Raw genomic sequence first — 57,671 nt, forward strand, 5'->3', positions numbered from 1 at the left:
TATCGTTACCGATGTCGCCACAGAGCACATCGTTTTCATTGCCACCCAACAGCAAGTCGTTGCCCTCACCGCCATCGAGACTGTCGTTTTCTTTGCCTCCGTACAGGGTATCGTTACCGATGTCGCCAAAAATCAGGTCTGCACCTTCATTGCCAAAGGCAATATCGTTGCCATTTCCAGCATTAATTGTGTCATTTCCTAAGTTCCCTAAAATGTAGTCGTCACCATCTTCACCCAGCAAGATATCGTCATCTTTACCGCCGAAAATGCTGTCGTTACCAACGCCGCCGGCAACTGTATCATTGCCTAAATCTCCCCTCAACAAGTCGTCGCCCTCACCACCAACAACAGTGTCAGGATCTTTGCCAGCGTAGATGGTATCGTTGCCAGCGCCGCCAGAGATGAAATCGCTGCCTCCATTGCCGAAGATTGAGTCGTTATCTGCGCCGCCGTCAATGTTGTCATTGCTGCCCATGCCGTAGAGAGTATCGTTGCCGGCTTGTCCGTTAATTGAGTCGTTGATGACACCGCCCATGATGAAATCGCTATCCTCGCCGCCGTTGATAGTTTGTTGGACGGGGTTGGGGGTGATGGTGGCAGGATCTAGTTGCGGGGCGTTGAGGCTATCGAGTAGGCAATCATCTGCAGGCGGAGTTGGCGTGGGAGTCGGAGTCGGTTCCGGTGTGGGAGTCGGAGTCGGTTCCGGTGTGGGAGTCGGAGTCGGTTCCGGTGTGGGAGTCGGAGTTGGTTCCGGTGTGGGAGTTGGAGTCGGAGTCGGTGTGGGAGTTGGAGTCGGAGTCGGTGTGGGAGTTGGAGTCGGAGTCGGAGTCGGAGTCGGAGTCGGAGTCTCAGTGGGAGTGGGAGTTGGAGTTGGAGTCGGCGTGACTGTAGGGTTCAATTCATAAGCGCCAATATCAACGATCGCACTTCCGTTATTATCACCATCTTGAGGGCGACTCACACCGCGCTGATCAGTCGCCGGCGCGCCCGCACCAGTACCCGTATCAATTGCCGGACTTCCTACTAGCAGCGGCAACACAAAAGCGCCGTTAATATTTTCCAAACGGCCGAGTAAGGGGTCTGCGATCGTCACATTTGCCGTAACATTACTATCATTAGGATCGCCCGTCGTCAGTTTAGCGGGAAATTGAAGATTGTTTCCCCCATCGATGAGCTCCCGTCCAGTGTGCTGCCTAGTTTTAAAAGAGTTACTTGCCGTATTCCTATCAAAAATCGAATTCTTGACAGTAATTGGCGATTTCACAGGATTGTTAAAAGTAGCAATACCTCCCGAAAATTCAGCGGTATTCTTAGCAAAAGTTGAATTGACGATGTTAGTCGAAAAGGAATCTCTGTTAGCGACAAGCATTGCTCCGCCCTGCTTAGCAGCGCTGTTGCCGGAAAATGTACTGTTGACAATGCTGATATTTCCATTCTCTCCTGACCACAAACCGCCCCCATTATCTTCAGCTTGGTTATTAGCAAAAGTGGAATTTGTTACCGTAAGTTCGGTGTTTCCGTGACGAATTGCGCCTCCAGAACCTCCAACTCCGGCTAGATCCTTAACAGCTTTATTGTTAACAAAAGTGCTATTTTCCAAGACCACTTTATCTTGCAAATAACCAAACAGAAAGGCTGCACCTCCTTCTCTCGCTCCGATATTGCCATCAAAAACACTGTTGCGGATGACAATATTTCCGGGAACAGGGCCGGGGGTTGCATTCGGTCCTGAAGCATTAGCGCCATCGACGTAAACTGCCCCGCCAACGCCTTTCTCTGTGCGGTTGCCTGTGAATTTAGAGTTTTCGATCGTCATGCTGCCCAACAGGTTATTAACAGCACCGCCGTAGCTGCCTTTGTTGTTGGTAAATTCGCTATCTTTGATAGTCAGAACACCGCCGCTTTTAGTAGCGATCGCACCGCCACCACGTTCGGTATTATCCGCTAGCGAACCGTCATTGCCGCTAAACTTGCTGTTAATTACATTTGTCGTGCTGCGAAAACCCGTGTAAATGCCGCCACCAAAACCGGCCACATTATTATTGACTTGACAATTTTCTAAAGTTAAAGTGCTGCTACCTCCTGTTTGAATGCCACCACCGGCGCTAGTTGTCTCATTATTCGGATCGGTTCCAGAAACTTTGCCGTTGGCAACAATTAGGTTTTTTAGAGTAACATTTGTTGCACCTTCTGTGCGGATTACCCGCGAAGCATTGTTGCCACTGATGGTTAAATTGGCTGCACTAACGGCATCAATTGTCAAGTTTTTGTTGATGACAAGTTGACCGTTCGTTAGAGTAATTGTTTGACCCGCAAGAGTGGAGGCAAATTGAATGGTATCGTCGGCTGCTGCAGAGGCGATCGCATCTCTCAAGGAACCGGCCCCGCTATCATTAGTGTTGGCAACGGTAATAGTCTTTAAAGTCCCTTGATAATCCGCCATTGCCTCTGGAGTCAAGGCTAGCGGTGCTTCAATATCACCCTTGGCAAACTCCAAATTCCAGTTACCACTGCGGCCAGTGCGATCGCTAGATGCTGCAATATCAGCCCCGGTTAACTCGCCCAGGCGATCGACAAAATCGCTTCCCGAACCCGCAGCCACATCGCAACCATAAAGCACAATATCTGCTTTGTCGCTTAGGGCATTTCGCCACCCTTGCAACTGGCTTTCATATTGCGGCAAATTATCCGCATTTAACGTCGCAGAACCTAGCTGCAAGCTGCCAGAATTGCCGTGAGAAATAATATGAACTTGGTCTACAGTTTCCCCAGCAGCAGAAATTGTTTGCAGTTTCGCAGTAATTTGCTCGACTCCGTTACCATTTTTATCTAAAATGACGATCTCTGCACCGGTAAGCACGCCACCCGCAAGAGTTTGATAGTCATCTAAGTCGGAATCAATGAAGACAATAGATTTAGAACCAGTATTGCGGAGAACAGATTGTGAATCCATGTTGGTGGCAAAAGTTGAACTCATTTGGCATACCCATGAGAATGTTTACTATTTGCTGGTAGATTCACCTTGAAAGCGGAAGGCTAGAGATGCAGAAGGCAGCAGGCAGAATTAATATCATTTCCGGTTACACCGGAATGATGTTGACTGTTGACGGTTGACTGTTGACTGTTGACAGTGAACGCCGTGAACAGTGAACTCGAATTTACTATTCCGATGCTAACGGATTTGATATAAAACCTCGGTGATCCATCGGGGAGATTAAAATTTAGGGGAAAACTTGAATTTTCTCCGTAAGTGAAATCCGACACTTGTCTCCCAAATCAGCTTAAGCTGTGTGAAAGTTGCGATTTTTTTAGCAATTAAATGGAGAGGATTTAATGTAAATAGTCGGATACGGGGAACCTCTCTATGTAGATTTGCCATGCACACCCTTAGCCAGATAAGTAGTGCATCAAACCATTTGGAAGCCTTGGTCAGGGGAAATTTAGAAAAGATTTTCTGGGTTCCGAATTCCTGAAAATTGCTCTAGCTAGTACCTGATACATTCACATTAGATAAAACCAGGAAAAATGCCTAAAAGTTTGATTAATTTAAGTTTTTCCCTACCTGGAAAAAGTTCCCAAAAATCTGAAATTTAGTGGTTGAGAAAGCTGGCTTTATTCGGGCGCTGCTGATGGCTAGCCAGATCAGGATTGCAATAGACTGATGTGCCTCATTCTAGGTGTGGGCGATCGGCAATAAACAAGATTTATTACCGATCGCTGTTAAAAAGAATCAGATCGATCGCTCCTCTTCGTTGGCGTAGCCCCCATAGGGGCGGACTGCGCTAACGTCATTCCCCAAATTTCAGGAGTTTGAGAGCTTTCTTCACCTCTTATAAGCGGGCGGGCTGCTGATGGCGCACCCTACCCCAGGCAGTTAGATTGTTACCTGAGTGAAATCGCTAGCGGTGAGAATACCGGGGGTAATACCGTTAAGCTTCGCCAACAATTGATTGGTGTCCGTCACAGTAATCAAAGTTTGATTGTTACTGGAAGTAATACTGAGTTGATTAAAACTCAAACCAGAATTCAGCCCAATTAAATCCTCTCCCTTGCGGAAATCATTAATGATGTCGCTACCCAAACTTTGATTGAGGAAAAACACATCATTTCCCGAACCTCCCGTCAAAGTATCATCCCCAACATCGCCACTAAGGAAATCGTCCCCAGCACCGCCGCTGAGAATATCATTAGCTTTGCCGCCGTAGAGGGTATCGTTACCGATGTCGCCACAGAGTACATCGTTTTCATTACCACCCAACAGCAAGTCGTTGCCCTCACCGCCATCGAGACTGTCGTTTTCTTTGCCTCCGTACAGGGTATCGTTACCGATGTCGCCAAAAATCAGGTCTGCACCTTCATTGCCAAAGGCAATATCGTTGCCATTTCCAGCATTAATTGTGTCATTTCCTAAGTTCCCTAAAATGTAGTCGTCACCATCTTCACCCAGCAAGATATCGTCATCTTTACCGCCGAAAATGCTGTCGTTACCAACGCCGCCGGCAACTGTATCATTGCCTAAATCTCCCCTCAACAAGTCGTCGCCCTCACCACCAACAACAGTGTCAGGATCTTTGCCAGCGTAGATGGTATCGTTGCCAGCGCCGCCAGAGATGAAATCGCTGCCTCCATTGCCGAAGATTGAGTCGTTATCTGCGCCGCCGTCAATGTTGTCATTGCTGCCCATGCCGTAGAGAGTATCGTTGCCGGCTTGTCCGTTAATTGAGTCGTTGATGACACCGCCCATGATGAAATCGCTATCCTCGCCGCCGTTGATAGTTTGTTGGACGGGGTTGGGGGTGATGGTGGCAGGATCTAGTTGCGGGGCGTTGAGGCTATCGAGTAGGCAATCATCCGAAGCTGGAGTTGGTGTCGGTGCAGGAGTTGGTGTTGGCGGCGGAGTCGGCGCAGGTGTGGGAGTTGGCGCCGGTTCGGGTGTGGGAGTTGGCGCCGGTTCGGGCGTGGGAGTTGGCGCCGGTTCGGGCGTGGGAGTCGGCGCCGGTTCGGGCGTGGGAGTCGGCGCCGGCGCGGGTGTGGGAGTTGGGGCCGGAGGCGGAGTCTCAGTCGGGACCGGCGCGGGTGTGGGAGTCGGGACCGGCGCGGGTGTGGGAGTTGGAGCCGGCGCGGGTGTGGGAGTTGGAGCCGGCGCGGGTGTGGGAGTGGGAGCCGGCGCGGGTGTGGGAGTGGGAGCCGGCGCGGGTGTGGGAGTGGGAGCCGGCGCGGGTGTGGGAGTTGGGGCCGGCGCGGGTGTCGGAGTTGGGGCCGGCGCGGGTGTCGGAGTTGGGGCCGGCGCGGGTGTCGGAGTTGGGGCCGGGACGACACTACCTCCCAATTCAAAAGATCCGCTGTCCACGATCGCACCTGGAATGCTGTCGCCATCTTGAGGACGAGTCACGCCGCGCTGATCCGTAGCGGGTGCGCCGGTGGGAATCCCTGTATCAATCGCCGGACTTCCTGTCAGCAGCGGCCTGACTAAAGCGCCGTTGAGGTTTTGCAAAGGCCCAAGTAAGGGGTCTGCGATCGTAATACTTGCCGTCGCATTGAAATCGCTTCCGTCATTGGGATTTTTGGCCGGCCACTGAAAATTCCCTCCTTGATCGCTATATTGGGCGGTGACGTGTTGCTGAATGCCCCAAGGGTTTCCTCCGTTAGCCGCTGTATTGTTGGAAAGAATCGTGTTTTTGAGGGTGACATTATTGGCAGTGGCGAAGATACCTCCACCAACCCAGCCGGCAGAATTATCGGCGATCGTCGTGTTGAGAATGGTTGTGGGTGCACCAAGAGTCATTGCACCGCCGAGTTTGTTGAAATCACCAGCAGCAAACGCCGTGGAGTTACCAGAAAACGTACTGTTAGTAATCGTAGTAGGGGCATTTCGCATCCACAGGCCGCCACCTTGATTGCCGGCTTTGTTGCCCGCAAAGGTGGTGTTGGTAATAGTCAATCCCTGGTTGGTGTTGTCGCTCAAAATCGTTACCCCACCACCGTTTCCAGGATTTCCACCGGGTAGCGCCAGAATTTCGTTATTTTGGAAGGTGCTCTTTTCCAAAATAACGTTGTCTTGGCTGCCGGTGAACAGATAAGCTGCGCCTCCTTCACCTCGACCTTTATTGTCTTGAAATACGCTATTGGTAATCTTAATTGTGCCGGAAGCTTCGCTGGGATTGCTGGCTCGATCGGTATAAACTGCGCCGCCGAAACCTCTTAAGAAAGAATTGGGCTGCCCTGTGGCGAAAGTGGCTGCTGTGGTGTCGTTGCCGATGAATCGGGAGTTGTCAATTGTCAGCTTACCTTGAAGGCTGTTAATTGCCCCGCCGTTAATTCCTTTGTTGTTGGTGAAGTCGCTGTTTGTGACTGTAAAAGTTTTGAAACTCAAAAAGCCGATCGCACCTGCACCGCGTTCATCGTTAGCTGCGGTGGCTACGTTGCCGTTGAATTTACTGTCGGTAACAGTCAGGGTATTGTTGAAATTACCAAAAATTGCGCCACCACCTTTATCGGCGACGTTGTTGTTGAACTGAACGTTTTCTACTGTGAGGTTTACTTCGTCGGTTGTGCCGATCGCGCCACCTCGATCGGTAGTTTTGCCGTTAGTAATAATCAGGTTTTTGACCACAAAATTGGTAGCAGTGGCAACGTTGGCGTTGACAAAAAACGCGCGGGATGCGTTGTTACCACTGATAGTTAAACCCGCTGCTGCGGCGCCGTCAATCGTGATGTTTTTGCCAGCGGGAATATCGAGTTGACCGCTGGTGAGAGTAATGGTTTGGCTGGCTAAACCTGGAGCGAAGGTAATTGTATCACCGGCAACAGCGCTGGCGATCGCAGCCCTTAATGAACCGGGTCCGCTATCGCTATTGTTGGATACTACGATCGTAGCTAAATCACCTTGGTAACTTGCCATAGCCTCTGACTGCAAGGCTAAGGGAGATTCAATTTGGCCAGAGGCAAATTCTAAATTCCAGTCGCCGCTACGGCCGGTTGTGTTGGTGGATGCCGCAACGTCAGCCCCGGTTAATTGACTGAATTGATCGACGAAATTAGCACCTGTACCGCCTGCTACATCGCAGCCATACAGCATGATGTCTGCTTGTGGGGCTAGTGAAGTTTGCCACTTTTCCAACTGGCTTTTGTATTGCTCTATGTTATCTGAACCCAGAGCGGTATTGCCTAATTGTAGGCTGCCAGAACTGCCGTGAGAAATAATGTGAACCGAGTCTATCGCCCCGTTAGTAGAGGCATATTTTTCCATCTCGGAGGTGATTTGTTCGATGCCGTTTTTGGTGCGATCGAGTATTACTACCTGCTGTCCCGGCAGCACTCCCGCTGTAATTGACTCGTAATCTTCCACGCCGGAGTCAATGAAGACTAAGGAGCGCAGTGGCATTTTTTTAAAAGCAGATTGTGAGTTAACTTGAGCGACTGTAGAACTCATATTGGAGACTCCATTAAGGGCATTATTAGTAGATACACCCCGGAGTAATCTCATCAGGCTTATTTGATTATATCTTAACACCAAATTTGGAGATGGTGTCATTTTAAAAATATTTTTAGTGATTTATTTTGCTCGGCATTGGCCTTTTGCATATTGAGTCAAAGGGAAATTTGAGCCTCTATCTATGGGAATAGATGGCAATATTAATCGGGACTTTTGAAATAAATCTAGGTTCTATTATCCAATTTTTTTTGACCTTATTTTGCTAATAGTAGCCTGAGTTGAGGGATGCGGAAATAGTGGAGGTAATTCACCTCCGAATAACTCCTCTTATATTTAGTATTTCTTATTGGAGTGTGAGATTTTACGTAGAGGGACAAGGCACTAGAGTTTCCCTAGCTGTATTTCATCCAAGGGATAACTGAATTATGTAGATTTTGAAGAATTCTATATGCTTTGAAGCTGCTAGGTTGGCGGTACACCCAAATACTGATTACCAGGACGTTTGGTCGCATTTACTAACAGTCAACACTGTCTAATATTAAGTGGAACCCATCGCGGGAAATCAATTGTCTTATGGGGTGCTACCGACACTGTGAGGACTGCCATCCTCACTACAAACGTGATTCAAATTATTCAGCGGGAGTTGATATGATTGCTGATTTAGTCAGATCGAAATCGTTGATTGCGATCGCGCCTGCGTCACTAATTACAATTGCATTCGATCCAGTCGCCCTCGGTACATTCCACACCCTGCATTAAATCACTCTCCTTAATTAGCAAAAAGTCGATCGCGCCCATCGCCGTTGCTTAGTATATCACTATCTCGATCGGCATAACACGAACCAAGTCCGCTGTTTTGAGTCCGAGAAGTATGCGATTTTGGCAATTGACTTTTGTATCGTTCTAGGTAATCTGAACTGAGGATAACAAAGCCTAATTGCAGTTGGCCCGATCGGCCGTCAGAAGTCGAGCCAACTTTGCCAATCTCTCTAAGGATAGAGGCATATTTTTGAAGTGCCGAGGTAATTTTCTCGATGCAGTCAGATTCCCCAGTCAAAATTCTGGAAACAAAATATCCACCTTCATTGATGCTGGAGTCCTTGAATACAAAACTTTTGGATGGGGAATTTGTGTATTCCAAGGCGGGAGTCGTTTCCCTTAAAGAAGTCAACATATTCCGTCCTCCAAAAGTGTGTTGAGCGGTAGATACAGCCTTGGAGTCAGAGCTTCTGAAACTGCCAGCAACCTTGTTGATGTCGCCCATTCTTATTTAACCTATCTATCAGTTTGCCCTATTTCTGCAGCACTGCCATCCGCGATCGCACGGAATTTATATTCTGCGTGTTTTCCCTTAGTTCCGGCAAACGCGCAATTACCGATCGATCCGGTATCCTATCCGTGATCCCACTTTCAAAAAAGAATGCAACTGTACGCCGGTGCTTGAAACCTCCATAGTCTTCAGTCATTCCCCCATCTAAAATCTAAAATCTAAAAGGGTATGACACTTAGTAGATTGGCCTCGCAACTGCACCGCTCAAGATTCTGTGGAAGATGGCGGTTTTTTCCCTGCATTGCGAATATTAATGATCTTGTTGAGTGCCTCAAACCAAAAAGCAGCCCCCATCGAAATAGCTACGCCGCTCAATATCCAACCAAACAATTTTGCAATCAAAGCCGGCCACAATAAATTCCCCTGCTTATCTCGTTCTAAGCTGTTCTGTTCGCTCCATCCAAAAGGCAGAGCTACCTGATCCAAAGCTCGATCGACATCCTGTTGAACTTTTGTCAGACTGGTTAAATTATTTGATTTAGTCTTAGCATTATTTGTCACCAACTGCTCAGCGTACAAATTAACAGTCGATCGCAACATCGAATCCTTCGACAACCGATTAATAATATGAATGCTATCAGCATTAGCAGCGACAGCGATCGCAGTTCCGAGCAAAATCGCTACCCCTCTAGCATTCCGCTTGTAAACACCAGAAGCACGCTCCATCGATTGGTCAAACCAAATTTCAATTTCTTTCTGAAACCGCTGCAACTGCTCTTGAGTATCTCCGCCGCTTTTTTCAGCGCGCTGCGCTAAAATATAAAGGCTGCGTTTCAAAGATTCTGGCATACTGTCCAAGGTTTCTTGAATTTGTTGATAAATCGGACTCTCCTCTTTGAGTTCCATAATTTCTGCTACAGAATCTTGACTTTTTTTAACAGTATTTAACAGATTGCTGAAACTCGGTTGTAGTTGCCCTAGCAGCGCCCCTCGCTCAATTTTGCTATCAAAACGAGCCTTGACAAATGCCATCTGCCTCTGAAATTCTCTCCCTGCCAGCTCGGTTTCTGGTAGATAAACCTGAGAATCTTTAATATAAAATCCTAGCTTTTCCGACATCCGATCTAAGCTGTTGCTCAAACTTGCTAAATTGTTTTGATAATCTTCAACAACTCGATTGAACTCCGCAGTCAGCCACCTAAATTCTTGCTCAATAATCGGTTTAGTAGAATCCGGTAAACTCAGATTTCCTCCAATCTGTTGAATTTGTGCTAATTGTAAATTTTTAAATCTTTCCAATCGGGTTTTAGAGATAGAGCTGAGCAAGCTAGAAACCTTTAAAGTCTCCAAAAGGCTAGCAGAAAAACACTCGGCTGGAATATAAGAAGGCCCACTGGATTTATTGCCGAAAACATTTTTAGTACCCGTAACTCCGTGGTACAAATCCCCCATGCGGTGCGTAACAGAGCGGAATCCTTCTGACAAAACCCCTTTCGCTCCCTGATTCAAATCCTTGATAATCGGATTGGCGTAAATCGAATGGGCTAACTGTCCGACTCTCTTAAATTGCAGGGGATCTTTCGATCCTTCGCTGCCTCCAGAAATTAGCACTTCGATCGACTTCTTTAAATGTTCCGCCCGCCACTGCCAAACAGTAGCAATCAGTTCCTGGATTTCCGAAGCTAGCAAGCTTAAAGTCAGGTAGATAAATACTAAGCCAATGATAATATCTATAATTACAGGCAAGTTCATGGTATTTTCCTAGTCGCGAATAACTGCTGTCTAAGTTTACCTTCAGTTTGGGACGCTCAAAACTCTCTTAACTTATGTCAGAAATCTTTCCATTCCTAAGCCGCAAACTGAAAAATCGTTGGAATGACAGCTTTACAGACAAAGTGTGGATGCTGGCTTTTCTGTTGGCTGCAGTGCTGATTTTCGGGATGAATCTGGGCGGCGTGGCTTTGCGGGATTGGGATGAAGGCATTGCAGCGCAGGTAAGTCGTGAAATTTGGCGCGGCAACTTAAACTGGCTGTATCCGACGATCGACTCAATGCCTTATTTGAACAAACCACCGCTGGTACACTGGCTAATCGGGCTGTGTTTTGCCGTCGGCGGTGTCAGCGAATTGACGGCGAGGTTGGTACCGGCGATGCTGACAGCCACTTCAGTGCCCTTGCTTTACGCCATTGGCAGGGAGTTGTTTCCTCCGCGTTCGATCGCCATTTTTTCTGCCCTCGTGTATCTGACGCTGTTACCGGTGGTGCGGCATGGACGTTTGGCGATGTTGGATGGAGCAGTTTTGTGTTTTTTGCTGGCGGCGATGTGGTGTTTGCTAAGATCGCGCCGGGATTTGCGCTACGCTTTGGGGGCAGGGATTGGGTTCGGACTCATTTGCCTGACTAAGGGCGTGATGTTGGGGCTACTGCTGGGTGCGATGGGCTGTATTTTTTTGGTTTGGGATACCCCGCGACTCCTCACTTCTGGGTATCTTTGGGGCGGATTGGCGATCGGAACATTGCCAGTAGCTGCTTGGTATTTTGCCCAATGGCTGCACTACGGCAAATATTTCATCCACATTAATTTAGTTAACGAATCTTTCCGGCGAATTTCGGAACCTGTAAGCAGTCACAGAGGCCCGCCTTGGTACTATCTGTTAGAAATTTTTAAATTAGCTTGGCCGTGGCAGTTATTTTGGCTACAAGGGCTGCGTCTGAGTTGGGAAAATCGCAGTTTTGCAGGGCCAAAATTAGTATTGGTTTGGACTGGAGTATATCTGCTGGCTATTTCTGTGATGACTACTAAATTGCCGTGGTATGTTTTGCCAATTTATCCAGCTTTTGCTCTTGCCGTTGGCAGTTATCTCGCTGAAGTTTGGGAGCAACTGTGGCTGCCACCAGAGCCGATCAAAGAGGAAGCAGAAGAACGTTTTGATGCTATTTCTTTGTTGCCTCATCCCGCGATTTTAGCAGTGCTGGGTGTAGTGGCTGTCGTCGGTTGCGTGTACTTTAGTGGCTGGGTACGGATCGGGGGACAAATTGCGCCTCCAGAGCGAGATTTGCAGTTAATGCTGATGTTTGTAGCTTTGACAATGACAATGGCGGCCGTGTTGCTGCACCGCAAAGACCGGCAGTTTATATTAGTTTTAATTTGGGGAACTTACCTGACGCTATTGGTATTGGTGGCTTCAGATAACTGGGTTTGGGAACTGGCGGAGGATTATCCCGTTAAGCCGATCGCCGAAATTGTCCGCACAGGAACTCCGGCGGGTCAACAGGTGTTTACTTCTCACCGCTTGGGCCGTCCATCGCTGAATTTTTACAGTCAACGCCAAGTTATTGTCGCCGACGCGCCGACGCTAAAACAGAAATGGCAATCTCATCCTCAACCTTATTTTCTGTTAGAAAAACCAGTTTTAAAACATTTAGGTTTGCAGAATGCTGAGATTGTCAAAGCAGCAGACGATTGGGTTTTGGTAACTAAAAAGTAAGTTAATAGTTAATAGTCCCTCCTTGGGGTGGGTGAGATAACTTTCGATTGTCTACTGTTGCTTCAGATGGACAGCCTTACCGGGAGCGGACTAGAATTGATAAGAAATCAATCGGACAGTATCTAACCGCTAACAATCAACAGACTGCATTTCTATTTTTAACGCCGTTTCGACTCTTTGATACTCCGCCTCAACCTCTTCTAAAAGCGCGCAGGCCGGATCAGGTAAAGGCTGGTTAGCATTTGTTCCCATGCGGCCCATGATTTCGAGTTCCTCGCACAGCTCAAACAAACGAAAAGCACCGAGAGTACCGCTAATCGACTTTAAAGAGTGAGCCGATCGCCGCAAAGCCAGCGGATCGGCGTTGGACAGAGCCATAGAGATGCCTCGCAGCAGTTCGGGAGCTGTTTCGAGGTAAATCTCGATCGCCTCGTCCAAAGCTTCCACTTCTCGCAGTCCCTCTATAATCTTGGCACTCAGGGAATCGTGGCTATGTGACAAAGCCCGATCGAGATTTGATGCACCCCACTCGACGACTCCGGGCGAATTGGAAATTGTCAGTTGGGGATTTCCCGCAACAGCCACATTCGATCGCACTTGTAATTCACTCGTTCCTTCGATCTGTTCCGCCGGGGCATCCAAACAAACAATCGGCTGCAGACGATCGAATGTGGAGTTCGATCGAGATTTACACGCGATCAAAGCTCGCACCAACTGGTCAATTGCGATCGGCTTGCTCAAATAATCGTCCATCCCCGCAGCCATACACTCTTCGCGATCGCCCTGCATCGCATTTGCCGTCATCGCCACAATCCAAGGCCTTGTCGATTTTCGATTTTCGATTTTTGATTTTCGATTGTTAGATTCCTCGTCAGTCAAATTTCGATTTTCGATTTTTGATTTTCGATTGTTAGATTCCTCGTCAGTCAAATTTCGATTTTCGATTTTCGATTTTCGATTGTTAGATTGCTCATCAGTTCCGGAAACTTCTGATTCTCCCGTGGGATTTTCTAAAGTTAAATCTGCTGAAAATTGCTCGCGGATGCGGCGAGTAGTTTCCAGTCCGTCCATTTCCGGCATTTGCACATCCATCAGCACCACATCGTAAGGCTGGCGGCGCAAAGCTTCGAGCACTTCGATACCGTTTCCCGCCACATCCGCGCGATACCCCATCCGCTGTAAAATTTGCAAAGCCACCTTCTGATTCACCAAATGATCGTCAGCCAACAGAATCCGCAGGGGTAAGTTCTCCGCCAGCATGGGTATGCTTTGCAAGAAAGCCCCGCTGGTGCGCTGCCCTCTAAATTCAGTTGTCTGTTCTCCAAAAATATTGATTAAAACATTGTAAAGCTGAGATTGTTTGATGGGTTTATTCAAAAAAGCAGCAAAATCCATCTCCATAGCAGGGGGGTTAATTTCTTGCCTGCCGATCGAAGTTAGCATCACTAACGGCAACTTTTCGCAATCAGGGTACCGGCGAATTTGCGCCGCTAAAGCCAACCCGTCCATTTCCGGCATTTGCATATCCAAAACTGCCAAGTCAAACATCTCTTTAGCAGCCAGCCAATCTAAAGCCAAACGAGCCGAATCTGAAGCCCTAGCCACCATTCCCCAAGACTGAGCTTGGAGAGTCAAAATTCTGCGGTTGGTAGCATTGTCATCGACAATTAAGACTCGCTTGCCAGCTAATTCAGGTTGAGAATTGCTCAAGTTAACTGGTAAGGAATTGTTGCAGCCATAAACGATCGTACTGAAATAAAAAGTAGAGCCAAGGGATTTCGTATTTTGGCCGATCGGCTTGTTGCTGAGTACAGATTTGGCATACCCATATTTTTCGGCAATTTCGCAAGATTCTGCCCATCCCAAATCAAAAACTGCCGATGATCTAAAATCGGCAGGAGGATTGCCCGCGACACTACCCATACTTTCCACCCACATCCGGCCGCCCATCATTTCGGCCAAACGCTTGCTAATTGCCAAACCCAATCCGGTACCCCCGTACTGCCGGCTCGTTGAAGAATCAACCTGGCTGAAAGATTTAAATAGCCGATCCATGCGATCGCTCGGAATGCCGATACCGGTATCTTTGACCGCAAAATGTATTTCGTATGCTGGGTTAATTGCTACCGGTTCGCCAGCAATTAATGACGGTTCTTTTGCGTTAGCGGTTGACACTGAAATCTTTTTTGCCGTCACCGAAACCACCACTTCTCCAGCGTCGGTAAATTTAACAGCATTACTGAGCAAGTTGATTAAAATTTGCCTCAAGCGGGTGCTATCGCCGATCGCCGTTGTTGGTACTGTACGATCGATCAAGTAACCCACTTCCAGTTTTTTTTGTGCCGCCTTGGTAGCTACCAAGTCTAGAGATTCCTCAATGCAAGTGCGGATGTCAAACGGATGTTCCTCCAAGTCCAATTTGCCCGACTCAATTTTCGAGAAATCTAGAATATCGTTGATGAGCGTCAGCAACGCATCACCACTGCTGCGGATAGTTTCTACAAAATCGCGCTGTTCGCGAGTTAAGGGCGTATCCAGCAGCAAACCGGTCATGCCGATGACTCCATTCATCGGAGTGCGAATTTCGTGGCTCATGGTGGCTAAAAATTCGCTTTTGGCTCTAGTAGCCGCCAGTGCTTGATCGCGAGCTTTTGCCAAATCTACGTCGGTTTGCTGGCGTTCGAGTTCGCTTCCCACCCACTGAGCCATCAATTTCACCAACTCTCTATCTACAACTCGGAACGGTTCTGTCACAGGAGTTGGAGAAAAGAAGCACAGAGTTCCGTAAACTTCACCTCCCACCGTGACGGGAATGCCCATGTAAGCTTCGATGGGGAAGGCTCGATCGTCGCTGTTGAAGGAAAAACCCGAAAATCTTACCGACTCAAAGTAAATCGGTTCTTTTGCCATTGACGTAGCGACGCAGAAAGTTTTTTCCAGATCATAGATTTGGTCTTTGACGATCGACCCATCGGGACACTCAATAGCCATTATTTGATAGTTGTCGCCTTGAATGCAGGACAAAATTCCCACGGACAGGCCTAAATGCCGACATCCCATTGCCAGCAGTTCTTGGAGGCGCAAATCAAAGGTAGAGAGGTGGTTGAGCGGGTCTGTACGGGGAGCCGAAGTTACTTGGTACAAAGCTTTGATGGCAGCTTCGCTTTCTCGCAGTTCTTGTTCTGTTTGCTTCCGCACGCTGATGTCGCGCGAAATGCCGATAATTTCTTGGACTTCGCCGGTTTGGGGATCACTGATCGTGCGGCCGGTGGTTTCAAACCAAATGTATTTGCCGTCTTTGCGGCGGATGCGGTAGCTGACGGTGTAAGTAACTGGGAGCGCCAGGACTTTCCAGTGAGCTTTGGCAATGGTTTCTAAATCGTCGGGGTGAAAATAATCCTTGGGGACGCGGCCGATGAGTTCCGAAGGTTCATATCCCAGCAAAGCCCGGCTGGCTGGCGATACGTAAATAAACACGCCTGTGGGGTCGTGTCTGGTGATCATGTCGGTTGAATTTTCGGCCATCAACCGATAGCGGTCTTCGCTTTCATTACGTTCGACTTGAGAATTGCCCAATGCTTCTAGCATTCGGTTGATGGCGTCGGCCAAGCTTGCGAGTTCATCTGCTCCTGCCATCTGAACGCGCAAGCTTGGATCGCCGTTGGCTGCGATGTTGCTGACGCTGGTGCTCAAGGAAGCCAATCTCGCCAAGACTAATTTTTCTAGCAACAGCAGGGTGATGGCGCTAAATATTAAACCTACTGCCAGTATTGATAAGGTAAACAGCTCCAAGGTAGCCTGACCTTGGCCGTAGATGATGCGATCGGTCTCTACTCGCAGCAGCAACGCTAGGTTGCCGTGGATGTCGCGAATCAGGGCGTATCCTGCTACTAAGGTGTCGCTGAGTGGCTCGACTAAAATTTCTACTGATTTGAGGTTAGAAATTTTGAGTTTGACATTTTCCAACTCCTGTCTCGATCGAGCCAGGGCCTTGGCGCTGTGCCCGGAGTAGTTCGCGGCTCCAACTTTAAAATCTAAACTCGGCAATCTAAAATCCACTGACAGGTGAGTCAGCTCTGAAAGCAAACCGATTTCGCTGCTGTCGAGGTAGCGTCCCAAGATCAGCGTCCCCCGCGACGGGCCTTGGGCGTTGCTGTTGAAGATGGGCTTGGCGGCAATCAGCAGCCTGGCTTCTGGCAGGGTGAGGACGCCTGTTTTGGCGGCGGGGCGATCGCCATCGACTGTCGATGAGTCTAGTAGCGCCTCGGTCAAGTGTTGTTTTAAGCTTTCGGGAATCGGGATTTCGGTTTGGGATTTAAGGTCGAAACCTTTGCTGAATATCGTCTTACCGTTGGAGTCAAGCAGCACCAATAAGTTTAGTCTCAAGTAAATAAATGTCGAATCGACGAAATTTGACTTGACAAAATTTTCGTTCCGTGTTTCGACGAAAGAGTAAGTATCGTCCCACTCGGCGTAATCTTGGGCGCTGGTGTCTAAATTCGACAAGTCATCATCTAATGCGTCCAAAGCCCGTGCGACATCCTGGCGGACGTACTGTGCCTCCAGGTTGTGAAAATCATGCAGCAAAATAGTTGATGCAGTGGCATAGAGCACCACAATCAGGCTGATCAGCGCTGCACCGATGATTAATAGTGTTTTTTTTCGGAGTTGCATGGCGTCGCCCTCCTCACGGTGCTACTCGGCAACTAGCCAGGAGAGGTTTGAGACGTAGGTTGTTTAGCATTGGCGATCGCAGGGCCTGCGTGTGTGGACTTTTCTGGGCTGACGAAAGCAAAGCCCTTGGTAGTTCCAAGGTATCCGGTATGTTGCCCCCCACAGTCAGTGTAGTATTTTCACAGCTTTAGTTCCATATTATGCACAACCTATGACCTACAAGTTATAACCTGACGATCGGCATCTTCAAAAGAAACGGGCGATCGAACTCAAAACAGTTGGCGTTTGATACTGACGCAGCCAGGGCGGCGGGCTGTTGGTATAACAGGCGTGCTGGGTTGAGAACCCTCACTATTATTGTACCTAAAAAATATTGAGGAGAGAGCGGACTGGGGCGCCGAGTTTTGCCTACCAAAAGGTTCTTATTGCCATAGCTGTTTTGATTTTTGTCCTTCTCTAACAATCCTTGCAGGAGTAGTGCAATAATCCCAAAAGCCTATCCAGCCTAAAAGCTTGAACCGCGTTCAACAATTGTCATAGCAGAGACAATGAATATGCGGCGGCTTTTCATTTATTACATCTGCAAATAAAATATACAACAATCAAAAAAATCGGCTTTTCACTTTTCTATTTTGAATTAATCAAAACTGCTAATTAAGATTTATAAATTCACAGTTTGCACAATCCTCAACAAACGGGTAGAAACGGGTTTACCCATAACATTATTCAACAGTACCAACAAATTCATACAAACCCGTTCCCATTCCTCGATCAAATCCTTTACTAACATTAGTGCCTGATATCAGTAGAAACTCATATCAGGCACTATCTGCAATCCGATCGCAATTGGAGTCGTTTTTATCGGATGACGGCTAAAGCACCGGCGCCCGCAGCAGCAGCGGCCGAGGTAAGAGCCGTGAAAAACAGCCACCAAGAGGCAACTTCTGCTGCTTTCCGGGTTTCTTCGGCTTGTTTTTCAGCTTGCACTTTGATGCTTTCGAGGCGAAGCTGCGCCTCTTGTTGCAAGCGTTCTGCTCTTTGCAAGACGCTGTTGCGGCTTCTTTCAATTTGGTCGATCAAGCGGTTGGCATCTGCTTCGGAAATGTCCTCGCGCGAACTCATTAGTGCTACTAAAGTATCGCGGTTGAAATGACCAAGCCGATCGCGCAAAGCATCAAATCCGGCTTGCGGATCGTCAAATAACTTCCGCACGTCCCGCGTAATACCTTCGTAATTTAGTTCAGGGCGATCGAGCGAATTGAGGTAATCCCGAATTTTTCCGAGAATCCCGTCAATTACCGACTGAATACCCTCCTGTATTTTCTGAATTTGCATTGCGAATTCATCGCGCACCGACAAAATTCCATCGACAATGCGATTGGCTTCTGCTTCAGAAATATCCTGCCGCTGAGACAGCAGAGAAACAATTGTAGCTCGATCAATGTGCGACAAGCGCTCGCCCAAACTGTAAGCACCGACTTTCGGGTCATGCAGCAGCAGTTGCAAGTCGCGCTTGATGGCTTCGGGATTTAATTCATCCTTGCCCGTATTACGCAAATAATCTTCTAAAACACTCTGAAAATCGTGTACTTGGCTTTGCACCCGTTTCGCCAAACGGCGCGGCGCTTTCACTATCGAGCCAAGGGTTTCCTGCACTTGATCGATAATTTGATTGACTTGTTCCTCGCTCAAATCTTGTCTCTGAGAAAGCAGTTTTACCAAAGTATCGCGATCGACTTGAGACAGGCGGCCACGCAGCGCTAAAGCTCCTTCTTTAGGATTTTCCAGCAGTTTTGTCAAATCCCGCTTAATCCCTTCTGGATTGAGTTCTGATTTGCCAGTATTGCGGAGGTAATCTGCAAGGGCGGTTGTTGTATGGTCGTACTGATCCTTAGCTTTTTCCGCCAACTTTTGCGGCGTATGCAGCGCGCCGTGCCAAGTTTCTTCGGTGCTGTCGAGAAGCTGATTTGCTTGGTCTTCGCTGAGGTCTTTCCGCTGAGATAGCAATTTTACCAAAGTTTGGCGATCGAACTTAGAAGCCCTAGCTCTCAGCGCCCACATTCCCGCTTCCGGGTTGTCCAGCAGCGTTTTCAAATCGCGCTTGATGCCTTCGGGATTGAGTTCTTCTTTGCCCGTAGACTTCAAGTATTCTTGTACTCTTTGCCACTGGTTGTCTAGTCGGGCTTGCGCTGCTTCTTGCAGACCTTGAGAATCTGCTAAAACTACATCTCGCGTCCTTTCCAACTCTTGAACAATCTGTTCTACTTCCTGGAATCCGAAGTTTTCGCGACCTCGGAGAATTTGCACAAAACTGTCGCGGGTGTAAGGAGAAAGCCGATCGCGCAACTGTTCGTAACTAGCGTCGGAATCCTCTAAGATTTTTTTGAAATCCCTGCCGATACCTGCTGCTGTCAGTTCTTCTTTCGGCGTCAGCTTCAAATAAGTTTCCAGTCGCCACTGCAAATCACGAGCTTTTTCTTGCTCCTCAGCAAAGATTACGGTTTGTAAAACGCGCTGTCTAATTGCTTCTAATTCCTGGGAAATTTCTTTAATTTTGTCTTGGGTAAAAACGCCTCGACTGGCCAATATTTCCGCAAAATTAGACTGTTTTAGTTTTTCTAATTCGCGGCGCACTGTTCCCGGATCGGCTGTAGGATCGTAGAGTACGTCACGAAATTCGCGCTCGATCGCTTGCGGGTTCATCTGCCACGAATAAGTGTTGAGCAAGTAGTTTTCTACGTCGGCGCGAATTGGGCTGTAAGTTTGGGGTTCGCCTTTGACTTGAGCGGTAATTTTATCAGTTTGCTGGGTAACTTTGTCTTTAGCTTGTTTGAGCTGACCGACTACTTTTTCCACATCCAAGTCGGAAATATCCGTGCGACCCAATACTATTCCCATTAAAGCATTGACTGCCATTGTCGTTGCTTGGGACATCATTGTCGGGTTCTGTCCAGAATTTTGACCGCCCAGATTGCTGAGGGCTTTTTCTACCCTACTTGCCAATTTATCTGAGACCAAATCTCCTGATTTAGCAGATTTGAGATAGTCTACTAATTGGGCGATGCCGTCTGATGGCTGCCCTTGTTTTCCTACTTGTTTCCAAGCATCTTGAAGTTGGTCTACAATCCGGTTTACGTCTCGTTTTGATAAGTCAGATCGCGAACTTACTAAATCTACGAGAGTTTGCCGATCGAGATTCGGCAAATTTTCGGCTGCAATGGTTTTTAGTTGCGGATCATTAAGCAATTTTTCAAACTCGCTACGCATCCCTTTGATGTCTAATTCTGGCGGTTTGAGGCTTTGGATGTAGTCTTCGACGTTTTCGCGCAAGCTTGTGGGGTCGATCGCGCTACCAAGTTCGTGGCCCACTGCTGCTGCTGCCGCTTTGGCTGTGGCGACGACTTGGTTGCTGGCTGCTTTTGCGCCGATGGCCGAGGCTGCGGTGCCGAGAATCGCTTGAAAGCCTGATGTGGCGCTGTTGACGACGGAACCGATCAAAGAACCGACGGTGGTGGAACTCACCCAGACGAGCATTGAGAAATAGGTGGCCCACACGACTAAACCGACGATCGCACCTAAACCGGGATTGCTAATCAAGCTGAGCTTAACTGCTAGCAAGCAAGCGAAAAATAAAGCGACGGTGACGGTTATTAGCGTCCAAGTGCCTACTTTTCTGCCGATGTGGCGGACTGGGGAGCTGCCGCTATCCGAGTGCTGGCCGCCGTCGTCGTGCGATTGTCCAATGTAGGAAAGGCCCGCAGCTACTGATAAATTTGTTAGCAAGAGTTGGAAAGCGCAGGCGAGCACAACTCCAGCTATCAAGGCGATAAAAAATTGTGGCCCGGAATAGAGGAGTGCTGCGTCTTCTGCTCTGTATATAGTAGTCTGCTCTACTGGCACTTGTGCCAGCCAAGACCCGATGTTATACAGTTGTGGATTTATTGGCAAATTTTGATACATAGTATATTCCTCATTAAGGGGTGGGTGCGCGCGATCGTTGGCGCGAGTTAACCAATGTATAGTTTTAGACTCATGCCCCCAATGGCAAGCATCGCCTTATTGACGAGCTAAAGCATCCCCCTACAGTTGGAAGTGTAGAAATATGTCTGTGGCCGGCTGTCACTTTAGAAATATTTGTGGTATGTAAATTGGCAGTTGTGAAGTTGTTAGTTCTCAGTTATGAGTAAAGTGTGCTGCTACGCATCCGAGATAGATGGTAGTAATGGTAAGTCTGATTAAAATAATTGCAGAGGAAAATCTTTTGTTGATCGATATAAAGAGTCTGTACAGAACCGCGACAAATTGTTGACAATTCATCTACCAATCCCATACCCAATTAGCTTTCAAGGAATTCGATCGTGCAGCGAGAAAGTCATGCAATTATTATTGGCGGTAGTTTAGCAGGACTGTTAGCCTCTAGAGTATTAGCAAAACACTTCGACCGAGTAAGTATTGTTGAACGAGATTTTTTCCCAGAAAAACCCGCACCTCGCTCTGGGATTCCTCAATCCCGTCACCTTCACGTCCTTTTAAATAGGGGAAAAATGATCCTAGAAGAGTTTTTTCCCGGCTTGGAAAAGGAACTCGTAGCTGCTGGTGCTCCTAGTTTAGATCCGAGGTCGATCGGGTGGTTTAGTCCGGCGGGTTGGGCACCGCAATTTAGCCCGGATCTAAATGATTTAATTATCTTCAGTCGGGATTTACTTGATTGGCAAATTCGCCGTAGGTTGGCTGAAAATATGAACGTGCATTTCCTCGAAGGAGGCACAGTAACGGGGTTGCTGGCGAATGCCTCACGCACGGAAGTTGCTGGCGTGTCGGTGCGTTTTCGCGATCGCCACAACCCAGGTAACATCCATGCAGAAAATTTGTATGCAGATTTAGTAGTCGATGCTGGCGGTAAAGTTTCAAAAACACCTCAATGGTTGAAAAGTTTGGGCTATGAACCTCCGCAAGAAACCGCTATTAATGCTTTTGTCGGCTATGCCAGCCGCATCTATGAAGGCAGCGGTAAATTGTCAGACACTGCGCCAGTATTTGTGTCAACCGCACCGCCATTTCGCACCCGTGGCGGTGCAATTTTCCCGATCGAAGGCAATCGCTGGCTGGTGCTTCTCATCGGGGGCGATCGCGATTATCCCCCCACAGACGAAGCAGGTTTTCTAGAATTTGCCCGCACTTTGCCAACCCCGACAATTTATGATGCAATTAAAGACGCAGAAGCAATAACACCTGTTTATAGTTATCGAGGTACAGAAAACCGTTTGCGCCACTACGAGCGGCTCGCTCGTTACCCTGAAAACTTAATAATTATCGGTCATGCAGTTTGCGCTTTTAACCCGATATACGGACAGGGAATGACGGTTGCTGCACTAGATGCTCAGATGCTAGATAAATGTTTGCAAAAGCAAAGAGAGCGGTATCCAGAAGGCGATTTAACAGGCTTTGCGCGACAATTTCAACAAAAACTAGCAAAATTACACACTATTCCTTGGACGTTTGCCATCAGTCAGGACTCTCGCTATCCGGGAAGTGAAGGTGCAAAACTAAACCTTGCTACGCGGCTGACAATTGATTACATAGATTTGGTGTTAAAAGTGCTGGTGGGAGATGCTAAAGTTTGTCAAGCTTTTTTGGAAGTTCTGCACATGATTGAGTCGCCGGCTGTACTTGTTCATCCCAGTATTGCGGTTAAGGCGATCGGGCAATTAGTCACAGTTCGACAGAAGGCAGAATTAATATAAAGATTTTATACAGAATCCGGTTATTTTTGCCAATTCTATTTTTTCCCGCCGAGGAAGGAAGATAAACCCAGATAAAATCCTATTCATCTGCGTTTATTTAACCTGATATTATGTCCGCTAGAACAGGGATGATAAAAAGCGTGACTTTTGCGACTGCGGTTTTCGGGTATTTCACGTAATTAAGAGGGGTAAAATCCGATTTAGTACCCCAACAGTCGGTTTTTGAAATAAATCTAATGATTTATTTCAAAAAAGGTTTTTAGTCACGACTTCCCCACAGGACTCAAAAAACCGAGTTTTTCACCCATATCCCTCGCCCTTCACGGTATATTGTCGTAAAAAAAATCGGTTTCTGCCGCCTAGAATAATGTAGACTTGTGCAATTCTCACTTACCAGCCAAACAATCTAATTCCCGTTGCATTTGGGCGGTAACTCGCTCGAAACAAGCATCAACATAATCGCGATCGCGCGCCGCCTCCGAACCGTACCTCTCAAATACAATCGGTTCGCACACGCGAGTCCGAATTTGCACGGGTAAAGGCAAGTTCGGCAAAGGCCCAATACCCAGTCCCCAAGGCAATCCCAAATACACCGGAAATACCACCGGATCGATGCCCAACAACCACGGCATCCCCAATTCATGCAATTGCTTAACTTGTTCGTACAAATCTGCCAAAACTATCAAAGTATCGTGTGCACCGTGCGATACAATCGGTACAATTGGCGCTTTTTCTCGCAATGCTAATTTGATAAATCCCTTGCGTCCCGCAAAGTAGATTTGATCGCGCAAGTGGTGCGGGCGGAAAACATCTTGAGCGCCGCCCGGATAGACGAGAACTGGAGCATTTTTTCGCAAAGCTGCGATCGCCATTTTCGGATGCGCCTTGAGGGCTCCACACTGAACCGCCATGCTAGCAACATCAGGAGAAACTTCCCAAACCGTCGGGTGCATCAATCCGTAGGCCAAGCGTTCGGTTCCGTACCTGCGGAACCATTCGTATAGGAACATAAACATATCGGGAGCGGCGAGTCCCCCGTTGTGAGAACCGACAACAAGCATTTTTCCGCTCGCGGGCACGTGGTGCCAGCCGTCGCTTTCTACGCGAAAATAGTAGCGGTACAACCATTCCCAGATTGGCAACAAAAGCTGAATGAAGTCGGGATTGCGATCGTCTAAAGATAAACCGTCAAAGGGATATTTAGAGGATTTTCCGTCTTTTTTGTTAGTAGTTTTTGTCACTGCAAAAATATTTAACGCTTTGGTCATTATATAGCAGAAGGAAGAAAGCTTTAACTCTCGAATAGAGAAGGCTTGAGTTATTTGGGAAAGAAGGAAGAAGGGAGGAGATTAGTTGGGCATTTCCTCTCCTTGTGCCTGCGCTAATGGCCATCGCCCTCCCAAAAAAATATTTTGCCTATCATTAATATGCTCCCATTCCGAAGGAATCTACCGCATTAGTTTCGGGAATTGAAAACCTCATAAACATCTATCGCGGTTGCTATAGCAATATAATTAAATCAGAATTGGCGCAAATATTTGGTTTCTGATGTGAGCGGGCTGCTTTTGTTCGGAGGTTTTGTGCTGGTTGTCTCCACAGGAACAAAACCGTTTGCAAACAGCTACACCAACTGTCGCTGATGGCGGGGCGGCTGTAGCCACAAAAACACAACTGTGCATCAAGCCGATAAGTTTCCGTTTTGGAAGATTTTATCAAATTGACGGGAGCCATCGCGTCAATGCTAACGATTTGCGCTGTTTGCCACAATTTTAATAGTCCTGGACGCGCGTACTACGATTTTCTGTCCGAAGATAAAGTAGTGAAGCAATCTCAAACCGTTGATTTAACGCCCTTGAGTGCGTAAGTCCTGTTTAAGTAAGGTACGATCGACACTGGAGTTATGTCAGCGCGATCGAAGAACTGTATCCGGCTTCCGACACCCCACTACGACGATGGGGTAGATCGCGCCAATCGCCTGTCACTCAGAATCTGGCAGCATCTCAAGCACAATCTCGCTCTCGAATCTGCCAAGAATTCACCTGAAATGTAGCCCCATATTACTCAACTGCAACAACTGACAGCTAAATGGTTTAACGGACACCTGACAAGATATTGGCGGACAACACATGACTTTGATTCCTAGTAAACTGTCCCGCATTTAAACAGTTAACTGTTGGCTTTCCCCCTCTGCCATTCCCCGACTCGGACACTCTGGCCTTCTCCTCCTATCCCGCTCTGCCATAATGAGCCATTTATAGGCGTAGCAGCTTTATGTCTCTTCGCTCAACTCACCAAACATTAAATAATATCAATAAAACTTGACTTGGAGTCATAAAAAAGTTATATAAAGCTTTTTTGTGGAAGACAAATCGATTTTTTTGCTATATTGACCTGCAATTAAGATAATGATTGTGGTTAAGTGAGGAGTTGAACGGATGAAAAACTTGAATTGCTGGAATAAACCCGCTGCATTGCTGGGCGCGATCGCGATCGCAACCGGAAGTTTGCAGGCCAATGCCATCGGTGTTGCCGCCCCATCAACATCCACTGTCAGTCAAGATGCGGAAAATATTTCCTTTGAAGATAGCGCCACGTTTCAAATAGCCCAGGCTGGCAACCTTTGCCGCAAAGTCACTCCCAAAGAAGGTTTGACGGTTCGTCAGAACCCAGACCCCAAATCCCCTAGAGTTGGCGGGGTAGGACTTAACACGCAGGTAACGCTGTCCCAAGGCGCTAGTTCTGTTAAAGCCTCCGATGGTCGCCTCTGGATTCAAATTAGCGCTCCCGTCACAGGGTATGTGGCTAGCGGCTATCCCAACGACGAAAGTAATTTAGGTTCGTGCACAATTAGTCAAACTCCTGCACCTGCACCCGCACCAGCGCCTGCACCCGCACCCGCAGCAACACCCGCACCTGCACCCGCACCCGCACCAGCGCCTGCACCCGCACCAGCGCCTGCACCCGCACCAGCACCCGCACCAGCGCCTGCACCCGCACCAGCGCCAGCGCCAGCGCCAGCACCAGCGCCCGCACCAGCACCAGCACCAGCGCCCGCACCAGCGCCCGCACCAGCGCCCGCACCAGCGCCCGCACCAGCACCAGCACCAGCACCAGCACCAGCACCAGCACCCGCGCCAGCACCAGCACCCGCGCCTGCAACGGGCCCAGTAAGTCTGTGCCGCCAAGTAGAACCTCGCGTAGCGCCGAGGGGTCTAGCTATCCGCACCGAGCCTTCAAAGACTTCTGCTGTTAAAGGCGGTGTACCGGCTAACGGTCAAGTAACGCTTGTACCGAATTTCCAGTTAGTGAAAGATAAGAATGGAGAAGACCGCAATTGGGTTGAGATTTCAGCCCCTGTGGCCGGATTCATCTCGGCTGGAAATTTGATCATGTGTAAGTAAACTTCTGAGTTCGATCGCTCTTTTTGACTAAAAGAGCGATCGACACCGAAAATAGTTTTAAGATTGTCGCGCAGCCAGAAAACAACGCGGAGCCCAGATTGCTTCCTGGATTTAGGCAGGAATAACTTATTTCTGTCGCGAGTCAGAGTTTTGCTGCGATATCTTTGGGGTTGGAGACGGTAATTTTGCGATCGGCAATGAACTGTTTAGCGTTAATTGCTTCGTAGTTCGATCGGGCGGCGGGCTGCCCCATTGCTGCGATGGGAATTTGGATGCAGGCGAAAACAGCTAGGAAAAAGAGCGATCACTTCACAATTGATTGCTTCAAGAGGCTTCAGCTTGTGCGAGAAATTTTTGTCTCCGAGATGCGAAAGCCGCCAAATCTGCTTCCGTGAATTGAGTTTGCTGCCATGAGGGGCGGGCAAGCAGTCGATCGCACCAAGCTTTAATTTTAGGATAGCCGTCTAGGGACACATCAACCCAAGGTAGCAAGGGCACGACGGTACCGGCAACGCACTCGGCAAACGTGACAGTGTTGCTAGCGAAAAAAGGGCGATCGTCCAACAAACCTTCAAAAAATGCCAGCACAGTATTGACTTTTTCCTTCGCCTTTTTTATTGCTTGAGGTTCAGGAGTTCCCCATCCCATTTTTTCACTGCTGAGGGGGTAAAGTGCCGGCGCAAGTTCGTTAACCGTGACCAATTCTACCATTTTCACAACTGCCAAATCTTGCGGATCTTTTGGCAGCATTGCCGGTTCGGGATACTTCGTTTCTAGATAGTCAAGAATTGCTAGAGACTCGACGACAGTGAAGTCATCATCGACCAAAACAGGGATGCGGTGAAAAGGATTCATTGCGACAAACTCAGGCTGCAAGTGATCGCCGTCCAAGTGGATTTCTACCAATTCAAAGTCGAGGTTTTTTTCTAAGAGGGCGATCCAGACGCGGCGGGAGTTGGGGGAAATGGGAGTGTGGTAAAGTTTCATGGCGGTTGCTATAATCAAAATATCATCATAACAAACTTCTAAAGATGCTATTATTGGCTGATTATTGGCTGATAGTGACTTCCTGACGCACAGACGAGGTAATAGCCTCTACTAGAAATAACCGCTCGCTAACTGACAATTTAAGCGTTAATTTCACTAATTCTTGAAAAGATAAATTTTGTGAATTTTCCGAATAATTATCATTTCGATCGGGAGAAAAACTCTCATCAAAACTTAAAGGTTTGGTATTCTGCTCTAAAGTTGTCGTCATGTCTGCGTGGAGAAGCTCTAAAAATTTAATATCGTTCCCTAGATCGGCTGCCTCATCCTCATCTACATCTTCTATTACTTGCAAACGTTCTTGATAGGCATTGATTTGATGTTCAATGGCTTCTATAATAAACCTTAAATCTTTAAATGATAAATTCATGATACTTGCCTTGGTAAGAATAAATACTCATTTGCCGACTTGAGTTAAAAATACCCAAAAGATTATTTTTTTCGAGGCAGGTAATTTGATATAAAAAACTAATCAAATATACTATTAATTATATTAGGAGGTTGAGTTTATCTACTTACACCCAACCTCCTCTTAACTTATTCTATTTTACAGAAAAATGTGCCTATGAGGTGAAGTGCCTCTTTGTATTTTTCTAGAGTCATCGGTCTACTGGGCTGGAATAACCAATGACCGTCCCGGTCATTCACTAATTCCAGTTCTGGTGGAATGTCAGTGCCGAGGTCTAATTTATACCAATTTTTTCCTGAGCCTGGACTCTCATAGGTTGATATTCCTTCTGGCCGAGACATTCCTCCTGACAACTTTCCTTCTTCTAAAGTAGGCATAACCCATAATTCACCTTGCTGTTCAGAAACGGCAATATCATTGGGTCTAACATGATCCATTCTAGGTGAACTAGCATTCCCCTTTCGATACAACGCAACGGGTGTTGTAGGCATCTTTAATCTCCTGAAATCGTAAAAAACTAACGGTCACGCACGCAGGGTTAGGTTTTTGGGTATAACCTCGCATGTGAGTACAGAGGCACGGGGCCTTATAGATTGTGCGTTTAGTTAATTTCGCTTCAGAGTTTCAGAGTTAAAGTTATGCCTATGCTAAAAACCGTTACCAAAATAACAGGGTAGGCCCAAAAGCCCACCCCATCAAACTATCGATTAGTAATCGAAGTCGCCGCCGCCCATGCCGCCGCCAGCGCCAGCAGCAGCGCCATCCTTCGGTTCAGGCTTGTCAACGACGATACACTCGGTTGTCAGCACCATACCAGCAATAGATGCGGCATTTTGCAGAGCAGAACGAGTCACCTTCGCAGGGTCAACGATTCCAGCTTCAAACATATCGACAAACTCATTTGTCGCTGCGTTGAAACCGACGTTAAACGGCTTTTCTTTGACGCGCTCAGCAATCACAGCGCCGTTCAAACCAGCATTTTCAGCAATCCGCTTCAGAGGAGCAGCCAGAGCCCGTGCCACAATCAAAGCACCGGTCAATTCTTCGCCCTTGAGAGTGCTGTTAGCCCACTCTTCCAATTGAGGAGTCAGGTGAGCCAAAGTTGTACCGCCACCAGGAACAATTCCTTCTTCTACTGCTGCTTTGGTTGCGTTGATCGCATCTTCCAAACGCAGTTTGCGATCCTTCATTTCTGTTTCGGTAGCCGCGCCGACTTTGATGACTGCGACGCCGCCAGCCAATTTGGCCAAACGTTCTTGCAGCTTTTCTTTGTCGTAGGAAGACTCGGTTTCGTCCATTTGACGGCGAATTTGTTCGCAGCGGGACTTGACGGCTGCTTCGTTACCTTCGGCAACAATTGTGGTGCTGTCTTTGGTGATGGTGATGCGGCGGGCTTTGCCGATCATGTCAAGCTTGGTGTTTTCCAGTTTCAAACCGGCATCTTCGGTGATTAGTTGACCGCCGGTCAATACGGCGATATCTTCTAACATGGCTTTGCGTCGATCGCCAAAACCGGGTGCTTTAACAGCAGTCACGTTCAACACACCGCGCAGTTTGTTGACAACGAGGGTAGCTAGAGCTTCTTTCTCAATGTCTTCTGCAATGATCAACAGCGGGCGGCCGGAACGAGCTACTTGTTCGAGCACGGGTACTAAATCTTGTACCAAAGCGATTTTCTTGTCTGTCAGCAAGATGAAGGGTTCTTCGAGAATCGCTTCCATCCGTTCGGTGTCGGTGACGAAGTAGGGAGAAATGTAGCCTTTGTCGAAGCGCATCCCTTCGGTGATTTCCAATTCGGTGGTCATAGACTTCCCTTCTTCCAGGGAAATCACGCCTTCTTTGCCCACCTTGTCCATTGCGTTGGCAATCATTTGGCCGACTTCATCGTCGTTACCAGCAGAGATGGAGCCGACTTGAGCGATGGCTTTGGAATCTTCTACTTGTTTGGCGTGTTCGGCAATTTTTTCTACCAAAAACGTGGTTGCTTTGTCAACACCGCGCTTGAGGGCGATCGCATTTGCGCCTGCTGCTACGTTACGCAGACCTTCTTTGACCATTGCGTGAGCCAAAACGGTAGCAGTTGTGGTGCCGTCGCCTGCTGCGTCGTTGGTTTTGGAAGCTGCTTGACGGATCAGGGCAACGCCTGTATTTTCTACATGGTCTTCTAGTTCGATTTCTTTGGCGATGGTAACACCGTCATTGACGATCTGAGGAGCTCCGAATTTCTTTTCGAGAACCACGTTACGGCCTTTGGGGCCGAGGGTTACGGCCACTGCTTCGGCCAAAATGTCCATACCGCGTTCGAGGGCGCGACGTGCATTTTCGTTGTAGATGATACGCTTAGCCATAGTTTTTGGGGATGAGAGGGTTTGAGATTTTGGATTGGGGATGATGGATTTTAGTCATTTGTCCCGTGTCATTAGTTGTTTGGCGGCGTTCGCTTTAAACTAATGACTGATGACTAAGGACTGATGACTAATGATTAATTAGTTAACGATCGCCAGAATGTCTTTTTCGGCTAGCAAGACGTATTCGTCTGTGCCGAGTTTGATGTCGGTGCCGGCGTACTTCGAGTAGAGAACTTTGTCGCCGACTTTGACTTCCATTTCAATGCGGGTGCCGTCGTCATTGCGCTTGCCAGGGCCCACGGCCGCGACTTCGCCTACTTGGGGCTTTTCCTTAGCTGTGTCGGGCAGAAGGATGCCGCCGGCGGTTTTTTCTTCGCTAGCGCTTACTTTTACGAACACGCGCTCGCCTAATGGTTTAACGGTAGAAACACTCAGTGATACTGCTGCCATAAATAAATCTCCAGATTACAGATCCTAGTCAGTCAGCCGTCAGGGTCGCTATGAAAGCAACAGCCGACTGCTTACAACTGACATATTAGCACTCTCGACTCCTGAGTGCTAATTTAGCTTTAGTCAGGGTCGATCGCAACTTAGTTGTCAGTACGGGTTCCCGAACCGAGGCTGAGTTGGAGGGAAGGAGAGGGGAGAGTGGGGGCTGGGGTGATGACTTTAGACCGCTAACCAATTACTTTTGATTGATGAAGACAATGACAGAAAATAACGAGGAATCTTGCAGCCAAGGCTTGCGCGCTTGCGTCCAAAGCCTGGGAATCGATCAAATCGAGCGACATATTTTTATCTGTGCCGACCAAACCGTGCCCAAGTGCTGCGATCGGCAAACCAGTCTGGAGGCGTGGAATTACTTAAAAAAACGCTTGCAAGAATTGGGGTTGGACAAGCCCAGTGCCGATCGACCAACCTGTGTCTTTCGCACGAAAGCCAATTGCCTGCGAGTGTGCGCGTCTGGCCCGATTATGGTAGTCTATCCAGACGGAGTGTGGTATCGCGACGTTACTCCCCCCGTCATTGAGAGAATTATTCAGGAACATCTCCTCAACTCCAAGGTCGTTCAAGAATACGCTTTCTTGACTCATCCTTTGCCTGTGCCTGCTGAGGCCCAGCCAAACATTTAAGTATAGCGCTGTTTAAAGTACAGGGTTATAGGTAAAGTGTTAAATTTAAGGTTAAGGGTGAGAAATTGAGACAGTTTGGCGTCCGGGCGATCGCACCTGCTACAGCTCAATAAAACTATAGTTAGGTTCTTGTCTTCCCTGTGCGGCTTCCCGTGTTCCTTGTGTTTCTCAAAAGGTACAGTAACAAAAATAGATCGGAGGAACTGTGAAATTTTGTGCAAAAATTTCACAGTGGCCGACACTAAGCAGGTTGCCAAACTACACTAGAAACAGTTAAATACGTAAGTAGGGAGCCTGCTTAAATTTCTCTATATCAGAAGTATCATTTAAAACCGGGGCATTAACCTGAAATTGAACCGATCGAGATTAAATATTTAACTTGGGCTCTGTTAGGGAGTCTCCAATCAATCAAGGCTGATCTTGATAGGGCGATCGTCCATTACTGGTTTGGGCTGCATTCCATGTCGTAAGACACTCACAAACAGCCGTCAATTATAGGTTGGAAAGCGGTAATACCCGCCCCGCTTTCCCTCACCGCCATCCCTTCAGTTGATCGTCGTCCTCCACTCCCAGCCGGGTGGCGGGGGACTGACGGAAAAAACAGAAGTGAAAACAAGGAAGTGTGCGGGATACTTTAGCGGGAATAAACATGACAAAGGACAATAATTCAGGAGAGCAAAAACGGCTGATGCTGGTTGACGACGACCCCAATTTGATCTTGCTGGTCAAGGACTACTTGGAGTTTCGGGGTTACAACGTCATTACAGCAGAAAACGGCAGAGACGCTCTGGAAAAACTAGAACAAGAAGTTCCCGACTTGATTATCTGCGACGTGATGATGCCGGAAATGGACGGCTACACTTTAGTCAAACACATCAGAGAAGACCCGCGCACGAGCTGGATTCCGGTTCTTTTCTTGTCCGCAAAAGGTCAAAGTTCCGACCGAGTAAAAGGCTTGAGCACTGGGGCTGATGTTTATATAGTCAAGCCTTTTGAACCTGAAGAACTGGTAGCCCAAGTGGAATCTTCTCTGAAAGCAGCATCCCGCTTGATTCGCCACTCAAATCCCGGTATGGAGAGTGGCCCAAAAATTAAGGCGCGCCGCAATGTCGAATTGACTCCCACTGAGTTAAAGGTGGTACAGTTGCTAGCGCAGGGTATGGCAAACCGCCAAATCGCAGACGTGATGAATGTCAGCCAGCGGACTATCGAAAGCCACGTCAGCAATATGCTCGGCAAAACAGGTCTGCACAACCGGACAGAGTTAGCTCGCTGGGCTCTTGAAAGCAAAAAGGCTTGAGCCGAGGTAGTCTGCGCTAGGAAATCAGGGGAGCAAAATCTACTGCTATGCGCTTCGGTATGCCTGCTTGGCGGTACGGCTGTACGGCGGTAGTTTGAAGGCGCCATTAACCTTGACACGCCAGCCGGTATTGAGTTACTAGGCGTATAGTTTGTGAGGGTCCCTCGCTCAAATGCAAGCAGGTTTAAAAGAACCCTCTGGCGGTAGAGCCGAAAATATGAAATACTGGGGAGATGGAGTTTTCTGAAGTCTAATCTATTGCCTCAGTTAGCTCCATGTTGCTAAAATGTGATATTTAGATTAACTTCTTTCTACAATTATTAGGTCTAAGTTTCTATGACAAACTTAATGAACCGCCTTTCTATTTTTGTGGACGGGAACAATATGTTCTACGCTCAACAAAAGAACGGTTGGTTTTTTGATCCTCGCAGGGTGCTCGAATATTTCAAAACTTCGCAGCCGAATGTCATCTTGATCAATGCTTTCTGGTATACGGGTCTGAAAGACCCCCAAGATCAAAGGGGATTTCGAGATGCTTTGATCAGTCTAGGTTACACGGTTCGCACTAAAATTCTTAAGGAATATTACGACGATGCTTCGGGCAGATATTCTCAAAAGGCTAATTTAGACATAGAAATTGTGGTTGATATGTTTAATACCGTGGATCAATACGACCAAGTTGTGCTGTTTAGCGGGGATGGGGATTTTGAGAGGGCGATCGAGCTACTCCGCTCGAAAAATACTCATATTACTGTGGTATCAACCGAAGGAATGATTGCTAGAGAGTTACGAAATGCTACAGATAGGTATATAGACCTAAATGAAATTAGGGAACATATCGAGAAGATGGATTATTAGTCAGTAGTCATTAGTTATTAGTCATTAGTCATTAGTCATTAGTCATTAGTTATTAGTCATTAGTCAGCAGTCATTAGTCAGTAGTTATGGGTTATGGGTTATTAATTATTCGTTATTGGCGCGAGACACGAGACTGGTGACTGGAGGCTAAAATCCAGAAAAACGGACAAGTAAAAATCAGGAAAACACTTTTTAGAGCTATGAAAACTCAACCAAGTCAAGACCGGATTATTATTTTCGATACGACTTTGCGGGACGGAGAACAATCTCCGGGTGCATCTCTGAATGTTGATGAAAAGCTGACGATCGCTCGCCAGTTAGCTAGATTGGGCGTGGATGTGATTGAAGCGGGTTTCCCTTTCACCAGCACGGGAGATTTCGAGGCAGTCCAAAAAATAGCCCGATCGGTTGGCACGGAACATGGGCCGACAATTTGCGGTTTAGCACGGGCGAGAAAGCCGGATATTAAAAGAGCAGCAGAGGCTCTGAAACCAGCCGCCAATGCGCGAATTCATACGTTTCTGGCTACGTCTGATATTCACTTGGAGCATAAGTTGAAAAAGACGCGGGCTGAGATTCTGGAAATTGTGCCGGAAATGGTGGCTTACGCTAAGTCTTTTGTGGATGATGTGGAGTTTTCCCCGGAAGATGCTTGTCGATCGGAACCGGAGTTTTTATATCAGGTTCTAGAACGGGCGATCGCCGCCGGTGCGACTACTGTTAATATTCCCGATACTGTAGGCTACACGACTCCGAGCGAGTTTGGGGCTTTGATTCGGGGAATTAAGGAAAATGTGCCGAATATCGATCGCGCAATTATTTCGGTGCACGGTCACAATGACTTAGGATTGGCTGTTGCTAACTTTTTGGAAGCTGTGAAAAATGGCGCCAGACAGTTAGAATGCACGATTAACGGGATTGGCGAACGGGCGGGAAATGCGGCTCTGGAAGAGTTGGTAATGGCGCTTTACGTGCGACGCCAATATTATAATCCGTTCTTGGGCCGGCCTGCGGATTCTGAGGAACCGCTGACAAATATTGACTCGCGCCAAATTTACAAAACGTCGCGCTTGGTTTCCAATTTGACGGGGATGTTGGTGCAGCCAAATAAGGCGATTGTCGGAGCAAATGCTTTCGCTCACGAGTCGGGAATTCACCAAGACGGGGTGCTGAAAAATAAGCGGACATACGAGATTATGGACGCTGAGTCGATCGGCTTAACTGAAAATCAAATCGTGCTTGGTAAATTGTCGGGGCGCCACGCTTTCCACACTCGCTTGAAAGAGTTGGGTTTTGAAATGGCCGACGATGAGCTAAATAAGGCTTTTGTCAAGTTTAAAGATTTAGCGGACAAGAAAAAAGAGATTACTGATTGGGATTTAGAGGCGATCGCCAACAACGAAGTGCACCAAGCACCGGAACTATTCCGGTTAGAATTGGTGCAGGTTTCCTGTGGCGACAAATCTCGCCCGACAGCAACCGTAACCGTGCGGACTCCGGCGGGCGAAGAATTGACCGATGCTGCGATCGGCACCGGGCCTGTGGATGCGATTTACAGAGCAATTAACCGGGTGGTAAACGTACCCAACGAGTTGATCGAGTTTTCTGTACAGTCGGTGACAGCGGGAATAGATGCGATCGGCGAAGTAACAATTCGCTTGCGCCACGAAGGGAAAGTATTTTCCGGTCACTCAGCAAATACCGACATTATCGTAGCCTCCGCAGAAGCTTACATCAGCGCTTTAAATCGGCTGTATCAGGCATTGCAGCATAGTGCTGAAAAAGCCTCCGAAAAACCAACTCCGATCGGAAATCAAGTTGTTGCAGAAGCACAGCGCTGATAAATTTACTGTCAGCCATTTTTCTTGAAACAAACCGCAGACGAACGCACATAACAGCAGATAGATCTAAATAAATCTGCGTTAATCCGCGTTCATCTGCGGTTAAAAATTAAAATCTTTTTTAGCAACAACAAACCCTAAAAAATGCAAGAAGAAACTTTAAAAAAAGAGCGACAATTCCACGATGCTTGGGCATCCACAATCGATATTGACGGCATTCGAGTCAATGATTACTTTGAAGCTTGCACCGCCCCTGAAAATAGATTTATTCTCCAACAGATGGGCGATATTACAGGCAAACGCCTCTTAGATTTAGGCTGCGGGGCGGGAGAAAACAGCGTTTATTTTGCTAAAAAAGGCGCGCATTGTGTGGCGGCAGACTATTCTCAGGGCATGGTAGAAGTTGCTCTGAAATTGGCAGAGAAAAACGGCGTCAAAATAGAGGGCTGCACGGTGAATGCAATGGCGCTGGATTTCCCGGATAATAGTTTTGATATTGTTTATGCTTCTAATTTGTTGCACCATTTACCGGAACCTGAAAAGGCAATTCGCGAAATGCACCGAGTCCTAAAGCCTGGGGGCAAAGCTTGCTTTTGGGACCCGATGAAGCACAATCCGGTGATTAATGTTTACCGCAGGATGGCTACTGAGGTGCGGACGGAGGATGAAACTCCTTTGGATATTAATATTGTGAATTTTATCAAGTCTTTGTTTTCGGAGACGGCTTATGATGCCTTTTGGCTGACATCGCTGTGGATTTTTTTGCGCTTTTATTTGATCGAAAAAGTGCATCCAAATGAGGAGCGTTACTGGAAAAAGATTATCATTGAACAAGAGAGATTGAAACCGGAATACTCTCGATTAGAAGGGTTGGATGGCTTTTTGAAAAAGTTGCCTTTGATGAAGCGCTTGGCTTGGAATTTGGCTGTGGTGGCAACGAAGTAATTAAAAGAAGTAGAATAAGTCAAAGCATTTAATTAAGAGGCTAATTATGCCAGAAACTATTACTGCTATCTACGAAAACGGGGTTTTTCGTCCCTTGAGTCCTTTGTCATTGAATGATGGGGAAACTGTGCAAATAACAATTGTAGCGGAAGTGTCGCCGGAAGAACTCAAGGGCGATCGCGAAAAAGCGATTAAGTTGATGGATGTACGGGGATTGGTGCGTTTGCCAAAGAAACAGGGTAAGCTCGATCGAGCAGAATTAATCAAGCGCGCGCAGCAGTGGCGCGAATTGATGCAAAAAATGGAACCGCTACCAGGTAAGCCTATTTCAGAAATCGTTATCGAGGATCGTGGCCCGTGGTAAATGCTTATTTTCTGGATACTAGCGCTTTAGTCAAACGATACGTGCCGGAAATAGGCAGTGACTGGATTTTATAGATTACCGATCCTGCTACAGATAACCATTTAGCTATTAGCCAGATTACTTGGGTGGAGGTACACAGCGCTTTTGCACGCCGTCTGCGGGATAGAAGTTTGTCTGCGGAGCGTTTTGATTTAATTGTGCAAAAAGTTAGGGAGGATTTTGAAAATGAATACCGAGTCATAGATGTCGATCGCACTTTGGTAGAAACAGCGGGCGAATTGGTGATGCAACATCCACTGCGGGCTTACGATGCTGTGCAATTGGCTGCTGCTTTGCGCGTTCAATCTGTTTTAACATCAATGCCAGAAACTCAACTAATTTTTGTTTCTGCGGACAACAGATTGCTGGATATTGCTCAGTCGGCAGGGTTGGCGATTGACAATCCTAATAATTATCCGTAATCAAGCTGTGTGTAGTGAGGAATGCAAGTCTTCATACAAATCAGAAAACTAAAGTCATCACAAGAAACTAATTTGAGTGCGATCGTTATTTAGAGAATTTCTTTCAAAGTTTTAACTAAGATTTGATTCTGTTCCTCCGTACCTATACTAATCCGCAATTTGTCTTCTAATCGAGGCTGATTGAAGTATCGAATCAATATTCCCCGTACTTTCAGTGTTTGATAAATTCTTTCTGCATCGCCGCTTGGTGGCCTAACTAACAAAAAGTTGGTTTGCGAGGGCCAAACTTCAAAGCCTAATTCCTGGAAACTAACGGCTAGTTTTGCTCGCGAAGCCTTAATCTTTTCGGCGTTGGCTATTTTGTGGTCTTGATCTGCGATCGCCGCCGCCCCCACTGCATAGGCTAAAGCATCCACATTATAGCTGTCTTTGATTTTATTTAATTCTGCCAGCAGCGCCGGATTTGCTATACCAAAACCAAGCCTCAATCCTGCGAGGGAATAACCTTTTGAAAGCGTCCTCAAAACTATAACATTACTGTACTTTTTTGTCAAGTTCAAAGCATTTTCTTCGGCGAAATCTACATAAGCTTCGTCGATCACAAGAATGCCCGATAACTCTTTAGCCAGTTTCTCCAAATCTGCAACAGATATGGCTGTTCCCGATGGACTGTTTGGCGAAGCTAAAAATGTCACTGCACCCTGGGCTGCTATTAGCAAATCGACTGGTAACTTGTAGTCGTCGGGATAAGGAACCTCAACAAATTCTGCATCTTGAATAGCTGCCAAAGTGCGGTACAATACATAGGTAGGCGCAGGACAAACAATCTGTTTCCCTGATTCGCCCACAGCGCGAACTATCAAATTTAATAAATCGTCACTGCCGTTACCTACAACAATCCAATCATCAGCAACTCCAAAAACTTTACTAGCAGCAACGCGGAAACTTTTGCCAGTTGGATCTGGATAGCGGCGCAGCATTTCTCCGTCTATTTCCTGAAGCACTTTTAACGCTTTGGGAGAAGGCGGATAGGGATTTTCATTAGAATTTAGTTTAATAATTTTTGTGCCTAGCGGTGGCTGTTCCCCCGGCACATAGCCAGACATTTCGTGGATGTTTTTGCGAAAGTAATTCATCTATTATCTGCGTTTATCTGCGTTTATCTGCCTTCATCTGCGGTTAAAAATATCATATCAAACAATTAGTGACTATCCGCGTTATACCCAAATCAATTAACTTTTGCATATCGGCTCGATCGTCCACCGTCCAGGCCACAATGTCAACTCCCTGACTCCGGCTTTCTGGAATTAGTGCGGGGTTTTCCAGCAACACGCGATACAGACTGCTAATCAAATTATCCTGATGCGCCACAGCTTGAGCAAATTGAGTTTTGTATGCTTCTAGATTAGCAACAATGTGTCCGATCGCCAAATCGGCAGATAGCCGCCGCACTTGTTCCAGAAATCCATCGTTAAAGGAGGTAATAACGCATTTATGTTGGATTTCTTCGCCCTTCAGAGTATTGACAAAATCAGCGACATCTGAATCAGACCACTCACAGTGCGGCTTGACATCAAAGTAAAGAAATTTGTCAACATTTTTGAGGATAGCTAATGATTCTTTTAAGGTAGGAATTTTTTCTTGTGAAAATTCATCGCTAAACCATTTTCCCGCATTAAGTGTCTGCAATTGAGACAGAGTTTTTTCCCTAACTTTGCCAGAAACTCCAGTGATTCTATCTAATGTTGCGTCATGAAAAATCACTGGTACGTTGTCGGCGGATAGCTGGATGTCAAATTCGATCGAATGAGCTCCACGGGCGATCGCCAGTTCAAAAGCTGCTAAAGTATTCTCCGGGGCGATCGCCGAAAATCCCCGATGTGCAATAATTTCTAAATTCACTGTCTTGTGCCCTCTAAAAACTCTGCCACAGTTTGATTAAAAGTTTCCGGTTGAGTCAAAAAAGACCAGTGATTACCCGGTACTTTTGCAACGGTAAGATTTTTCAAGTATCTTTTGTATGGCTGCATTTGCCAAGCCATGCGATTTACGCCTTTTTCCGGCTGTACAAACAAAGTTGGTATCTCAATATTTTCAGTTAAACCGGCAACTTTCATCACTTCTGCGAATATCTGATTTCTGGCTGCAATCGCAAATTTACTGCCCCAAGTTCCGTCGGATTTTTGTTCGATTTGGTGTTGGAATACCATTTGCTGCACGTCACTCCAATCTGCGAATTCTCCCGATTGTTTTGCTGCTGCTTCTGCTTGGGATAAAGTCGCAAACGGCCCCACACATTTGAGACAGTCTAATTTTCGGTAAACAATTGGCAGGGTGAGTTTCATCGCGGCGGGCAGTTTTGTGATGAAGATGGGGTCTACTAAAATCATACTGCAAAAGCGATCGGGATTTTGCCTAGCCCAAATCGCTGCTAGTTTGCCCGTCCAAGAATGTCCTAAAATGTGGGCGTCTGACCAGTTGAGATGTGCCATCAAAGCTTCTAAATCTGCGATCGCACTTTCAAAAGTATAGCCTGTTTTTGGTTTGCCACTTTCTCCGTGACCGCGCATATCTGGCGCTACAATATGATAGCGGTTGGACAAGTAATTGCCGAAGCTAGTCCAGACAGACGCACTATCTGCTAAACCGTGTAACAGCAGCAAACGCGGAACTTTGTCTTTCCCTGTTTCTGGCTGCCATTCTAGGTATGAAAGTTCGATTTCTGGTAAGTGCAAAGTGTTGCGTGTTGGCATGACTAGCGGTAGTTAATTACTTTGTTGAACACTCGGCGGTTGAAACCGCTGATCATCTACAAACGAAGTCCGCCTTCGCTGACTAAAAAATAAGGCATCCTCATACTAATTTTGGGTTTTCAAACTCAACAAGATAAACTGAGTTTTCTGCGCTTCATCAAAATTGTCATCGCTGACCAAAACTAGACTCTGGCTGCCATCTGGCAAGCGCGGGCCGAGAGTCATCCCCTCTAAATTGTAAAGCGGAATTCCGAGTTGGCTTAAGTCTAGCAGCAACTTTTTCTTAACAGGTTCGACCGCCACTCGTCCTTTGAAACTCTGAATTCTCGAAGTATCTGTAGCCGCCCCAACCGCTACTTGATAAATCCTAGCGCTGTATCCCGACAGCCCAAAAGAACGTTCTAAACTCAGAATCTGACCGCCACCGACAGTTACTAATTCTGTTAAACCGTTCAAAATAGTCATGGGAACTTGGTCGAGATTGTAAAGATTTTCTGAGACTAATTGCGGCGTTTTATCGACGATGATATAGTGTAAAAGACGCAGTTTACTTGCCTGTTCTGGGTCTAAATCTTGCATTAACGGCGCTTCCGTAGCTGCAAACAAACGAAACGGATCGAGACCGCCTGGACTAAATGTTTCTGGGTCGATGGTTAAAGATTCAAAACCTAAATTGTCTACCACTCCTTGCTGCTGTTTTTCATCGCTGGTATCTGGAATATAGCGCTTTGGTATTGGCAAATTTCCCCGCATTTGCCCTGTTTTAAGGTCAAATTCTCCGAGAAAAGGAGGGATGCCAACATGAGTAACGCCTTCGCTGGCGACAAATACTGAGTTGCGGGGAGAAAGGGCGATGCCTTCGGGATTGATGGAACCCCAAGAGAAGGTTTCACCGTCTGCTTTTTTGAGGGAGATAACGCCGTCAACGGTAACTTTTTTCAGGCGAATATTGCCGGGGTCACTTGATGTGAGGTCGAGTTGGAGACTGTAAAATCTCGCTTCTCCGTTTTCGCTGGGGTCGTCGGAAAGAGCGTAAAAGCGATAAGCTTTGGAAGTGACTGCGCTAATACCTTTGGGATCGTAGGTAATTCCTGACAAACCGCCGACTGGTACTCCTTCAAAATTGATTTTTGGCAATTGGTATTCGCCCAAAAATTCTAGAGACATTTCTGGAAAAGAGCGGTCTCTAGCAACTACGGGAGGGGGGGCGCAAGCTGTGCAAACAGTTAAGAGAATTAGGGCTAGACTGAATAAGCGTAAAATGCGTTGGCGAAGCCCGCCCCTACGGGGGCTACGCCAACGAAGAGGATCGCCCAGCATCTTTAAATCCCAATAATTGCTCAGTGCGGTGACATTTATTTTGTTGCTCTCGTTGAACAGTTTGCTTTTGTGCCATCTTTGTGACATAATTTATACCGTTTTGTAGATATGCAAAACTTGATGTTTCCAGAAAAGATGCCGAATCGCGGCCACCAAATTTTGAGAATGAGAAGTTCTGTGCCAATTGGGTGCTTGCTTTTCTTGTGGCTGTGTGCGGGTTCTATTGCTAGCGCCCAAACTAATCCACCAGGCCTCGATCAATTTTCCCCTAATCCTCTAGAAATTACCACACCCGATCCCCTAGCTCCCGCTAACGAATCTTTGAGCAGCACTCAGCGGGACGAACTGACAGCGGCTTTGGAACAGTTAAACTTAGAAGCAGCGGCTAAACTGGAAGCTGGAGATGGGGCTGGTGCTTTTGAAATTTGGTTCCGAGAATTGCGGCTGCGGAGGTATCTGGGGCCGGCGGCGGAAATTGCTGCTTTGAGTCGGGTGGGAAGTGTTGCTTGGAGTAACGGTAAAAACCTGGAACTACAGCTTATTACTAAACGGTTGCAAGCAATTCAAAAAGAAGTCAAATCCCAAGTACCACTTAATACTGAGTTGCTCCCCGCCTTCGCTGCGGCTTTTCAGCAGGTGCGCGCTAAAGGGCCGACTGTAGAAGTTTACCAAGAAATTCTCGAAAATGCGCGCCAAAACCAAGATATATTGGCCCAAGGTCAGATTTTGAAGGCGATCGGGCTAATTCACATCAATTGGTTGAGTTACGATAAAGCTGCTCCAGTGTATGAAGAATTGGCAACTTTAATTCAGGAAAACCGCGATTTATTTGCTGCTAATTCTGCTGTGCAAAATTCTGCTGTTGTTGCGGGAAACGGTGCGCCGCCGCAGCCTGTAACTCCTCCAACTGAGGTAGATGCTCTAAGACAGTTGGCCTACGTTTACCAACAGTCAAAACAACCCCTAAAGGCGATCGCCGCCCGTGAAAAACTAGCATCAGTGTATGTCAACCTGCAAAATCCCAGCGCTATACCACCGCTCAAAATTGCGATCGCTAGTGATTACCAAACCATAGGTCAAATCAATTTAGCCGCTCAATACTATCAGGAAGCCTACAATTTAGCCGTCCCCATTCAACAGTATGCCCAAGCTAGCGAAGCTTTGGATAAATTAGCTTTACTTTATCGATCGCAAAAGCAGTGGGAGCCTACTTTGCGGATTTATCAAATGCAGTTGCTGTTAGAAGAGCGGGCTTACAATTTCTACGGATTGATGAACACTTATGACAATATCGGTCAAGTTTATCAAGAGATGAAGGCTTACGATAAAGCTTTGGAATCCTATCAAAAAGGGTTGGACGTGGCTAAAAGATTGGGACACAGACAAGAGTATTTTGCTAAGAAAATTCAAAAAGTTAACAAGCAATTGCAAAGAACTTCGTAGTTTTCAGCAGGCAATAAGGCCAATTTGCAATGTGAGTAATTTAAATGCAGTAAGGTGTGCAATGCACACCCTACAAAACTACTTTAGACTCGTAGGTTTCTCGCGAGATAGAGTAATATAGTACATCAGTTTCGTAATAACGAGCATTTTTTTCATATTTCATACCAACTTTCTGTATCACCCGCTGGGAGGCGATATTTTCTGGGCGGGCGATCGCAACTATTCTCTCCAAGTTTAATATTCCAAATCCATAGTTTAGACTAGCAAGAGATGCTTCAGTCGCCAATCCTTGATTCCAATAAACTTTGTCGAGGGTATAGCCTAGCTCAACTTCCGGTGTCTGATCCAGAAAACCCAGTCCGCAGCGACCAATCATTTTACGGTCTATTTTATGTACTACAGCCCACATTCCGAAGTTGTTTTCTTCCCAACGTTTGAGCATGGTATGAATGGCGATTTTTGTTTCTTCTCTAGTTTTAACTCCTCTCAAGTATTTCATTATTTCTGCATCACTGTAGATGCGGTACAGCTCATCTAAGTCGTCTGGCGTAAATTGTCTCAGATACAATCGGGCTGTCTCTATTTCTTGCATGATAAATATAACTTATACCAGTAGATTATAATACCAGTTTTGTCTGCCTACAAACATTTTGGTTGGGTTTCGTTCCTCCAGCCAACCTGCTGTTACAAGAAAACACTCTTTGTGAAACAGGCATTTTGCCTGTTACTGATATTAGTGCCACATATTCATTCTATTTGTTACAATTATTAACTAGATATATTGTACAGTTTTTGCCATCAATGACTATTTCCTCACCAGTAGCAGACACCAAAAACAGATCCGGCCAGGAAACAGACTGGCGGTTATTCATGAGGTTGGCATCTTACGCAACCCGCAGCAAACGCTTGCTGATTATTTCGATCGTACTATTAGTACCGCTAGCAGTCTCAGGAGCAATTCAACCCATTCTCATCGGACAGGCAATTTCGGTAATTCGCGCGGAACCTACCTACGAATTCCTGCGGGGAGTGCCTTTATCTGCTGCATTGAATATTTTGGCTATTTTGCTCATGCTAACTATAACACTTAGATTAGCACTGCAATCACTTCAAGGCTATTTAGTCACCAAAGTAGGGCAAATAATTACTACTGACATTAGAAATGATTTGTTCGCGCACGTCACATCGCTAGCAGTGAGATTTTTCGATCGCACTCCTGTCGGTAAATTGATGACTCGCCTCACCAGCGATGTAGAAGCTTTGGGAGAGGTTTTCTCTTCAGGGGCGATCGGCATTGTCAGCGATTTATTTTCAATTTTAGTAATTGCCATTTTCATGTTTACCATGCAGTGGCAACTAGCTTTAATGTTGGTGCTGATGATGATACCAATTACCGCAGTCATAGTTTATTTCCAGTACCAATATCGCATAGCAAATTACAATACCAGAGAAGAACTTTCCGAACTAAACGCCCAACTGCAAGAAAACCTGACTGGTATTGGCGTAGTGCAGCTATTCCGCCGCGAAAGCTTCAATTCACAATTGTTTCGTGTCACCAATAAACGCTACATTAAAGCAGTTGACAAAACTATATTTTACGACTCAGCCGTATCTGCGACATTAGAATGGATTGCTTTAGTGGCGATTGCAGGGGTTTTGTGGATGGGCGGCCAAAGAGTTTTAGCCGGTAATCTTAACTTCGGTACTCTCTCTGCATTCATTTTATTTGCTCAGCGTCTCTTCGATCCGCTGCGGCAATTTGCCGAGAAATTCACCGCTATTCAAGCAGGATTTACCGCCGTCGAACGGATTAGCGATATCCTCAACGAACCGATCGAAATTAAAGATCCAACCAGCGAGGAGAAGGAAGAAGGAAGAGGGAAGAAGGAAGAGGGAAGAGGGAAGAAGGAAGAGGGAAGAGGGAAGAAGGAAGAAGGAAGAAGGGCAGGTTATTCACCGTTGTTGATAACTGGACATCCAGAGGCAACGGCTTACAACTTGTCTCCGTTCGATCGAGAATTAGCAGATAATTATCAAAATCCAGCAAGTTCAGAATATCGTTTATTGCCCAACAATCCCCAATCACCCCCCGCCAACCCCACCTTACTAAGGGGGGGAGAAAATGCCAAATCGCAGAATTCAGAATCGGGAGAAATCCAATTTGACAACGTGTGGTTTGCTTACAAAAAAGACGAATATGTCCTGCAAAACCTCAATTTCACCATCAAATCCGGCGAAAAGGTAGCATTAGTTGGCCCCACGGGTGCGGGCAAAAGTTCGATTATCCGTCTTCTCTGTCGCCTTTACGAACCTAGCCGAGGACGGATTCTGGTTAATCATGTGGATATTCGGGATTTGCCTCAAGCAGAGTTACGCAGGCATATAGGCGTAATTATCCAAGATGGCTTTCTATTTGCTGGTGACGTGAAGAGCAATATCAGCCTGGGAGAAAGTTACTCGATTGAGGAAATTCAAGCAGCAGCAGAAAAGACCAATGTTGCCCGTTTAATCGAACAGTTGCCTCAAGGTTATGATACGCAATTGCGGGAACGGGGAACGAATCTTTCGGGGGGACAAAAGCAATTATTAGCGTTTGCTCGCGCCGCCATTCGCAATCCCAGTATCTTAGTTCTAGACGAGGCAACTGCTAGTTTGGATGTGGGGACGGAAGCTTTAATTCAACAAGCTCTAGAGCGTTTGATGGTGGACCGAACCGCGATAATTATCGCCCACAGGCTCTCGACTATCCGAAATGTCGATCGTATTTTAGTGCTCAAACGTGGGCAGTTAGTAGAATCTGGCAGCCACGAAGAGTTGTTGCAGCTAGAAGGGTTGTATGCTAGTTTGTACAATTTGCAAATGCTGGGAAGTTAATATCTGAAGGAAGAAGGAAGTTCGGCAACGGATTCGCTCCACGGATGTAACGGATGTCAGGAAGAAGGAAGAAGGAAGAAGGAAGAGGGAAGAAGGAAGAGGGAAGAAGGAAGAGGGAAGAAGGAAGAGGGAAGAAGGAAGAGGGAAAATTCTCGGAATCTCGCGATACCCGACTTCTTCAAGAAGTCGGGTATCTAAAATCTAAAATCTAAAATCTAAAATCGGATCACTTGCCCGAAATCATTTTCCCCAGGGTTTCCGGCAAGTGAATTATATGTTGGAAAAGCTGATTTGGGCCGATGCCAAACAATAACTGCATCGCCAGCACAATCGCAGCTAAACCAATCGCTGTACCGATGCTGGCTTTCAATACTTTAAAAGCCCAATTAAACACCAGCCAAGATACAAGTAACGAAGCAATTAAAATAATTAGTTCTATTGGCATATAACATTTTTAACTTGATTTTAACTCTACATAACTTACGCATCAATACCAAAGAAACCGGGTTTTTTATCTGTGTTAAAGGCTTAAATGCAATATTTCCGTAAAAACCCTGTTGCTGCGTCCAAGATTACTCCACTTATTACTTTAAGCAATACTGCCGCGCTTCCGTGTTTCCTTATAAGAAATTCCGACATTTTTTAAGCCGGCTTTAATCATTTGCTGCTCTAACAAAGCGAAAAAGCGACTTCGATCGCCCCCCGTGACTACCGCTTGATTGTGAGCTTCTGCTAGCGTCACCGGATACCCGCCGCCTTTGTGTACTTGAGCCAGCATCATTCCTAATGCTAAATCTAGCTGGTCTGTATCTTGTGCTACCCATTCCGGCACTTCTATTCTAGCAATTTCTGTGCCAACGTGAACGTAACAGAAATAAACTGAATTGAGCCCGTACAAATCTAAAATTCGAGCTTGGGATTTCCACAAAGGGCTTCTTTGTCCCGGTGACAGGATTGTTGCCCACAAAATGGCATCCCGCAAAGGTTCAAATTCTTGACAAGGTGCTTTTTCGGCGAAAGAAATTGTGGCAGAAAATCCGACGTTCGGGCAATTTGTCATGCAGTCTGGTACTTCGTGGGTGCAAGCTTCAAACCGCAAAAAAGATAAGCTTTCGCTGCTGCGAGAAGCGCTTAAGTATCCTAACAGCGGAATTCCTGCTAAACGCAACTTGTCCCAAGCTTCTAAAATTGGCAGCAAAATTTGATCGCGCGCTTCGCTGGGTAACTGTTCCAAAAACCAATAAATCAGGGAACCGTCTACCATTGCTAAAGCTGGCGCGGGCAATTTATTGTCGTTAACTTTTGCCCAATTGCAGCCCATTTCTGCCAAGGCAATTGCTTCGGAAACTGCGCGCCGATATCCCATCCATTCTTCGGTTCTAATTCCCCACTGTCGCGAACCGTACAAGTCTTCGGGTTTGTAGAAAACCTCGGGCACACTGTCTAAAACTGGGTGGCGGCTTTGTCCGTAGTGCAGCATGACTGTGCCGACGTTTAGCAGGTAGCAGTAAGCTATTTCGTGATGGTTGGGGGAAATTTGCGATCCGTCTGTGGCAAAGACTGTGTGAGAGGCGGGGGGTGCGGTGATGTAGGTGCGATCGGATAATGGCTCGATCGGCCTGGCAGCATTGAATAAAGTGCGATCGCGCCAATTCTCTTGCAATTCCACCAATTTTTCCTGTTCCGCTGCCGCCTTTACCAGCAAATTCTGAGCCACTTCCAAACGTTGGCGAGCCGCGTGAGCTTCCACATTCAAATGTTGGCTCATTCCCTGCATTGCCTTCGCTGCTTTAGTTAAATCGAGCATAGGTTTTAAGTCTCAATATTAGAAAGCTTTCAAGCTGAGAAATTATCAAAACACTTTTCATTTTTTTGTGCCGAAGCTTGTTTTTTGTCATACACGCGGTTTGATAAACTAAAATATTTCATACCAGCCAGAATAAATAGTAGTAAAAAAACCTGGTTTTTGAGGTCAGAAGTACCTGCAATAGTCTAAAAAAAACACATTTTTTTTAGTAGAGATCCTTGCTTTTTTGAGGAATTTCTGTTATATTTATCTTATAATGGGATGGTGACACAAATATTATTTTTGCCACCATCCCATTATATTAAAATACCATGTCTACGCCGCAAAAGTCAACAAAAAAGATGTAAAATTTTGTGATTTTTTTTTGACTCTGAAGAGCGAAAAAAATCACACCTGTCAATAAATCTAACATCAACAGTCGATCGGCAGCCAATCTGCAAAATCTCCGGCAAACTGCGACAGAGAAAGCAATTGAACTGGTGGATTTTGAGCCACAGATTCCCGTTCTGGCAAAGTATTGTAACCCCAATCAGCCAAAAATAACCTCACCTGAGATAAATCCGGCTGCTGCTTCACCGACAGCAAAGTTTTTAACCTATCTTCCACAAACCAAATAGTCGAATCTTTGCCAGATGCAGCCAAAAATTCCCGCAAAATTTGGTGTTTCGGCTTGTTGTATTCCTTACCAAAAATCAACTTCGACGGCATTTGTACGCCTGCTAGCTGCAAAAGTTCCCGCACAAAACGGCCTTCCTTCGTAGTGACGATCGCCACTTTCACCGAACTCTCCTGCAACGAGTGCAAGCGATCGGCAACCCCTGGATAAAAGCGGTGCAAAGACAGCCACCCAGCTAAATCCTCAGCAATCCAATTATCGCGCAATCCGTCTAACATAGCGCCTACAGACTGCGCTTTCAAATTATTATCAGTCAATAAATACGGTACTATATTAGGCCAGTCTAGCAAAATTTGCTCTGGGGAAATTCCTGTCACCAGTGCGCGGATCAGCAGCGGCATTTCCCAACCAGTTTCGATGGCGGGCCGCACTCGGTAAAAACTCAAAGCTAAATCTGGATCGGGCACTGTTTCGACTGGTTTCCAGATTTGACAGTAGGCACGCCAAGCTGTTTGGAAATATTCGATTAGTCCGTCACAAATCACACCGTCAAAATCAAGAGCTAGAATTGTTGGAAAGTTATTAGCCATCAATCGATTTTAGATTTTAGATTTTAGATTTTGGATTTTGGATTGAAGAATTGAAGAATTGAAGAATTGGAGAATTGAACAAAGCGATATCACTGATGAATCCGGGGACTTTTTAATCGATTTTAGATTTTGGATTTTGGATTGAAGAATTGAAGAATTGGAGAATTGAACAAAGCGATATCACTGATGAATCCGGGGACTTCTTATTGGAGACTATGTTTTTTATTTGGACACATCTAAATTCGGGGGCTTGTACCCTGGCTGCTTTCTGTCACTGGATTGAAGAATTGAAGAATTGACTATGCAAACACTCAGCAATGATTGGTCAAGAGTGGTTATTAAAAAGACTGAACTAGCGGTTGAGCGGCAATCGATTCTAGTCCTTGGGACTGCAACAATTGCGTCCACTCGGTCGTCAGCCGCGAATCATCGGGTGCGAGGCGCCGCATTTCGGCGAGAGTTGCAAGAGTCTCGTACCAAATCCCATTTTTAGCATAAGCAATCACCTTAGCCATAGGGTCGGGATTTGCCAAATCTTTCTTGAGATTTGCCTGGGGTTCAATTCGCTGCATCCATCCTTTAACAATATAATCTCCAGAACGCTCCAGAGGATCGCAGGCTAGTGCAAACGACCACACATATCGCTTACCAACCTCAATATTTTTTGTCTGGTCTTTCTCAGAAAGGCTAACTCCAACAATTCCGGCTTTGTCATTTTTTAAAGTAGTTTCGTAAACTACTTCGGATTCATCTTCGTTTAGCAAAATAAACTCTACTTGAGCCGCCGGTTGAGAAACATATACAAAAAATGTTGGCGATTCTGTTAGCGTTAAGCCAATATTGCTTTCAGGTACTAAGGGAGTAATGAATAAACCATTGCGTAACTTACAGCCTCTATGCGTCCCCCCTTGTCGGTTGTCGGGGGCTGTTACATCGGGAGGTTTGAAATTAACATTCTGACTCAGCAGAATGGGTGCAGGCACAGCCTGCATCGGTGTCAGCAAACTGGGGAGAGTAACGGCGATCGCCAATACAGTCATCACCAGTGCAGTAAAATTTATAAAACGTTTCATTTTTCCACCAACTTGTAGAAATATTTATAGAGCACATCTCTAAATGTTAACCCGGAGTTTTAGCCCCGGGCGCGATCGAGTAAATGGGTCAATTTTCACATCGCCATCGGCTGACCGACAAAACTTCAAGAAATATCGAGATTTAAAGAGGGGCAACCAGTGGTTGAGTTGCAACTGATTCCAGTCCTTGGGACTGCAACAATTGCGTCCACTTGGCTGTCAGCTTGACATCCCCCGGTGTCTGACGCCGCATTTGGGCTAAAGTAGCGAGAGTTTCGTACCAAATCCCATTTTGAGCATAAACGTTGAGCCTAGTCATCGGGTCGGGATTTGCCAACTCGCTCTTGAGAGTTGCCTGCGGTTCAATTCGCTGCACGAACCCTTTAACAACTAAATCTGCAGCTCGGTCTTCGGGGTCGCAAACCATCGAAAACGACCATACATATCGCTTGCCAACTTCAAGGGATTTGTTGTTGTCCACGGTAGCAGGAATGGTAACTCCAACAATCCCAGATTTGTCTAGTTTAAAGGTTTTTTCGTAGACTACTTTGTCTTCCTTTTCGTTGAGCAAAGTAAACTCTATTTCGGGCGAAGTGTTAGGAATATAAACAAAAATTGTGGGAGAATCTGTTAGGGTTAAACCGATATTAGTTGGAGGCACTAAAGGAGTAATAGATAAACCCGCTGGACAAAGCTTGTTGCCGCGATGTGCCCCTCCTTGTCGGTTGGCGGGGGCTGTTACGTCTGGAGGCTTGAAATTAACATTTTGACTCAGCAGAAGCGGCTGGGATTGTGCGCGCATCGGTGCCAGTGAACTGGGCACGGTAGCTGCGATCGCAGATACGGCGACCGCAAGTGTAGCGCGATGTAGAAAACGTTTCATTTTGTTTTACCTTTCACTATAATTGCAAACACAGGCATTCGCTGATGGCGACAAATATTTTTGAGATGCTAGTCGAGGGCGCAGATACACAATTTATACCTTGACATATCATCAATAACATTAATTAATTCGAGCGGCAAGTGGATTCTCTGTCGGAATAATCATGTTGCCAAGGTTGCAAGTATCATTGAATACAGTTGCTCGGTACGTACTGTAAATTATTGTAACAAATTGGTCGGAGTTTCCGAGTGTTCTAAGATAGAAGAAGTCTCCGGCAGGTGGCAAAGGCGAAACAACTGCTGTTCCAGAAACGAGTCAAACTTTTATGCTCGGATAATGAGTAAAATATCTAACAAAATTCGATCGGCAGCGGCTCAATTGAGTCAAATGTATAAACCATCACTAGCATTGGCTAAGTCTGTATTAATTGCCAGCGCGGCAGTAACATTATCCTTAATGGGGGCCAGACAGCTAGGAATACTCGAACCCCTAGAATTAAGCGCTTACGACCAAATGGTGAGGTGGCGTCCCGAGGAACAGCCAGACTCACGTTTGCTAGTGGTGGGGATTACCGAAGCAGACATTCAGAAACTCAAAGAGTGGCCAATATCCGATCGCAAAATAGCTGAAATATTACAAAAACTCGACAAAATGCAGCCGGCAGTCATCGGTTTAGATGTACTGCGAGACGTACCTTTAGGAGACGGGCGCGAGGAATTAACTAAAGTTTTACAAAAAAGCGATCGAATTATTGGGGTATGTTTAGTCACCGACGGAAGCCCGGACAATCCCGGTTCTCCGCCTGCGCCGGGGCTCCCACAAAACCGGGTGGGATTTGCAGATTTCGGAGTCGATCCGGGTGGCATACTCCGCAGGGCTTTATTATTTATGAAACCGCCGACAATTGAGGGCAACTCTTCTGCCCAAAAACATCTTTGCAATGACGATTCTCAAGTTTTATATTCCTTCAACCTCCAGCTAGCACTCCGCTACCTGCAAGGGCAAAAAATCTATCCCAAACTGGCACCAGATCAATCTTTATGGCTGGGAGAAACCCAATTAAAACAACTAGCAAGTAATGACGGAGGATACAAAAATGCCGATGTCAGGGGATATCAAATATTAATTAACTATCGTTCCCGGCGGCAAGTCGCAAACCAAGTCAGAATTACGGATGTTTTAGAAGGGAAAGTTGACCCGAATTTAGTTAAAGATAAAATAGTTCTCATCGGTTACACCACAGAAACCGTTAAAGATTTATTTTATACTCCTTACAGTGGGCGACAGCAAAGCAACCAATTCATGCCGGGGATCGTGGCACACGCACAAGTAGTCAGCCAAATTTTGAGTGCAGTTTTAGACAACAGACCGATGTTTTGGTTTTGGCCGCAATGGGCAGAAATCATGTGGATTTCGGCATGGTCAATTGTCGGAGGAACCTTGGCATCGCGGATGGCTCACCCAGCGAAGTTGACAGTGACATTCGGAGCACTGCTGTCGGTGTGCTGCGCGCTCAGCTTTGGGATTTTTCTCTTAGGAGGGTGGGTGCCTGTGGCAGCGCCAGTCTTAGCATTAATCCTAACTGGCGGTAGCATTGTATCAGCAGAGAGATTTAATAAAGCCGGATACGGGAAAGCAATTAGCGCTCGAGTAAAACAAGTCTTCAAAATCGAAATAGACCAAGCCAAAAAAGAACAGCAAGTCGCAGAAATCACAGAATCCGATTTCTTTAAAGAATTACAGCAAAAGAAAGATAAACTGAGGATTAGCAAACAAGAAACCTCTGAAAAAGCACCTTCCGAACCCCAAGAAATAACTGCCAGTACCCCAGAGCTTCCCAAGGCCGAAAGTCAGACAGACGATTACTTAGCTCAGTTGCAGGAAAAAGCCAAACAGCAGAAGCAGCGCACCGCCGTGACTGAATCGGAAAGTAGCTCAAAAACGGGTGTTCCGAACGGTACTGGTTGTGGTGCTAGTTCAGCCGAAACCAAACCTGATGACGAGTTCAGCGATTTGCAAGCCAAAGCCAAACAGATGCGGCAGCGCAGGGGCGCACAAAAGAGCATAAAAGATGAAAAAATGGATAGTCTAGCTGACAAGGAGGATTTGGGGGGCAAGGAAGAATGACCGACTACTCGACTGCATCGAGAATTGCATCATAATTATTGATTCTCGCCGTTTCTTACCCTCATACGCATCATGTCCAAAATCATCTCTGTCCACTCTTACCGGGGCGGAACTGGCAAATCGAACACGACAGCAAACCTGGCATCTATTATCGCTCGCGGCGGAAATCGGGTCGCCATTGTTGACACAGACATTCAATCACCGGGGATTCACGTGCTGTTCGGTTTCAGCGAGAGCAACATGGATCACTGCCTGAATGATTACCTGTGGGGCCGGTGTCCGATCGCGGATACGGCGTACAATGTGAGTTCGCTGCTGCCACCATTAGCCAGTAACGGCAACCTCTACCTGATTCCTTCGAGCATTAAAGCAGGGGAGATAGCGCGAGTTTTGCGGGAAGGCTACGATGTGGGCCTGCTTACCGACGGCTTTCAAGAACTGATCGAGGTTTTGAACTTAGACTACCTATTTATAGACACGCACCCGGGGCTCAACGAAGAAACCCTCCTCAGCATCACCATTTCCGACATCCTGCTGCTGATTCTGCGTCCGGATCAGCAAGATTTTCAGGGAACGGCTGTCACGGTAGATGTGGCCCGCAAATTAGAAGTTCCCAAAATTTTGATGACGATCAATAAAGCCCCAGAATCCCTTGATTTCGAGGATTTGAAGCAGCAAGTAGAGAGTATTTACAACATCCCAGTGGCAGGGGTACTGCCCCACAGCGACCAGATGATGCTGCTCGCCAGCAAGGGGGTGTTTGTGCTGCACTTCCCTAACGACCCTCTAACTCATGTGGTGGAAGGGATTGCGAAACAGATTGTGGGATAATTGGTGTAGCGAATGTCGATCGCCCGCCCAGGAGTTTCGCTTTCGCTCTCAATTCTTGCGGAGCGATGTCCTCCTGCGTATCCCGAATATTTGGTTAAAGAGTCAAGAGAATGGCGACAAAATGAGATACAAATAGATTATGAGAATTTGTTAAAAAACTTTAGGAGGAGAACTCATGGAATTTGACTTCCGCATACTAATAGTATTGATGCCCGTATTGTTGGCGGGCGGCTGGGCTGCTTACAACATCGGCAGTATAGCTCTCAAACAAGTGCAGAAAATGTTGAACAAGCAAGCTTAAACTCAGCCTCTTTTCAGGTAACTCCACAGCCGACTGTTTTTTGAGATACAAAAACAGCCGGCTGATTTGTGCATTGGCTCTGCTTAAGTGATGGCTGATTGTTGGCGGGCAATTTACGACTGCAGAGAGATGGGGCGAAAACAAAAGAAAAGTTAGATTTAAAAGTTAAGCAGAAACCGGGTACGCTCAAGCAAAATACTTTGTTGCAGCAAACGAGCCTGGGTAAAAAACCTAGCTGTGAAAGTAGGGCGATCGCGTAACTCCGGATTTTGATGTTTTGAGATCTACTCAGGAGTTATGAGTAGAGTTATAAAAATATTTGGTAAGCACGTTATCGCACAAAATATGAGACAATCACAAAAGTATTTGCCCTGACAATCGCCCTCAAAACTACGAAGTTTAACTGGTAGGGAAGATAGGTCAAATTGTCAATGTTAAATTCCTATATCTTTAGATAGATTATGCTTTTTCCCCGATCGAGCGGCATATTACTCCACCCCACATCCTTTCCCAGTCGATTTGGCATTGGGGACTTGGGAATGGAAGCATATCGCTTTATTGACTTTTTAGTAGAGAGTGACCAGCTATACTGGCAGATATTGCCGCTGGGGCCGACAGGATACGGCAATTCTCCTTATTCATGCTATTCAGCAATGGCGGGAAATCCGCTGCTGATCAACCCAGAACTGCTGCGGAACGATCAATTGCTCGCAGATGAAGACTTCGCTAATTTGCCAGAATTTCCGCTCGATTATGTAGACTTCGAGCCGGCGATCGCCCTGAAAGTGTCTTTGCTTAAAAAAGCTTGCGAAAACTTCAAAGCCAAAGCATCGCCGGTGCAGCAAAGAGATTTCTCAGCTTTTTGCGAAAGCAAAGAGAGTTGGCTGGAAGATTATGCCTTCTTTATGGCACTAAAAGATCACTTTGGCGGTGTTAGCTGGAACAATTGGGAACCAGAAATTGCCCGTCGAGAACCCAAGTCCTTAGAAAAGTGGCGCAAGCAGCTAAATGCTGAGATTTATTACTACAAATACGTTCAGTTTGAGTTTTTTCGCCAGTGGACGGAGTTGAAACGCTATGCCAACCAGCGCAACATTCAAATTATTGGTGACATTCCGATTTATGTAGCTCACGACAGCGCGGATGTGTGGTCGAATCCCAACTTATTCTGCTTAGATGAAGCCAGCGGAGAACCAGCTTTAATGGCGGGAGTTCCCCCTGATTACTTCAGCAATACAGGTCAATTGTGGGGGAACCCAGTATACAATTGGGAGAAGTTGCAAGCAACTAATTTCGAGTGGTGGGTGCAGCGTTTTGAAGCGATTTTCTCTTATGTAGACGTGACTCGGATCGACCACTTTCGAGGATTTGACGCTTACTGGGCGGTGAAGCGCGGACAAGAAACTGCGATCGAGGGAGAGTGGATTAAAGCGCCGGGAACAGCTTTGTTGGATCTAATTAACGAGAAGTTTGGCAACTTGCCGATTATCGCTGAGGATTTAGGGGTAATTACTCCAGAAGTGGAAGCTTTGCGCGATCGATACGAGTTTCCAGGAATGAAGATTTTGCAGTTTGCTTTTGGCGCGGGCCCTGGCGATCCTTTTTTGCCTTTCAACTACGATCGCAATTCCGTAGTCTACACCGGCACCCACGACAACGACACGACTGTCGGCTGGTTCAATCAACTGCAAAACTACGAAAGAGATGAGGTTTTGCGTTATTTGGGCTGCATCGATCCCCAAGGAATTCACTGGTCTTTAATCCGCATGGGTTGGATTTCTGTTGCTAATATGGCAATTGTGCCGTTTCAAGATTTGTTGGGTTTGGGTACAGACGCGCGGATGAATTTTCCGGGGAAACCAGAGGGAAATTGGGGCTGGCGGTATCGGCCAGAAGCTGTGAATTGGGAAGTGCGCGATCGGCTCAAAACTATGACTTACATCTCCGGGCGCGCTCCTAATAAACATTGAGCGTCGGGAAGGGGTAGTTGGTAATGGGTAATTGGTAATTGTTAATGGGTAATATCAAATCTGTTAGCATCGGAATTATTCCTATCTATCTACTCTTAATCAGCGTCAATCCCTTGTCATCTGGGGTTAATACATTCTCTTTTTTTTACCGCAGATACAGGCAGATAAACACAGATGAACGCAGATGAATTCTATCAGTTCCGGTTGCACCATCCGTGGTTGACGGTTGACTGGATTTGACTATTCCGATGCAACCGGGTTTGATAGAATGGGTAATTGGTAATTGGTAATGAGTGAATCAAGACGGACATTCTAATTAAACTCTGTGGACTACCCGCTATTACCTATTACCCATTAACAATTACCAATTAACACTCAGCCTTCATTCTGGGGCGGTGCTGAAGGCTTGAGTTCACTTGCTTTAAAAACAACTTCTTTGGCGACTCCAGGATCTCCGAGTTGTTCGGCTTGTCCGTTATTAACAGCAACCATTACCCCGCCGGCGTTACCTGCTACCACTACCAATTGCTTTTGAGCCCCCCAGGTGCGAACAGTCCCGGTCGGCAAAGTTCCCTCAAACTCTGTTTTACCATCGACTTCAACCTGCATCCATGATTCTGCTTTAAAAGTGACGTTAACCATCACTGGTTTATTGCCAGATTTATTTAAATTTTGACCGGTTCTTACTGCTTCGACAGCCTCGTAACTATCCGGTTTCTGATTTTGTGAGGCTCCTGATGCCTCAGCCGCTAAACGAGCTTGTTCTTGCTGCCCAAGCGCTCGTTCTTCGGCTCCCGCACCATTTTTTGCGGTCATAGAACCGCTCATCAACTGAGATAAGACATTGACCGAACAGATAATTAGAAATGTGTAAAAGAGGTAGAGGTGCATCGGCCGCAACTGAGGCGCATCTTGCCAGGATAGCTTGGTTCTCGATCGGGGTGGCGGTTCGATCGGGAAAAATTCGGCAAACTGATTTCCGTCCAAACCCATTGCTTCAGCGTAGCGCTTGATCAAACCCTGAGTGTAGACGGGTTCGGGAAGTTGGTCGAGTTGACCGTCCTCGATTGCTTGTAGCAGATTCCGCCGAATCATTGTTACCACGGCTACTTTGTCCAAACAAATCGACTGCTGTTCGCGGTATTGACGGAGTTTAGTTCCAATTTCCGCTAGCTTCTTCTGAGCTGTTTCTGGCTCTTGGGAGTGCAGTTTCTGCTTAGTGGTTTTGAAGAATAAAAACAATAAATTCTTTGTCATATGCTGTGCTCCTGGGAATTTACTGGCACGCTTATTGATGTTAGGTTGACTAGATTCCATAAATAAATAATTTCCGCATCTTCTAGGGGTCGGCAGCAGCCGGGTGGCAATATTGGCGAACCGGGCCGCTGCAATTGAATCGGGCCGATGGCTGTGCGGTGCAGGCGCACCACGGGATATCCCAACTGTTCGGCCGTTCGCCGAATCTGTCGGTTTCTGCCTTCTGATAGAATGACTTCTAACAGAGTTTGGTCTTGCGCGCGATCGATAACTTTAACTTTCGCGGGCAAAGTTTTTCTGCCGGACAAGATGATGCCCTGACGCCACGTTTGTAGTATGGGTTCCGGGGGATCGCCGCTCACCCAAACCTGATAAGTTTTGGCGATCGAGTGACGCGGATGGGTCAAACAAAATGTCAGCTTACCATCATTGGTGAGCAAGAGGGCGCCGGTGGAATCTGCATCTAAGCGTCCTACGGGGTGGATGCCTTGACCGGAGCGCAGTTGGGGTGGCAGCAAGTCGAGAACTTTCGATCGGGCCCTTGGATCGCTGCAAGTAGAAACTACGCCTGCCGGTTTGTTGAGCAACAGATAGACCTTTGCGGGTCGATCCGTTGGTTTCACCGGGACTCCATCGACTTGGATGAGATCGCGATCGGGATTCGCTTTTTCTCCTAAGCGAACAATATTGCCATTAACTCGGACTCGTCCAGCTACAATCATCTGTTCTGCAAGACGGCGAGAGGCAATGCCCCACTGGGCGAGGATTTTTTGCAGCCTTTCATCAGACATGACGGGAGTGTAGAAATCCCCAGCGAGCCAGCGGTGGGGAGGAAACACGACACGGTTAATTGATTAACCGTACTAGCAATGCTCAATTCCTGATTGGGAATAAATTATAATGCTGACCAATTATTACAGGACGCCCGGCCTGGCAAAGATTGTCCTTGTGCCCGGTGCAGATTGTCCTGATGGCATTACCCTGAATGCTGTGCAAAAACTACGAGGAAAAGACTCGCGGCAGGCACAGGTTTGCACCGTTGGTTTGCGGCTGGTTTGGAAGGTGTGGGTCTGACCCGACCATAAACCAACACTACCATAAATCCCGT

43 protein-coding genes (1 of these 43 running past the window's edge) are annotated in these 57,671 nt (G+C 46.7%); 18 read left to right on the forward strand and 25 right to left on the reverse strand.

The window, feature by feature from the left end; all coding sequences use genetic code 11:
• The 5 genes from QUA36_RS00390 to QUA36_RS00410 form a co-directional block, all read right to left on the reverse strand.
• Positions 1 to 2,977: the 5' portion of a DUF4347 domain-containing protein gene (locus QUA36_RS00390; RefSeq protein WP_333454847.1), read on the reverse strand. It extends 329 nt beyond the left edge of the window; only the first 2,977 of its 3,306 coding nucleotides appear in the window; its start codon is at positions 2,975 to 2,977; its stop codon lies beyond the left edge, outside the window.
• 897 nt (positions 2,978 to 3,874) lie between these two features.
• Positions 3,875 to 7,432 carry a DUF4347 domain-containing protein gene (locus QUA36_RS00395; RefSeq protein ID WP_333454849.1) on the reverse strand — a complete coding sequence of 1,186 codons (3,558 nt, stop codon included), beginning with the start codon at positions 7,430 to 7,432 and terminating at the stop codon, positions 3,875 to 3,877.
• 772 nt (positions 7,433 to 8,204) lie between these two features.
• Positions 8,205 to 8,699, reverse strand: coding sequence for a hypothetical protein (locus QUA36_RS00400; protein WP_333454850.1), 495 nt, complete (start codon positions 8,697 to 8,699; stop codon positions 8,205 to 8,207).
• Between the two features lie 28 nt (positions 8,700 to 8,727).
• The gene (locus QUA36_RS00405; RefSeq protein ID WP_333159909.1) at positions 8,728 to 8,901 is read right to left on the reverse strand and encodes a hypothetical protein; all 174 of its coding nucleotides are present in this window, start codon (positions 8,899 to 8,901) and stop codon (positions 8,728 to 8,730) included.
• Positions 8,902 to 8,969: 68 nt separating this feature from the next.
• Positions 8,970 to 10,457, reverse strand: a complete 1,488-nt coding sequence (locus QUA36_RS00410; protein WP_333159907.1) for a hypothetical protein — start codon at positions 10,455 to 10,457, stop codon at positions 8,970 to 8,972.
• Positions 10,458 to 10,531: 74 nt separating this feature from the next.
• Between QUA36_RS00410 and QUA36_RS00415 the strand changes: the two genes are divergently transcribed.
• Positions 10,532 to 12,193 carry a glycosyltransferase family 39 protein gene (locus tag QUA36_RS00415; protein ID WP_333159905.1) on the forward strand — a complete coding sequence of 554 codons (1,662 nt, stop codon included), beginning with the start codon at positions 10,532 to 10,534 and terminating at the stop codon, positions 12,191 to 12,193.
• 129 nt (positions 12,194 to 12,322) lie between these two features.
• On the opposite strand, the gene QUA36_RS00420 is transcribed toward QUA36_RS00415, so the two are convergent.
• Both QUA36_RS00420 and QUA36_RS00425 read right to left on the reverse strand, forming a co-directional pair.
• On the reverse strand, positions 12,323 to 16,867 hold the full coding sequence (locus QUA36_RS00420; RefSeq protein ID WP_333454853.1) for a response regulator: 4,545 nt from the start codon (positions 16,865 to 16,867) through the stop codon (positions 12,323 to 12,325).
• 858 nt (positions 16,868 to 17,725) lie between these two features.
• On the reverse strand, positions 17,726 to 20,827 hold the full coding sequence (locus QUA36_RS00425; protein WP_333454854.1) for an MFS transporter: 3,102 nt from the start codon (positions 20,825 to 20,827) through the stop codon (positions 17,726 to 17,728).
• Between the two features lie 398 nt (positions 20,828 to 21,225).
• Between QUA36_RS00425 and QUA36_RS00430 the strand changes: the two genes are divergently transcribed.
• Positions 21,226 to 22,611 (forward strand): 2-polyprenyl-6-methoxyphenol hydroxylase-like oxidoreductase, encoded by a 1,386-nt coding sequence (locus tag QUA36_RS00430; protein ID WP_333454856.1) that lies wholly within the window; start codon positions 21,226 to 21,228, stop codon positions 22,609 to 22,611.
• Between the two features lie 386 nt (positions 22,612 to 22,997).
• Here QUA36_RS00430 and QUA36_RS00435 read toward each other — a convergent pair whose 3' ends face one another.
• Positions 22,998 to 23,879, reverse strand: a complete 882-nt coding sequence (locus QUA36_RS00435) for a glycerol acyltransferase (RefSeq protein WP_333454858.1) — start codon at positions 23,877 to 23,879, stop codon at positions 22,998 to 23,000.
• A 319-nt stretch (positions 23,880 to 24,198) separates the two neighbouring features.
• On the opposite strand from QUA36_RS00435, the gene QUA36_RS00440 reads away from it, so the two are divergent.
• Complete coding sequence (locus QUA36_RS00440) at positions 24,199 to 24,384, forward strand: hypothetical protein (protein ID WP_333454859.1); 186 nt, start codon at positions 24,199 to 24,201, stop codon at positions 24,382 to 24,384.
• A 662-nt stretch (positions 24,385 to 25,046) separates the two neighbouring features.
• Positions 25,047 to 26,012 carry an SH3 domain-containing protein gene (locus QUA36_RS00445; protein ID WP_333454861.1) on the forward strand — a complete coding sequence of 322 codons (966 nt, stop codon included), beginning with the start codon at positions 25,047 to 25,049 and terminating at the stop codon, positions 26,010 to 26,012.
• Between the two features lie 324 nt (positions 26,013 to 26,336).
• On the opposite strand, the gene QUA36_RS00450 is transcribed toward QUA36_RS00445, so the two are convergent.
• The 5 genes from QUA36_RS00450 to groES all read right to left on the reverse strand — a co-directional run bounded on the left by QUA36_RS00450 (position 26,337) and on the right by groES (position 30,266).
• Positions 26,337 to 26,999, reverse strand: coding sequence for a glutathione S-transferase family protein (locus QUA36_RS00450; protein ID WP_333454863.1), 663 nt, complete (start codon positions 26,997 to 26,999; stop codon positions 26,337 to 26,339).
• A gap of 61 nt (positions 27,000 to 27,060) precedes the next feature.
• The gene (locus QUA36_RS00455) at positions 27,061 to 27,429 is read right to left on the reverse strand and encodes a hypothetical protein (protein WP_333454865.1); all 369 of its coding nucleotides are present in this window, start codon (positions 27,427 to 27,429) and stop codon (positions 27,061 to 27,063) included.
• 167 nt (positions 27,430 to 27,596) lie between these two features.
• Positions 27,597 to 27,959 carry a Tse2 family ADP-ribosyltransferase toxin gene (locus tag QUA36_RS00460; protein WP_333454867.1) on the reverse strand — a complete coding sequence of 121 codons (363 nt, stop codon included), beginning with the start codon at positions 27,957 to 27,959 and terminating at the stop codon, positions 27,597 to 27,599.
• Positions 27,960 to 28,175: 216 nt separating this feature from the next.
• A complete protein-coding gene (gene groL, locus QUA36_RS00465; protein WP_333130301.1) occupies positions 28,176 to 29,816 on the reverse strand; it encodes a chaperonin GroEL in 1,641 nt (546 codons plus the stop codon).
• 138 nt (positions 29,817 to 29,954) lie between these two features.
• On the reverse strand, positions 29,955 to 30,266 hold the full coding sequence (gene groES, locus QUA36_RS00470) for a co-chaperone GroES (protein ID WP_332945088.1): 312 nt from the start codon (positions 30,264 to 30,266) through the stop codon (positions 29,955 to 29,957).
• A gap of 257 nt (positions 30,267 to 30,523) precedes the next feature.
• Here groES and QUA36_RS00475 point away from each other — a divergent pair, with 257 nt between their 5' ends.
• The 7 genes from QUA36_RS00475 to QUA36_RS00505 all read left to right on the forward strand — a co-directional run bounded on the left by QUA36_RS00475 (position 30,524) and on the right by QUA36_RS00505 (position 36,718).
• The gene (locus QUA36_RS00475; RefSeq protein ID WP_333454869.1) at positions 30,524 to 30,949 is read left to right on the forward strand and encodes a ferredoxin; all 426 of its coding nucleotides are present in this window, start codon (positions 30,524 to 30,526) and stop codon (positions 30,947 to 30,949) included.
• Between the two features lie 649 nt (positions 30,950 to 31,598).
• On the forward strand, positions 31,599 to 32,249 hold the full coding sequence (locus QUA36_RS00480) for a response regulator transcription factor (protein ID WP_333038438.1): 651 nt from the start codon (positions 31,599 to 31,601) through the stop codon (positions 32,247 to 32,249).
• A gap of 336 nt (positions 32,250 to 32,585) precedes the next feature.
• Positions 32,586 to 33,107: a LabA-like NYN domain-containing protein gene (locus QUA36_RS00485; protein ID WP_006633075.1), complete on the forward strand. Its 522-nt coding sequence runs from the start codon at positions 32,586 to 32,588 to the stop codon at positions 33,105 to 33,107.
• A 200-nt stretch (positions 33,108 to 33,307) separates the two neighbouring features.
• Positions 33,308 to 34,948 carry a 2-isopropylmalate synthase gene (locus QUA36_RS00490; RefSeq protein ID WP_333454871.1) on the forward strand — a complete coding sequence of 547 codons (1,641 nt, stop codon included), beginning with the start codon at positions 33,308 to 33,310 and terminating at the stop codon, positions 34,946 to 34,948.
• Between the two features lie 144 nt (positions 34,949 to 35,092).
• Positions 35,093 to 35,893 (forward strand): class I SAM-dependent methyltransferase, encoded by an 801-nt coding sequence (locus tag QUA36_RS00495; RefSeq protein WP_333454872.1) that lies wholly within the window; start codon positions 35,093 to 35,095, stop codon positions 35,891 to 35,893.
• Between the two features lie 46 nt (positions 35,894 to 35,939).
• A complete protein-coding gene (locus QUA36_RS00500; protein ID WP_333159877.1) occupies positions 35,940 to 36,257 on the forward strand; it encodes an antitoxin family protein in 318 nt (105 codons plus the stop codon).
• 107 nt (positions 36,258 to 36,364) lie between these two features.
• Complete coding sequence (locus QUA36_RS00505) at positions 36,365 to 36,718, forward strand: type II toxin-antitoxin system VapC family toxin (RefSeq protein WP_333455096.1); 354 nt, start codon at positions 36,365 to 36,367, stop codon at positions 36,716 to 36,718.
• Positions 36,719 to 36,807: 89 nt separating this feature from the next.
• On the opposite strand, the gene hisC is transcribed toward QUA36_RS00505, so the two are convergent.
• The 4 genes from hisC to QUA36_RS00525 form a co-directional block, all read right to left on the reverse strand.
• Complete coding sequence (gene hisC, locus QUA36_RS00510) at positions 36,808 to 37,854, reverse strand: histidinol-phosphate transaminase (protein WP_333454874.1); 1,047 nt, start codon at positions 37,852 to 37,854, stop codon at positions 36,808 to 36,810.
• 52 nt (positions 37,855 to 37,906) lie between these two features.
• On the reverse strand, positions 37,907 to 38,620 hold the full coding sequence (locus QUA36_RS00515; RefSeq protein ID WP_333454876.1) for a glycerophosphodiester phosphodiesterase family protein: 714 nt from the start codon (positions 38,618 to 38,620) through the stop codon (positions 37,907 to 37,909).
• The gene (locus QUA36_RS00520; protein ID WP_333454878.1) at positions 38,617 to 39,471 is read right to left on the reverse strand and encodes an alpha/beta hydrolase; all 855 of its coding nucleotides are present in this window, start codon (positions 39,469 to 39,471) and stop codon (positions 38,617 to 38,619) included. The genes QUA36_RS00515 and QUA36_RS00520 overlap by 4 nt, the downstream gene beginning before the upstream one ends.
• Before the next feature lie 105 nt (positions 39,472 to 39,576).
• Positions 39,577 to 40,878 (reverse strand): esterase-like activity of phytase family protein, encoded by a 1,302-nt coding sequence (locus tag QUA36_RS00525; protein ID WP_333454880.1) that lies wholly within the window; start codon positions 40,876 to 40,878, stop codon positions 39,577 to 39,579.
• A 21-nt stretch (positions 40,879 to 40,899) separates the two neighbouring features.
• On the opposite strand from QUA36_RS00525, the gene QUA36_RS00530 reads away from it, so the two are divergent.
• Positions 40,900 to 42,234 carry a tetratricopeptide repeat protein gene (locus QUA36_RS00530; RefSeq protein ID WP_333454882.1) on the forward strand — a complete coding sequence of 445 codons (1,335 nt, stop codon included), beginning with the start codon at positions 40,900 to 40,902 and terminating at the stop codon, positions 42,232 to 42,234.
• A gap of 70 nt (positions 42,235 to 42,304) precedes the next feature.
• Here the strand turns inward: QUA36_RS00530 and QUA36_RS00535 are convergent, their stop codons facing one another.
• Positions 42,305 to 42,826 carry a GNAT family N-acetyltransferase gene (locus QUA36_RS00535; protein WP_333454884.1) on the reverse strand — a complete coding sequence of 174 codons (522 nt, stop codon included), beginning with the start codon at positions 42,824 to 42,826 and terminating at the stop codon, positions 42,305 to 42,307.
• Positions 42,827 to 43,035: 209 nt separating this feature from the next.
• Between QUA36_RS00535 and QUA36_RS00540 the strand changes: the two genes are divergently transcribed.
• Complete coding sequence (locus QUA36_RS00540) at positions 43,036 to 45,108, forward strand: ABC transporter ATP-binding protein (RefSeq protein WP_333454885.1); 2,073 nt, start codon at positions 43,036 to 43,038, stop codon at positions 45,106 to 45,108.
• Between the two features lie 53 nt (positions 45,109 to 45,161).
• Complete coding sequence (locus tag QUA36_RS00545; protein WP_333454887.1) at positions 45,162 to 45,320, forward strand: hypothetical protein; 159 nt, start codon at positions 45,162 to 45,164, stop codon at positions 45,318 to 45,320.
• A gap of 14 nt (positions 45,321 to 45,334) precedes the next feature.
• Here QUA36_RS00545 and QUA36_RS00550 read toward each other — a convergent pair whose 3' ends face one another.
• The 5 genes from QUA36_RS00550 to QUA36_RS00570 form a co-directional block, all read right to left on the reverse strand.
• Positions 45,335 to 45,553, reverse strand: coding sequence for a hypothetical protein (locus tag QUA36_RS00550; protein ID WP_242720424.1), 219 nt, complete (start codon positions 45,551 to 45,553; stop codon positions 45,335 to 45,337).
• A gap of 144 nt (positions 45,554 to 45,697) precedes the next feature.
• Positions 45,698 to 46,915 carry a DNA double-strand break repair nuclease NurA gene (locus QUA36_RS00555; RefSeq protein ID WP_333454889.1) on the reverse strand — a complete coding sequence of 406 codons (1,218 nt, stop codon included), beginning with the start codon at positions 46,913 to 46,915 and terminating at the stop codon, positions 45,698 to 45,700.
• Positions 46,916 to 47,326: 411 nt separating this feature from the next.
• Complete coding sequence (locus tag QUA36_RS00560) at positions 47,327 to 48,121, reverse strand: HAD family hydrolase (RefSeq protein ID WP_333454891.1); 795 nt, start codon at positions 48,119 to 48,121, stop codon at positions 47,327 to 47,329.
• A gap of 338 nt (positions 48,122 to 48,459) precedes the next feature.
• Positions 48,460 to 49,194 carry a DUF928 domain-containing protein gene (locus QUA36_RS00565; protein ID WP_333454893.1) on the reverse strand — a complete coding sequence of 245 codons (735 nt, stop codon included), beginning with the start codon at positions 49,192 to 49,194 and terminating at the stop codon, positions 48,460 to 48,462.
• A gap of 142 nt (positions 49,195 to 49,336) precedes the next feature.
• Positions 49,337 to 50,077, reverse strand: a complete 741-nt coding sequence (locus tag QUA36_RS00570) for a DUF928 domain-containing protein (RefSeq protein WP_333454895.1) — start codon at positions 50,075 to 50,077, stop codon at positions 49,337 to 49,339.
• Positions 50,078 to 50,413: 336 nt separating this feature from the next.
• On the opposite strand from QUA36_RS00570, the gene QUA36_RS00575 reads away from it, so the two are divergent.
• The 4 genes from QUA36_RS00575 (at position 50,414) to malQ (ending at position 55,306) form a co-directional block, all read left to right on the forward strand.
• Positions 50,414 to 52,204 carry a CHASE2 domain-containing protein gene (locus tag QUA36_RS00575; RefSeq protein ID WP_333454897.1) on the forward strand — a complete coding sequence of 597 codons (1,791 nt, stop codon included), beginning with the start codon at positions 50,414 to 50,416 and terminating at the stop codon, positions 52,202 to 52,204.
• A gap of 72 nt (positions 52,205 to 52,276) precedes the next feature.
• Positions 52,277 to 53,035: a MinD/ParA family protein gene (locus QUA36_RS00580; RefSeq protein WP_333159843.1), complete on the forward strand. Its 759-nt coding sequence runs from the start codon at positions 52,277 to 52,279 to the stop codon at positions 53,033 to 53,035.
• A 175-nt stretch (positions 53,036 to 53,210) separates the two neighbouring features.
• Positions 53,211 to 53,336: a photosystem II protein Y gene (locus QUA36_RS00585; protein ID WP_333157538.1), complete on the forward strand. Its 126-nt coding sequence runs from the start codon at positions 53,211 to 53,213 to the stop codon at positions 53,334 to 53,336.
• A gap of 461 nt (positions 53,337 to 53,797) precedes the next feature.
• The gene (gene malQ / locus QUA36_RS00590; RefSeq protein ID WP_333159841.1) at positions 53,798 to 55,306 is read left to right on the forward strand and encodes a 4-alpha-glucanotransferase; all 1,509 of its coding nucleotides are present in this window, start codon (positions 53,798 to 53,800) and stop codon (positions 55,304 to 55,306) included.
• Positions 55,307 to 55,681: 375 nt separating this feature from the next.
• Here malQ and QUA36_RS00595 read toward each other — a convergent pair whose 3' ends face one another.
• A complete protein-coding gene (locus tag QUA36_RS00595; RefSeq protein WP_333159839.1) occupies positions 55,682 to 56,563 on the reverse strand; it encodes a RodZ domain-containing protein in 882 nt (293 codons plus the stop codon).
• Positions 56,560 to 57,354, reverse strand: a complete 795-nt coding sequence (locus QUA36_RS00600; protein ID WP_333455098.1) for a pseudouridine synthase — start codon at positions 57,352 to 57,354, stop codon at positions 56,560 to 56,562. Before QUA36_RS00600 ends, QUA36_RS00595 begins: the two co-directional genes overlap by 4 nt.
• Between the last annotated feature and the right edge of the window lie 317 nt (positions 57,355 to 57,671).

Origin of the sequence: Microcoleus sp. Pol10D4 (assembly GCF_036701555.1) — a bacterium.
In the GTDB taxonomy this organism is placed as follows: domain Bacteria; phylum Cyanobacteriota; class Cyanobacteriia; order Cyanobacteriales; family Microcoleaceae; genus Microcoleus.

Excerpts from the sequence above, each read along its gene's own strand:
- QUA36_RS00460 (WP_333454867.1), bottom strand. The coding sequence starts at position 27,959 with ATGCCTACAACACCCGTTGCGTTGTATCGAAAGGGGAATGCTAGTTCA.
- QUA36_RS00545 (WP_333454887.1), top strand. The coding sequence starts at position 45,162 with ATGTCAGGAAGAAGGAAGAAGGAAGAAGGAAGAGGGAAGAAGGAAGAG.
- QUA36_RS00535 (WP_333454884.1), bottom strand. The coding sequence starts at position 42,826 with ATGCAAGAAATAGAGACAGCCCGATTGTATCTGAGACAATTTACGCCA.
- QUA36_RS00395 (WP_333454849.1), bottom strand. The coding sequence starts at position 7,432 with ATGAGTTCTACAGTCGCTCAAGTTAACTCACAATCTGCTTTTAAAAAA.
- QUA36_RS00575 (WP_333454897.1), top strand. The coding sequence starts at position 50,414 with ATGAGTAAAATATCTAACAAAATTCGATCGGCAGCGGCTCAATTGAGT.
- hisC (WP_333454874.1), bottom strand. The coding sequence starts at position 37,854 with ATGAATTACTTTCGCAAAAACATCCACGAAATGTCTGGCTATGTGCCG.
- QUA36_RS00560 (WP_333454891.1), bottom strand. The coding sequence starts at position 48,121 with ATGGCTAATAACTTTCCAACAATTCTAGCTCTTGATTTTGACGGTGTG.
- QUA36_RS00455 (WP_333454865.1), bottom strand. The coding sequence starts at position 27,429 with ATGAATTTATCATTTAAAGATTTAAGGTTTATTATAGAAGCCATTGAA.
- QUA36_RS00600 (WP_333455098.1), bottom strand. The coding sequence starts at position 57,354 with ATGTCTGATGAAAGGCTGCAAAAAATCCTCGCCCAGTGGGGCATTGCC.
- QUA36_RS00485 (WP_006633075.1), top strand. The coding sequence starts at position 32,586 with ATGACAAACTTAATGAACCGCCTTTCTATTTTTGTGGACGGGAACAAT.
- QUA36_RS00500 (WP_333159877.1), top strand. The coding sequence starts at position 35,940 with ATGCCAGAAACTATTACTGCTATCTACGAAAACGGGGTTTTTCGTCCC.
- QUA36_RS00550 (WP_242720424.1), bottom strand. The coding sequence starts at position 45,553 with ATGCCAATAGAACTAATTATTTTAATTGCTTCGTTACTTGTATCTTGG.
- QUA36_RS00495 (WP_333454872.1), top strand. The coding sequence starts at position 35,093 with ATGCAAGAAGAAACTTTAAAAAAAGAGCGACAATTCCACGATGCTTGG.
- QUA36_RS00480 (WP_333038438.1), top strand. The coding sequence starts at position 31,599 with ATGACAAAGGACAATAATTCAGGAGAGCAAAAACGGCTGATGCTGGTT.
- QUA36_RS00580 (WP_333159843.1), top strand. The coding sequence starts at position 52,277 with ATGTCCAAAATCATCTCTGTCCACTCTTACCGGGGCGGAACTGGCAAA.
- QUA36_RS00520 (WP_333454878.1), bottom strand. The coding sequence starts at position 39,471 with ATGCCAACACGCAACACTTTGCACTTACCAGAAATCGAACTTTCATAC.
- QUA36_RS00530 (WP_333454882.1), top strand. The coding sequence starts at position 40,900 with ATGCAAAACTTGATGTTTCCAGAAAAGATGCCGAATCGCGGCCACCAA.
- QUA36_RS00585 (WP_333157538.1), top strand. The coding sequence starts at position 53,211 with ATGGAATTTGACTTCCGCATACTAATAGTATTGATGCCCGTATTGTTG.
- QUA36_RS00435 (WP_333454858.1), bottom strand. The coding sequence starts at position 23,879 with ATGACCAAAGCGTTAAATATTTTTGCAGTGACAAAAACTACTAACAAA.
- QUA36_RS00525 (WP_333454880.1), bottom strand. The coding sequence starts at position 40,878 with ATGTCACAAAGATGGCACAAAAGCAAACTGTTCAACGAGAGCAACAAA.
- QUA36_RS00415 (WP_333159905.1), top strand. The coding sequence starts at position 10,532 with ATGTCAGAAATCTTTCCATTCCTAAGCCGCAAACTGAAAAATCGTTGG.
- QUA36_RS00400 (WP_333454850.1), bottom strand. The coding sequence starts at position 8,699 with ATGGGCGACATCAACAAGGTTGCTGGCAGTTTCAGAAGCTCTGACTCC.
- QUA36_RS00565 (WP_333454893.1), bottom strand. The coding sequence starts at position 49,194 with ATGAAACGTTTTATAAATTTTACTGCACTGGTGATGACTGTATTGGCG.
- groES (WP_332945088.1), bottom strand. The coding sequence starts at position 30,266 with ATGGCAGCAGTATCACTGAGTGTTTCTACCGTTAAACCATTAGGCGAG.
- QUA36_RS00595 (WP_333159839.1), bottom strand. The coding sequence starts at position 56,563 with ATGACAAAGAATTTATTGTTTTTATTCTTCAAAACCACTAAGCAGAAA.
- QUA36_RS00490 (WP_333454871.1), top strand. The coding sequence starts at position 33,308 with ATGAAAACTCAACCAAGTCAAGACCGGATTATTATTTTCGATACGACT.
- malQ (WP_333159841.1), top strand. The coding sequence starts at position 53,798 with ATGCTTTTTCCCCGATCGAGCGGCATATTACTCCACCCCACATCCTTT.
- QUA36_RS00555 (WP_333454889.1), bottom strand. The coding sequence starts at position 46,915 with ATGCTCGATTTAACTAAAGCAGCGAAGGCAATGCAGGGAATGAGCCAA.
- QUA36_RS00540 (WP_333454885.1), top strand. The coding sequence starts at position 43,036 with ATGACTATTTCCTCACCAGTAGCAGACACCAAAAACAGATCCGGCCAG.
- groL (WP_333130301.1), bottom strand. The coding sequence starts at position 29,816 with ATGGCTAAGCGTATCATCTACAACGAAAATGCACGTCGCGCCCTCGAA.
- QUA36_RS00475 (WP_333454869.1), top strand. The coding sequence starts at position 30,524 with ATGACAGAAAATAACGAGGAATCTTGCAGCCAAGGCTTGCGCGCTTGC.
- QUA36_RS00445 (WP_333454861.1), top strand. The coding sequence starts at position 25,047 with ATGAAAAACTTGAATTGCTGGAATAAACCCGCTGCATTGCTGGGCGCG.
- QUA36_RS00570 (WP_333454895.1), bottom strand. The coding sequence starts at position 50,077 with ATGAAACGTTTTCTACATCGCGCTACACTTGCGGTCGCCGTATCTGCG.
- QUA36_RS00450 (WP_333454863.1), bottom strand. The coding sequence starts at position 26,999 with ATGAAACTTTACCACACTCCCATTTCCCCCAACTCCCGCCGCGTCTGG.
- QUA36_RS00405 (WP_333159909.1), bottom strand. The coding sequence starts at position 8,901 with ATGACTGAAGACTATGGAGGTTTCAAGCACCGGCGTACAGTTGCATTC.
- QUA36_RS00420 (WP_333454853.1), bottom strand. The coding sequence starts at position 16,867 with ATGCAACTCCGAAAAAAAACACTATTAATCATCGGTGCAGCGCTGATC.
- QUA36_RS00410 (WP_333159907.1), bottom strand. The coding sequence starts at position 10,457 with ATGAACTTGCCTGTAATTATAGATATTATCATTGGCTTAGTATTTATC.
- QUA36_RS00425 (WP_333454854.1), bottom strand. The coding sequence starts at position 20,827 with ATGTATCAAAATTTGCCAATAAATCCACAACTGTATAACATCGGGTCT.